35 protein-coding genes are annotated in these 43,382 nt (G+C 38.8%); 23 read left to right on the top strand and 12 right to left on the bottom strand.

Features of this window, described 5'->3' with window-relative positions:
* Positions 1-40: 40 nt before the first annotated feature.
* Positions 41-496 carry an IS200/IS605 family transposase gene (gene tnpA / locus GWJ01_RS00795; protein WP_161710588.1) on the bottom strand — a complete coding sequence of 152 codons (456 nt, stop codon included), beginning with the start codon at positions 494-496 and terminating at the stop codon, positions 41-43.
* A 302-nt stretch (positions 497-798) separates the two neighbouring features.
* On the opposite strand from tnpA, the gene GWJ01_RS00790 reads away from it, so the two are divergent.
* The 4 genes from GWJ01_RS00790 to GWJ01_RS00775 are packed head-to-tail and all read left to right on the top strand — an operon-like array spanning position 799 to position 10,058.
* Positions 799-1,683, top strand: a complete 885-nt coding sequence (locus tag GWJ01_RS00790) for an OmpG porin family protein (protein WP_109392826.1) — start codon at positions 799-801, stop codon at positions 1,681-1,683.
* A 36-nt stretch (positions 1,684-1,719) separates the two neighbouring features.
* Positions 1,720-3,885, top strand: a complete 2,166-nt coding sequence (locus GWJ01_RS00785) for an autotransporter family protein (protein ID WP_161710587.1) — start codon at positions 1,720-1,722, stop codon at positions 3,883-3,885.
* Positions 3,886-3,896: 11 nt separating this feature from the next.
* Positions 3,897-6,962 carry a chondroitinase family polysaccharide lyase gene (locus GWJ01_RS00780; RefSeq protein ID WP_109401516.1) on the top strand — a complete coding sequence of 1,022 codons (3,066 nt, stop codon included), beginning with the start codon at positions 3,897-3,899 and terminating at the stop codon, positions 6,960-6,962.
* Positions 6,963-7,016: 54 nt separating this feature from the next.
* Positions 7,017-10,058: a chondroitinase family polysaccharide lyase gene (locus GWJ01_RS00775; RefSeq protein ID WP_161710586.1), complete on the top strand. Its 3,042-nt coding sequence runs from the start codon at positions 7,017-7,019 to the stop codon at positions 10,056-10,058.
* A gap of 702 nt (positions 10,059-10,760) precedes the next feature.
* Here GWJ01_RS00775 and GWJ01_RS00770 read toward each other — a convergent pair.
* From GWJ01_RS00770 to agaR, 11 genes are all read right to left on the bottom strand, one after another.
* A complete protein-coding gene (locus GWJ01_RS00770) occupies positions 10,761-11,822 on the bottom strand; it encodes a glycoside hydrolase family 88/105 protein (protein ID WP_161710585.1) in 1,062 nt (353 codons plus the stop codon).
* Positions 11,823-11,839: 17 nt separating this feature from the next.
* On the bottom strand, positions 11,840-12,595 hold the full coding sequence (gene kduD / locus GWJ01_RS00765; RefSeq protein ID WP_098942141.1) for a 2-dehydro-3-deoxy-D-gluconate 5-dehydrogenase KduD: 756 nt from the start codon (positions 12,593-12,595) through the stop codon (positions 11,840-11,842).
* Between the two features lie 78 nt (positions 12,596-12,673).
* Entirely contained in the window at positions 12,674-13,504 is an 831-nt protein-coding gene (gene kduI, locus GWJ01_RS00760; RefSeq protein WP_098942140.1) for a 5-dehydro-4-deoxy-D-glucuronate isomerase, read from the bottom strand.
* A gap of 42 nt (positions 13,505-13,546) precedes the next feature.
* A complete protein-coding gene (gene nagA, locus GWJ01_RS00755; protein WP_109392821.1) occupies positions 13,547-14,716 on the bottom strand; it encodes an N-acetylglucosamine-6-phosphate deacetylase in 1,170 nt (389 codons plus the stop codon).
* Entirely contained in the window at positions 14,713-15,147 is a 435-nt protein-coding gene (gene agaF, locus GWJ01_RS00750) for a PTS galactosamine/N-acetylgalactosamine transporter subunit IIA (protein WP_109392820.1), read from the bottom strand. Before agaF ends, nagA begins: the two co-directional genes overlap by 4 nt.
* A 99-nt stretch (positions 15,148-15,246) precedes the next feature.
* Entirely contained in the window at positions 15,247-16,137 is an 891-nt protein-coding gene (locus GWJ01_RS00745; RefSeq protein ID WP_072063421.1) for a PTS system mannose/fructose/sorbose family transporter subunit IID, read from the bottom strand.
* Positions 16,127-16,894 (bottom strand): PTS N-acetylgalactosamine transporter subunit IIC, encoded by a 768-nt coding sequence (gene agaW, locus GWJ01_RS00740; RefSeq protein WP_161710584.1) that lies wholly within the window; start codon positions 16,892-16,894, stop codon positions 16,127-16,129. Before agaW ends, GWJ01_RS00745 begins: the two co-directional genes overlap by 11 nt.
* 47 nt (positions 16,895-16,941) lie before the next feature.
* A complete protein-coding gene (agaV, locus tag GWJ01_RS00735) occupies positions 16,942-17,436 on the bottom strand; it encodes a PTS N-acetylgalactosamine transporter subunit IIB (protein ID WP_023581440.1) in 495 nt (164 codons plus the stop codon).
* A gap of 24 nt (positions 17,437-17,460) precedes the next feature.
* Positions 17,461-18,651, bottom strand: a complete 1,191-nt coding sequence (locus GWJ01_RS00730; RefSeq protein WP_161710583.1) for an SIS domain-containing protein — start codon at positions 18,649-18,651, stop codon at positions 17,461-17,463.
* 12 nt (positions 18,652-18,663) lie between these two features.
* Positions 18,664-19,944, bottom strand: a complete 1,281-nt coding sequence (gene kbaZ / locus GWJ01_RS00725) for a tagatose-bisphosphate aldolase subunit KbaZ (RefSeq protein WP_109392818.1) — start codon at positions 19,942-19,944, stop codon at positions 18,664-18,666.
* Between the two features lie 53 nt (positions 19,945-19,997).
* The gene (gene agaR, locus GWJ01_RS00720; protein ID WP_075673686.1) at positions 19,998-20,777 is read right to left on the bottom strand and encodes a transcriptional repressor AgaR; all 780 of its coding nucleotides are present in this window, start codon (positions 20,775-20,777) and stop codon (positions 19,998-20,000) included.
* A 535-nt stretch (positions 20,778-21,312) separates the two neighbouring features.
* On the opposite strand from agaR, the gene GWJ01_RS00715 reads away from it, so the two are divergent.
* The 19 genes from GWJ01_RS00715 to GWJ01_RS00625 form a co-directional block, all read left to right on the top strand.
* Positions 21,313-22,548 (top strand): anaerobic sulfatase maturase, encoded by a 1,236-nt coding sequence (locus GWJ01_RS00715; RefSeq protein WP_109401511.1) that lies wholly within the window; start codon positions 21,313-21,315, stop codon positions 22,546-22,548.
* Between the two features lie 38 nt (positions 22,549-22,586).
* Positions 22,587-24,197 (top strand): sulfatase family protein, encoded by a 1,611-nt coding sequence (locus GWJ01_RS00710; RefSeq protein WP_109392816.1) that lies wholly within the window; start codon positions 22,587-22,589, stop codon positions 24,195-24,197.
* A 54-nt stretch (positions 24,198-24,251) separates the two neighbouring features.
* Positions 24,252-25,727, top strand: a complete 1,476-nt coding sequence (locus GWJ01_RS00705; RefSeq protein ID WP_161710582.1) for a DUF2264 domain-containing protein — start codon at positions 24,252-24,254, stop codon at positions 25,725-25,727.
* Between the two features lie 114 nt (positions 25,728-25,841).
* On the top strand, positions 25,842-26,696 hold the full coding sequence (locus GWJ01_RS00700; protein WP_109401509.1) for a tagatose bisphosphate family class II aldolase: 855 nt from the start codon (positions 25,842-25,844) through the stop codon (positions 26,694-26,696).
* Positions 26,693-27,664: a sugar kinase gene (locus tag GWJ01_RS00695; protein ID WP_161710581.1), complete on the top strand. Its 972-nt coding sequence runs from the start codon at positions 26,693-26,695 to the stop codon at positions 27,662-27,664. The genes GWJ01_RS00700 and GWJ01_RS00695 overlap by 4 nt, the downstream gene beginning before the upstream one ends.
* Positions 27,645-28,286, top strand: a complete 642-nt coding sequence (locus GWJ01_RS00690; RefSeq protein WP_109392813.1) for a bifunctional 4-hydroxy-2-oxoglutarate aldolase/2-dehydro-3-deoxy-phosphogluconate aldolase — start codon at positions 27,645-27,647, stop codon at positions 28,284-28,286. Before GWJ01_RS00695 ends, GWJ01_RS00690 begins: the two co-directional genes overlap by 20 nt.
* 5 nt (positions 28,287-28,291) lie before the next feature.
* Positions 28,292-28,873 carry a DJ-1/PfpI family protein gene (locus GWJ01_RS00685; protein ID WP_109392812.1) on the top strand — a complete coding sequence of 194 codons (582 nt, stop codon included), beginning with the start codon at positions 28,292-28,294 and terminating at the stop codon, positions 28,871-28,873.
* An 873-nt stretch (positions 28,874-29,746) separates the two neighbouring features.
* Complete coding sequence (gene tssB / locus GWJ01_RS00680) at positions 29,747-30,244, top strand: type VI secretion system contractile sheath small subunit (RefSeq protein WP_088494861.1); 498 nt, start codon at positions 29,747-29,749, stop codon at positions 30,242-30,244.
* Positions 30,245-30,267: 23 nt separating this feature from the next.
* A complete protein-coding gene (gene tssC / locus GWJ01_RS00675; protein WP_109392811.1) occupies positions 30,268-31,815 on the top strand; it encodes a type VI secretion system contractile sheath large subunit in 1,548 nt (515 codons plus the stop codon).
* Between the two features lie 12 nt (positions 31,816-31,827).
* On the top strand, positions 31,828-33,165 hold the full coding sequence (gene tssK / locus GWJ01_RS00670; protein ID WP_109401505.1) for a type VI secretion system baseplate subunit TssK: 1,338 nt from the start codon (positions 31,828-31,830) through the stop codon (positions 33,163-33,165).
* Entirely contained in the window at positions 33,162-33,830 is a 669-nt protein-coding gene (gene tssL / locus GWJ01_RS00665; RefSeq protein ID WP_109401504.1) for a type VI secretion system protein TssL, short form, read from the top strand. The genes tssK and tssL overlap by 4 nt, the downstream gene beginning before the upstream one ends.
* The gene (locus GWJ01_RS00660) at positions 33,830-35,548 is read left to right on the top strand and encodes an OmpA family protein (RefSeq protein WP_231135737.1); all 1,719 of its coding nucleotides are present in this window, start codon (positions 33,830-33,832) and stop codon (positions 35,546-35,548) included. The genes tssL and GWJ01_RS00660 overlap by 1 nt, the downstream gene beginning before the upstream one ends.
* A 22-nt stretch (positions 35,549-35,570) precedes the next feature.
* Positions 35,571-36,062 carry an Hcp family type VI secretion system effector gene (locus tag GWJ01_RS00655; RefSeq protein WP_023583757.1) on the top strand — a complete coding sequence of 164 codons (492 nt, stop codon included), beginning with the start codon at positions 35,571-35,573 and terminating at the stop codon, positions 36,060-36,062.
* A gap of 352 nt (positions 36,063-36,414) precedes the next feature.
* Positions 36,415-39,135, top strand: coding sequence for a type VI secretion system ATPase TssH (tssH, locus tag GWJ01_RS00650; protein ID WP_161710579.1), 2,721 nt, complete (start codon positions 36,415-36,417; stop codon positions 39,133-39,135).
* Positions 39,122-41,521: a type VI secretion system Vgr family protein gene (locus GWJ01_RS00645; RefSeq protein ID WP_161710578.1), complete on the top strand. Its 2,400-nt coding sequence runs from the start codon at positions 39,122-39,124 to the stop codon at positions 41,519-41,521. Before tssH ends, GWJ01_RS00645 begins: the two co-directional genes overlap by 14 nt.
* Positions 41,514-42,296: a DUF4123 domain-containing protein gene (locus GWJ01_RS00640; protein WP_161710577.1), complete on the top strand. Its 783-nt coding sequence runs from the start codon at positions 41,514-41,516 to the stop codon at positions 42,294-42,296. Before GWJ01_RS00645 ends, GWJ01_RS00640 begins: the two co-directional genes overlap by 8 nt.
* 48 nt (positions 42,297-42,344) lie before the next feature.
* The gene (locus tag GWJ01_RS00635) at positions 42,345-42,602 is read left to right on the top strand and encodes a PAAR domain-containing protein (protein WP_109401495.1); all 258 of its coding nucleotides are present in this window, start codon (positions 42,345-42,347) and stop codon (positions 42,600-42,602) included.
* Positions 42,603-42,651: 49 nt separating this feature from the next.
* Positions 42,652-43,182: a DUF3304 domain-containing protein gene (locus GWJ01_RS00630; RefSeq protein ID WP_161710576.1), complete on the top strand. Its 531-nt coding sequence runs from the start codon at positions 42,652-42,654 to the stop codon at positions 43,180-43,182.
* The coding region (locus tag GWJ01_RS00625; RefSeq protein WP_202611060.1) for a hypothetical protein at positions 43,167-43,382 on the top strand (216 nt) is incomplete at its 3' end. The genes GWJ01_RS00630 and GWJ01_RS00625, both read left to right, overlap by 16 nt.

Below are 43,382 nucleotides of genomic sequence, written 5' to 3'. Positions count from 1 at the left end.
CTTTCTCTTCGTTCAAGCTCAGTGTCTTTGCTACTTTGGCTTACCCCTTGAAGGGGTTTTCATATTCTTTATTGCTCAATTTATCCGAGATTAAATTCGACTTTTCTTGCTCTCTGATATACTTTTGAATTGTGGCTTCATTGAGTCCAACTGTTGTGACATAGAACCCTTCCGCCCAAAACTTTCTGTTGCCAAATTTATATTTGAGATTGGCATGTCTATCAAAGATCATCAACGAACTTTTATCTTTCAAATATCCCATGAAGCTTGATACGCATATCTTCGGTGGAATACTCACTAACATATGAACATGATCTGGCATAAGGTGCCCTTCGATTATTTCTACACCTTTATATTTACAAAGGCCTCGAAGGATTTCACCTATACTTGAACGAATTTTATTAAAAATTACTTTCCGTCTATATTTCGGCGAAAAGACGATATGGTATTTACACAGCCACTTTGTATGTGCTGAGCTTTGTGCTTTAATGCCCATAAACACCTTTCCTTATTTAAGTTACGAATATTAGCTTGAACATCTATATCGTAACGGAAAGGTGTTTTTCTTGGTATAACCTTTAATACCCACCCGCATAGCGGGTGGTTTTATATTTAAGACGCTGACGCGACTTAAACTGGCTAAAGCCCATAATAAAAATATCTGCGCCATAGTTTTATGGCGCTATATATAAACCCAATTCGCTGATATAAAAAATCCTTTTAATAAAGTAAAGGGAAAGATGTCCTACACCTAAAAATTGACACAAATAAAAGCGAATAAAGAATTGGATATATACCATGAACAAACTTCGTATTGCTCTTTTTTTACCTCTTCTTGGCTTAGGTTTAACTTCTTTTCATTCTCAGGCAGCTAATGTCAATGCCATGTTTTCTTGGGAAACGGCAGATTACGATACATCAAATAACTATGCTGGTTATCGTGTAGATTTCAATATTAATCCAGATAAGTCTAACTGGTATTTTGATGTTGGTTTTCGTCAACGTGAGCATGACAATAAAAATCGTTATCAGCGTTATGATTTACAGGGTAGTTATCGCTTTAAATTAAATAATGGTTGGATCCAACCCGGTTTAAAAGTACGTCAAGATCTAACTAATTATGATAATGGTAGCCGCTTAACTATTGATTTTTATGAATCAAAAACTAATTACCAATTTCCAATTAATAAAGATTGGGTTTTAACGGGTAGCGTTTTATTTGGCTTACAAAAGAAAGAAGACAAACGCAGTAATGGCATCACAAATACGGATTACTTAGGCTGGGAAATTGAACCAGGTCTACGTTATTTTGTCACTCCTAATATTAATACAACTGTGGCTTATTTTGATGGTGGTAAACAAGCAATACGACATGAAGAATACGACACAAAAGAAACAAACCATAATCAACAATTACGTATGTATGTAAACTGGACAACTCCAATAGGATTAATTGTTTCTCCATCAATGCGTAAATCTATTTTCGGGAAAATAGAAGATAGAACAAATAAAGGCGTTTATATCGAAAAAGATATGACACGTTATACCTTACAAATGGCTTATCAAATATCACCTCAATGGCGAGTCATGACGGAATATTATAATGAACGAGTTGAAAATAAAAACGATGGTAGTAAATCAACTCAGGATTATTTCAAAGTTTCATTCCGAGCAACATTCTAATAATTAAAACCATATAATTGTTTATGGAGTTATATTGTGAAAAATAAAAAATTGTTACTTTTGAGCGCTGCTATTTTATCAGCTATTTATGGTTCAGCATGGGCGGCAGAATGTGATCCTACTTTAAATATCTGTGAAACAGTTAATATTAATGACGGGAATACGGCTCAAATAAATAAAGATGTTACTGTTTCTCAAGGTGATGGTGTTGTATTTAATGGCTCATCAACAGAATACAAAGCTCAAGCAATTACAAAAAATATTACTGTTACTGGTGATGGAGCCAGTGCCATCAAAATAAATCAAGGGGCTTCTTTTAGCAGTAATATCAACTTAAATGGCGCTAATGTGACCAGTGAAAATGGTACAGCCATATTGGTTGAAGGTGATTTTCCTAAACGAGGCACGGGAGTTTATATCAGAGACGGTGCCATTATTCGTGGAAAAACCGCAGCCATTGATTTTAGGACACTGAAAACAGGTTTTAGAAGTGATGTAAATGGTGAGATCCACGGTGATATTTTAGGAAATAGCCATGCGGATACTAAAATAAATTTCGCTTATCAAGGTGGTGCTCAAAATGCCCTATTTGATGGATATAAAATTACAGGTGTTCCATTAATTGAAAACCACGGCAATTTAACTATCCAAGGAAAAGATAGAACGATCCACTGGGAAGGTAATTTCATGAATAAGGAAAATAGCCAGCTTATTTTCCGCCTTGATGACAATACCAATACCGATGAAACCATTCTTCATGTTGACGGTGATGTCACCTTTAAGAAAGGTAGCCAAGCCAAGCTAGATTTTAAAGGCACCAGTGTCGATAACATCATAAATAAAGATATTGTTTTAATTTCTTCCAATTCAGCCATTAAAGATGAAGCTGGGATTACGGTTACAGATGCAAATGCTATTGCACCCGATGTTTCTCCTTTATTAGAAAAAACAGATTCATGGTTAGAAACTACACCACCTAATATTAGCGGTGGTGTTAGTGGTAACCAGTTAGTTGCGCGTTATGGTATTAGCTACGAAGGTGGTAATAACTTTATTAGTGCTGCCGAACGTGGTGGTGTTAGTGAAAATGGATTAGCAGCAGCCAATTTTGTTATTCCAACTGTACTAAATGAATTTAATAATACGCGTAGCCAAGTTTCAGATGAAGCACTGAGTCTATTAGTCGCAGCTGGAAATGACGATAATAATATTGCTGCATTATCGAATGATTTAGCCCCTATAGCTGATGGTAGTGATATTCAAGCGGGATTAATCATGGTTGAAGATATGCGCAATAATATTGCTCATCGCTATTTACGCTATGATAACCAATTACCAATTGAAGAAAGAGAAGCTGGCTGGAATAGCTGGGCTAATGTGCTGTACGGTTATGGTACGCAAAGTAATCAAGGTGGAGTTAACGGTTACAACACCTACCGTACTGGCATTCAAATCGGTACTGATTACGAAATTAATCAAGATGCTCTTATCGGTGTTTCTTTTGCTTATAACTACGCAAAAGCTGATGCCAAACAACGTAACGCAAGTAAAGAAATTAACCATTTTGAATTTATGCCTTACACCGGTTGGTATAGTGACACATTATTCCTAAACGGTAATTTAAATATTGGTTATTACACTGTCGATAGCGAACGAGATATCGGTGGTAATACTGGATGGGAAGGAAATACCAAAGCAAAAGGCAACTATTCTGGTGTGCAATTAGGTTATCAAATTAACGCTGGAACCTATTTTGATTTTGATTTCATCCATATTAAACCAATGCTGACTTACCAATATCAATGGCTAAATATTGATTCATGGGAAGAAACAGGCTCTGCATTATCTATGCGAACTTATGGTCAACGCTATGCTGTTAATCAATTAGGTGGTTCAGTTGCTTTATGGAATAGCTATCAAACCACTTATGGCAAATTAACTCCATCCCTTAATCTGCGTTATTTCAAAGATATTGCAGGTGACAATAATATTAATCAACGTCATAGCCTCACATATTTTAATACTGGAGGAAGTACCTTCGATATTAAAGGAAATCGTGTTGGTGGCGACATTATTAGTGCTGAATTAGGGGCAAATCTCGATATTACCCAATCGTTAAATTTAGGCACAACAATGGGATATCAGCGTTATGACAAATTCAATGAAGGACGTATTGGCTTCACCGTTAGCCAACGTTTCTAAGGAGAAAAATAATGCCGATATTTCGCTTTACTGCACTTGCTATGACACTGGGGCTATTATCAGCCCCTTATAATGCACTTGCAGCTACCAGCAATCCTGCATTTGATCCTAAACATCTGATGCAGTCAGAAATCTATCACTTTGCGCAAAGTAACCCATTAGCGGACTTTTCATCAGATAAAAACTCAACACTGACGTTATCTGATAAACGTAGTGTTATGGGAAGCCAATCCCTTTTGTGGAAATGGAAAGGTGGCAGCAGTTTTACTTTGCATAAAAAACTTATTGTCCCAACAGATAAAGAAGCGTCTAAAGCATGGGGACGTGCATCAACACCTGTTTTATCATTTTGGCTTTATAATGAAAAACCCATTGATGGCTATCTTACTATCGATTTTGGAGAGAAGCTGAATTCAACGAGCGAAGCGCAAGCAGGTTTTAAAGTAAAACTAAATTTCACTGGCTGGCGTGCTATTGGGATCTCTTTAAATAATGATCTTGAAAATCGAGAGATGTCCTTAAATGCAATGAATACCTCTTCTGATGGTACTCAAGACAGCATTGGGCGCTCTTTAGGTGCTAATGTCGATAGCATTCGATTTAAAGCCCCATCAAATGTAGGTCAGGGTGAAATCTATATCGATCGTATTATGTTTTCTATCGATGATGCTCGCTATCAATGGTCTGATTATCAAGTTAAAACACGCTTATCAGAGCCTGAGATCCAATTTCATAACGTACAACCTCAGTTACCCGTGACACCTGAAAATTTAGCGGCGATTGATCTTATTCGTCAACGCTTGATTAATGAATTTGTCGGTGGTGAAAAAGAGACAAATCTCGCGCTAGAAGAAAATATTAGTAAATTAAAAAGTGACTTTGATGCACTCAATATTCGCACTTTAGCGGATGGTGGAATACAAGGGCGACATCTGATCACAGATAAACAAACTATTATTTATCAGCCAGAAAACCTTAATGCTCAAGATAAGCCACTTTTTGATAATTATGTCATTCTTGGTAACTACACAACATTAATGTTTAATATCAGCCGTGCTTATGTCCTTGAAAAAGATCCGTCACAAAAAGCCCAGTTAAAACAAATGTACTTATTAATGACAAAGCATTTATTAGACCAAGGCTTTGTTAAAGGAAGTGCATTAGTCACAACCCATCACTGGGGGTACAGTTCTCGTTGGTGGTACATTTCTACACTATTAATGTCTGATGCCTTAAAAGAAGCAAATCTACAAACTCAAGTTTATGATTCATTACTGTGGTATTCACGAGAGTTTAAAAGTAGTTTTGATATGAAGGTAGGAGCAGATAGTTCAGACTTAGACTATTTCAATACCTTATCTCGTCAGCACTTAGCTTTATTACTACTAGAGCCTGATGATCAAAAGCGCATCAACTTAGTTAATACTTTCAGTCATTACATCACAGGGGCGTTAACTCAGGTACCACCAGGCGGTAAAGATGGTTTACGTCCTGATGGCACGGCGTGGCGCCATGAAGGTAACTATCCAGGTTACTCTTTCCCTGCCTTTAAAAATGCCTCTCAGCTCATTTATTTACTACGTGGCACACCATTTTCAGTGGGTGAAAGCGGTTGGAATAACCTGAAAAAAGCAATGGTCTCAGCGTGGATTTACAGTAACCCTGAAGTTGGGTTACCTCTTGCTGGGCGACACCCCTTTAACTCACCTTCGTTAAAATCCGTCGCACAAGGCTACTACTGGCTTGCCATGTCTGCAAAACCGTCTCCAGATAAAACACTCGCGTCTATTTATCTTGCAATAAGTGATAAAACACAAAGCGAATCGAATGCTATTTTTGGAGAAACTATTGCGCCAGCTGCTTTGCCTCAAGGTTTCTATTCCTTTAATGGCGGGGCTTTTGGTATTCATCGCTGGCAAGATAAAATGGTGACACTGAAAGCTTATAATACCAATGTTTGGTCATCTGAAATTTATAACAAAGATAACCGTTATGGTCGTTATCAAAGTCATGGTGTCGCTCAAATAGTGAGTAATGGTTCGCAGCTTTCACAGGGCTATCAGCAAGAAGGTTGGGATTGGAATAGGATGCCAGGGGCAACCACAATTCACCTTCCTCTTAAAGAATTAGACAGCCCTAAACCTCATACATTAATGCAACGTGGCGAGCGTGGATTTAGCGGAACATCAGCTCTTGAAGGTCAATATGGCATGATGGCATTCGATCTGATTTATCCTGCTAATCTTGAGCGTTTTGATCCTAATTTTACCGCGAAAAAGAGTGTATTAGCTGCTGATAACCACTTAATTTTTATTGGCAGCAATATAAATAGCAGTGATAAGAATAAAGATGTTGAAACAACCTTATTTCAACATGCCATAACGCCATCATTAAATACCATTTGGATTAATGGACAAAAAGTTGAAGCGTTTCCTTATCAAGCAACACTAAAACAAGGTGATTGGTTAATTGATAGCAACGGTAATGGTTATTTAATTACTCAAGCTGAAAAAGTGAATATCAGTCGTCAACACCAGACTTCGGCTGAAAATAAAAACCGCCAGCCAACAGAAGGAAACTTCAGTTCAGCGTGGATTGATCACAGTGTTCAACCTAAAGATTCTAGTTATGAGTATATGGTCTTTTTAGATGCAACTCCTGAAAAAATGGGAGTAATGGCTAAAAAATTCCGTGAAAATAATGGGTTATATCAGGTTCTTCGTAAAGATAAAGATGTTCATATTATTTACGATAAACTCAGCAACGTGACGGGATACGCCTTTTATCAATCTGCTTCAATCGAAGATAAATGGATCAAAAAGGTTGATAAACCTGCGATTGTGATGACTCATCATCAAGGAAATACACTCACTGTTAGTGCTGTTACACCAGATTTAAACATGACACGTCAGAAAGCAGCAACTGCCGTTACTATCAATGTCACCATCAACGGGAAATGGCAACCTACTGATAAAAATAGTGGCGTAAAATATAACGTTTCAGGTGATAACACTGAACTAACGTTTACCAGTTACTTTGGTATTCCACAAGAAATCAAACTTTCACCTCTCTCTTGATATCACTAAAAGGAACGCACTTGCGTTCCTTTTTTATTTGCAGGAAATCTGATTATGCTAATAAAAAATCCTTTAGCACATGCAATAGCATTAAGCTTATGTTTATCATTACCCACACAGGCATTACCTTCTCTTTCCCATGAAACTTTCGGTGATATTTATCTCTTTGAGAGTGAAATACCTAATACCCTCACCACTTCAGATAATAATCAATTATCACTGAGCAAACAGCATGCTAAAGATGGTGAACAATCACTCAAATGGCAATATCAACCACAAACAACATTAACACTAAATAATATTGTTAATTACCAAGATGATAAAAATACAGCGACACCACTCACTTTTATGATGTGGATTTATAATGAGAAACCTCAATCTTCCCCATTAACATTTGCATTTAAACAAAATAATAAAATTGCATTAAGTTTCGATACTCAACTTGATTTTACGGGATGGAGAGGTATTGCAATTCCTTTTCGTGATATGCAAGGCACAGCAACAGGTCAATTTGATCAATTAGTGATAGCTGCCCCAAATCAGGCTGGAACTCTATTTTTTGATCAAATTATTATGAGTGTACCTTTAGATAATCGTTGGGCAGTTCCTGACTATCAAACACCGTACGTAAATAATGCAGTAAATACCATGGTCAGTAAAAACTGGAGTGCTTTACTGATGTACGATCAGATGTTTAAAGCGCATTATCCAACTCTAAATTTCGATACCGAATTTCATGACGATCAAGCTGAGATGGCATCAATTTACCAGCGTTTTGAGTATTATCAGGGAATTAGTAGTGAGAAAAAAATCACCTCTGACATGCTAAATAAAAATTTAGCGCTCTGGGAAAAATTAGAATTAACACAACACGCTGATGGTTCAATAACAGGGAAAGCACTAGATCATCCTAACCGGCAAAACTTTATGAAAGTCGAAGGTGTATTTAGTGATGAGACAAAACAAGCATTGCTTGATGCTAATATGCTAAGAGATGTGGGTAAAACACTTCTTCAAACTGCTATTTACTTGCGTAGTAATTCCTTATCAGCAACCGATCGAAAAAAATTAGAAGATCTCTATTTATTAGGAACTCGTTACGTTCTTGAACAAGGTTTTACACGAGGTAGTGGTTATCAAATTATTACTCATGTTGGCTATCAAACCAGAGAGCTTTTTGATGCATGGTTTATTGGTCGTCATATTCTCGCAAAAAACAACCTTTTAGCACCCACTCAACAAGCGATGATGTGGTACAACGCCACTGGACGAATTTTCGAAAAAGATGATGAAATCGTTGATGCGAACGTTGATATTCTCAATACTCAATTACAGTGGATGATAAAAAGCTTACTGATGTTGCCAGATTATCAACAACGCCAACAAGCTTTAGCACAACTGCAAAGCTGGCTCAATAAAACCATACTAAGTTCAAAAGGCGTTGCCGGTGGTTTCAAATCCGATGGTTCTATTTTTCATCATTCACAACATTATCCAGCCTACGCTAAAGACGCATTTGGGGGTTTAGCACCGAGTGTTTATGCATTAAGTGACTCTCCTTTTCGCTTATCAACTTCAGCTCATGAGCGTTTAAAAGATGTTCTTTTAAAAATGCGGATCTACACTAAAGAGACACAAATTCCTGTGGTATTAAGTGGCCGTCATCCCACAGGATTACATAAAATTGGGATAGCTCCATTTAAATGGATGGCCTTAGCAGGAACTCCTGATGGTAAACAGAAGTTAGATCCCACATTATCTGCCGCTTATGCAAAATTAGATAACAAAGCACATTTTGAAGGTATTAAGGCTGAAAATGAACCTGTTGGTGCATGGGCAATGAATTATGCGTCAATGGCAATACAACGCAGAGCATCAGCCCAGTCACCACAACAAAGCTGGCTTACAATTGCTCGTGGTTTTAGTCGCTATCTTGTTGGTAATGAAAGTTATGAGAATAACAATCGTTATGGACGCTATTTACAATATGGACAATTAGAAATTATTCCAGCTGATTTAACTCAATCAGGGTTTAGCCATGCCGGATGGGATTGGAATCGATACCCAGGAACAACCACAATTCATCTTCCATATAACGAACTTGAGGCAAAACTTAATCAATTACCTAGTGCGGGTATTGAAGAAATGTTGCTTTCAACTGAGAGTTATTCTGGTGCCAATACATTAAATAACAACAGTATGTTTGCTATGAAATTACATGGCCACAGTAAATATCAACAACAGAGCTTGAAGGCAAATAAATCCTATTTCTTATTTGATAATAGAGTGATCGCTTTAGGCTCAGGTATTGAAAATGATGATAAGCAACATTCAACAGAAACAACACTATTCCAGTTCGCTGTTCCTAAATTACAATCAGTGATAATTAATGGCAAAGAGATTAATCAATTAGGTACTCAGTTAACTTTAAATAATGCAGATACTTTAATTGATCCTGCCGGTAATTTATATAAGCTGACTAAAGGACAAACCGTAGAGTTTAGTTATCAAAAACAACATTCACTTGATGATAGAAATTCAAAACCAACAGAACAATTATTTGCAACAGCTGTTATTTCTCATGGTAAAGCACCGAGTAATGCAAATTATGAATATGCAATAGCTATCGAAGCACAAAATAATAAAGCTCCCGAATACACAGTATTACAACATAATGATCAGCTTCATGCGGTAAAAGATAAAATAACCCAAGAAGAGGGATATGCTTTTTTTGAAGCCACTAAGTTAAAGTCAGCGGATGCAACATTATTATCCAGTGATGCGCCGGTTATGGTCATGGCTAAAATACAAAATCAGCAATTAACATTAAGTATTGTTAATCCTGATTTAAATTTATATCAAGGTAGAGAAAAAGATCAATTTGATGATAAAGGTGATCAAATCGAAGTTAGTGTTTATTCTCGTCATTGGCTTACAGCAGAATCGCAATCAACAAATAGTACTATTACCGTAAAAGGAATATGGAAATTAACGACACCTCAACCCGGTGTTATTATTAAGCACCACAATAACAACACTCTTATTACGACAACAACAATACAGGCAACACCTACTGTTATTAATTTAGTTAAGTAAATTTCGTAACTTTATAAACTAAAGAGTCTCGATATAAAAATATCGAGACTCTTTTTTATTAAAAAATTAAAAACAAGTTAACGAATAAATTAATTATTTAAAAAAGAAAAAACAAATCGATAGCTTTATTATTGAGAATAAATGTGTTGTGCTCGATGTTTATTTTGTTATCCTCTGCGCGGGTGCTTGGATCAATCTGGTTCAAGCATTTTGCAAACACCAGAAAGAGAAAAGCCCCGGAAAATATATTTTATATTCACCGAGGCGGACTCAAACCCTAACAATTTGATTCTGCCTCCTTATAAAGGAGCTGTCAAGAAGATGAACAAATATTCTCTGATTAGTGTGATTGTTATTAGTATAAATATCACGGTATTACTGATAATTTTATTCTACAATAATCCAATCGAGAATTTCACCATTAATAGTGAATATATAAATGTTCAGGTTAAGTTTATCAATAATAAACACTAGCCTTGTGGGGGATTAATCCCCCGCAGTTTTCTCATTAAGTGATTACGGTTTAATCTAAGCACCCAAATTTATAATAAGAGGTAACAGTAATCTGTTACCTCTTATTATATTAAAAATAAAAAAGCCGACCTTATTTTTGGTCGGCATCCTAGATAGGAAAATATTGCGCGGAAGGCATGTAAAGCGCAAGAAAAACAACAAAGCGTCAATATCAAAGCTCTAGCAATGTTACAAAAGATTTAAAACTTCACTTCCTGCTAATAAATAAGCACCAGCACCATAATCCATATTATGTTCGAACTTCACTTCACGAGGGTTAAATGCCGGAAGTTGAACCCAACCTATCATGCCATTGTCATGAATACAGGTTTGTAATGCTGACCATGCTCTATTTAATGCGGGGCAATACACATCTTTCTCTAATACTCCCTGATTAATTCCCCATGCTAACCCATAACAAAATAGCGCTGTTGCTGAACTTTCTGGTGCAGGAAAATTATCAGGATCGAGTAAACTAGTCCGCCAAAAACCATCTTCATGTTGATAATCTAGGATGGAGGTCGCTAATTCTTTAAATAATGCAATATAACGTTCACGGCCATGATAATCATCAGGCATATATTTTAAGATACGCGGTATCGAAGCTAAAACCCAACCTATACCACGACTCCAAAATACTTTTTCACCATTAGCTTCACGCAATTCATTGCCTTGACCATCAGGAATATAGCGATGATCACGGAAGATAAGCCCTGTTTCAGGATCACGTAAATGGTCAATCGCATCCCAATAAGCTGTGTGCATATAATCTAAATAACGTCGCTCATTGGTGATTTCGGCTAATGCAGCAAATCCTGGAGGCGCCATAAAAAGTGCATCACACCACCACCAATCTTCACGGCCAGGCTTTGGCTCATTGAGCATGATATCAAATGCTTTGATTGTTGGTTCAATCACTTCAGGTTGTTCAAAAAGCGGGCTAATGGCGAGATAAGCTTGTGCACAAACATGATCATCAGCAAAACGCGCATTAGGACCTGTTCTAAACCCTGTATGTAATGTGTAATTCAATATGCCATTAAGATATTCTTCATCTTGTGTAGCTTGCCATGCTGCACTTACACAACTCCATAAAACACCACGTTCCCAATCTGTGTCTTTAATAAAACGGGTTTTACCACTACGGCGACGAACACTGCGAACTTGATTAGCCGATTGATAACGATACACTCGCTTCATGTTTTGTAATACAAGCTCTCTTTGCAAAGTCTCTGTATTAGCGTGTTCCATCCTATTTCTCCATGAAATTAACGAGCTAACCAACCACCATCAACGGCAATGGTGTATCCATTAACATAGTCACTGGCTTTAGAGGCTAAGAAAATCGCAGGACCTGCAACATCTTCAGGTGTTCCCCAACGTCCAGCAGGAATACGTTCTACAATAGCGGCATTACGAGCATCATCAGCACGCAGAGCGGCCGTGTTATCTGTTGCCATATAGCCCGGAGCAATTGCATTTACATTGATATTGTACTGAGAGAGTTCAGTCGCCAATGCGCGAGTTAGTCCCATTACTGCAGATTTACTTGCGGTGTAAGAAGGCACACGAATGCCACCTTGATAAGAGAGCATAGAAGCAATATTAATTATCTTGCCACCCTCTCCTTGTTTCACAAATTGGCGAGCCACTTTTTGGGATAAAAAGAATAGTGTTTTCTGATTAATATCAATCACATCATCCCAATCTTTTTCACCAAACTCCAAAAGATCTTCTCGACGAATAATACCGGCATTATTTACTAAAATATCAATGCGCCCCATAACAGAAATGGCTTCATCCACCAGCGCTTGTAATCCATCTTGTTTCATTAAATTTTGCGTAATGTAATGAAAACGGCGCCCCAGTGCCTCTACTTGTTGGCGAGTTTCTGGTGCATCTTGGATCCCAACACCAACAATATCTGCACCTGCTTTGGCTAAACCAATAGCCATACCTTGACCTAACCCGGTATTACAACCTGTAACAATAGCAACCTTGCCATTTAAATCGAATAAATTCATAACAATAACCTCTTAGGTGTGGCTTTATAGCCACACCTTTTTATATGTAGGGTAAGAAGAAAATATAACTATTTATGGTTATTTCAGATCTTTCATTGCCACATGATCCATATCGTGGAAGACCTGATTTTCACCGACCATTCCCCAAATAAAGGTATAAGATGCTGAGCCCACACCAGAGTGAATTGACCAACTAGGGCTTATCACTGCTTGTTCGTTACGAACAACCAAATGACGAGTTTCCGTTGGCTCTCCCATATAATGGAAAACCACATTGTCATCTTTCATATCAAAATAGAGATACACTTCCATACGGCGTTCATGAGTATGGCAAGGCATGGTATTCCATAAGCTACCCGGTTCAAGAACCGTCATCCCCATAGATAATTGGCATGTTGGCAAAACTGAAGGGTGTAAGAATTTATAAATAGTACGAACGTTACAGTTTTCTGCATTACCAATTTTTTCTGGTGATGCTTGTTGCTGCGTTATTTTGCGTGTTGGGTAAGTATGATGAGCTGGTGCACAATTCATATAAAAACGTGCAGGCGTTTCTACACTGTCACTGGTAAATTCGACACTTTTAGCGCCCATTCCGATATAAATCGCTTCACGAGGACCAATGTCAAAGACATCACCATCAACAACCACTTTACCAGCACCGCCAATATTAATAGCACCTAACTCACGTCTTTCTAAAAAGAAATCAACGCCTAAGGCTTTACCCGCCATTAATGCTAAAGGCTGTGTTGTAGGAACAATACCGCCAACAATAATACGATCTATATGGCTATAAGTGAGATTCATTTCCCCTTCACAGAATAGGTTCTCTATCAGGAACTCCTTGCGAAGTCCTTCTGTATCAAGCCTTTTAGCATGTTCACTATGAATTGGCTGACGAATTTCCATTATAAATACCTCATTTTTACTGATGGGTGCATAACTGAAAAGCTATACATTTTCCCCGGATACAGAGTAAATATGATTTCCTCTGATGAATGTATCGGTGAGATGAAAACATTCATCCACCACAGCAAAGCTGGCTTGTCGCCCAACTTTGATATAACCCAATTTGTCGCCGATACCGAGATACTCAGCTGGGATCGCACTTGCCATTTGTACTGCTTCCCATTCAGGAACATGTGCTAGTTGCACCATATTTCTTAATGCACTGTCTAAACTACATGTACTCCCAGCCAAAGAGCCATCTGCTGTTTTTGCCTGACCTTGGGAGACGCTAACTGTTTGAGCGCCCAGCGTGTAATCACCGTCAGGTAATCCCCCAGCACGCATGCAATCTGTAATTAAAGCGAGTTGTTGATAACCTTTCATGCGATACGCTAATTGCATCATAACGGGGTGAACATGAATGCCATCTGCAATCAATTCCGCCAATACATTGTGATACAACACGGCACCACAACATCCCGGTTCACGATGATGAAGTCCCGTCATTCCGTTATACAAATGCACGCCACAATCAGCACCATGTAAAAAAGCATCTGATGTTTGTTCATAAGTTGCCGCTGTATGCGCCACACTAGGCTTAATGCCTCGATTGACCAACCAATCAATCGCCTCCATCGAACCTTGTGCTTCCGGCGCAACAGCGACACGCAATAATGTGTCCCCCGCACTTTCAAGCAATGTTTCTAGCTCTGATATCGTTGGTGCTTTTAGATATTTCACAGGATGAGAGCCTCTATGGCGCTCAGTAAAATAAGGCCCTTCTAAAAAGCTCCCAAGTAACTGTGCGCCAGAAGTTTGTGGTTCCGACAAAAACTCACGTACTTGTGATAATGCTTGGCGAATATCATCCATAGGCGCAGTAACAGTTGTACCAACCCATGCAACTACACCTGTTTTCACTAAAGCATCAGCAATAGTTTGTAACCCTTGTTGAGTCGCATCCATTACATCGGCACCTTCACGGCCATGAATATGAATATCCACAAAACCGGGTAATAACGATTTCCCTTTTAGGCGAATAATGGGGCAATCTGTTGGTGCTTGCGTTGTGATTGACTCAATGACATCGCCTTTAACACGGACATAGCAAAGATAACGAATACCTTCTGGTGTAAAAGTTCGATCGGCTAAAATGGCATATTGCTGGCTCATAAACCGTCTTCTTCTTCAACATCATTGCTGTCTATTTGTGCCAATTGCTCACGAATATCTTGAATACTGTCTTGACCTATTTCGCGTAATATTTGCACTAACTCTGATATTGAACATCCTTCTCGTTCGAAAGCCGCATTAACAATCATCGGTAGATTCACACCCGCTAATACTTCAACGGCAGGATTTTGCATCATAATGGCCATTGCACGATTACAAGGGGTTCCACCTGGTAAATCTGTTAGGAATAGATATTGCTGACATGACATTGAGTTGATCGCTTCACGCATTTTTTCTTCAAGTTCATCAGGAGAAATTGACTCAACAAAATCAATAAATGCGATATCTTCCTGCTCGCCAGCAATCGCTTTTACAGCTGATGCCATACCAGAGGCAAAATTAAGATGTCCTGAAACAATAAGACCAATCATGAGTGACTCCTTGCGGGCAGCAGAAGACTCTCCTGCCCGTTTATAGCAAGTTAATAATGTATTTCGATTGACAATAACGACGGCTATAAAGGCTTTCTGTTATAAGAACCCTAATACGTGACCGACAACGCCAAATGCAAGAGTTGAGAAAATCAATACCGGAGGCTTGCCCCAAAAACCGGTGCTTTTCACCATTTTGTACATAAGAAAAACTAAGCACAGAGGTAATAAGTTCGGCATAATTTTGTCAAAGAGCGCAGTTTGTAATTCAACCACCTTTCCTCCCAGCTCCAGCGAGGCGGTGGTTTGCACCTTGATAAAAGTTGCACTCAGCGCACCGATAACAAAAATCCCCATAATATTGGCGGCTTTAGCCAGCTTTTCAGTGGCATCACTCATATTGACCATCGCAGCGGTTCCCGCGCGATAACCCATAAACATCAGCCCGAAATACACTAAAAAGTGCACAATTTGATATAAAAAGAAGAAAACAAAAGGTCCCGCAATCGAACCTTCCATTGCAATAGATGCGCCCAACGCTAATGTCAGTGGCATCAAGGTCATATGGTCGATAGCATCACCGATCCCCCCTGTAGGCCCCATTCCCGCAACTTTCATGACGTTAACAGTCGATGGTTTTTCTTTGTTTTCTTCCATTGCAACGGCTGTACCCAATAAAAAGGTGAACAGCTTAGGACTGGCATTAAAAAATTGCAGATGGTTTTTCAGTGATGTTGCATAGTCACGCTTATTGTTCCCATGAATTTTCTTTAAGGCTGGGATAATCGAGAAGGCAAATCCACCACCTTGCATACGTTCAAAGTTAAAGTTACCTTCCATAAATAAACCGCGGAATGCACACTTCCAAAGGTCGCCTTTAGTGATAACTTTTCTGACAGTGGTATCTTGATACTCGTCAATGCCATCAATCAAAGAACCCGTTTCTGTTTTATCCTGCGTTTTCAATGCGGTGCTATTATCAGATACCATCTTCGAAATCCTCATTCTGCTGACTTGTATTTTTGTTATTACCACTAAAGAAGAAGTAGAGCGCGGCGGCTGATGCACCTAAAATAGCGACCGCCATAATTGGGAGTTTTAGATAGGTTGTCATCACGAAACCAATGAAGAACACACCTGCAACTTCTTTTGACCACATGATTTTCAACAACATTGCGAAACCAATAGCAGGAACCATTTTCGCTCCGATGCCTAAGCCTTCAAGCAACACTTTTGGAGTATTCTCATCAATCCATTGAGCCGCATGTTCACCAAAGTAGACCGTCACAAAGGCGACTAAAGCATAGAGTAATGAACGTACCATAATTGTGATAATAAGTAGCCGAGAAACTCCGGCAGCATCAGCTCTTTCCGCATATCTATCCGCTTTCCCCATTGTGAAAGCCGTCATAGCAAAGAAACCAATCACGAGCATTTGCATTAACACCGCAATAGGCATACCAATCCCCATAGCAACTTCAGGTGATTGGTTTGTCATTACCGCAAAAGCAACCGCAGCAATCGTACCTAAAGTCACATCAGGTGGCTGAGCGCCTGCGTTAGGAACTAATCCTAACCACGCGAGTTCTAACGTTGCACCTGCAATCAATCCAACCTGCATATCACCCATAATCAGACCAACAACAGGCCCTGTAATGAGTGGTCTGTGAATATTTAATGCAACGTCATACTTATCTATACCGCAAAAAAAGGCCCATAAAGCCACTAAAGAAGCTTCAAAAATCATAAATAATCCTCAAACCTGCTAATGCAGGTTTTTTGTTCAGGAAATTATCAGGCTGATGCGAGCGCTAACACATCAACGGGTGTCTGATCGGGAGTGTTTTGGATTGTGCAAGTGACCCCATTTGCAACGAGGCTTTTAAACGCCTCAATGTCGGCATCATTGACTGACACGGTTTTCGCAATTTGGCGTTTCCCTTCATGAAAATGCATATTGCCAACATTACAGTGAGTAATGGGCACGCCACCTTCCACTAAACGGGCAACATCTTTCGGGTTATTACACAAAACAAAAATTTTCTGACGAGGAGATGCTTTACTAATAACATCAATAGTTTTTTGAATAGAGAAGAAGCGAACAGCGTATTCACCACCTGCTGATGCTTTCATTCCTGCTTGCATAAATGCGGCATTAGGGCCTTCTGCTGCATCATCATTAGCCACTAAAATCAGGTTTGCTTCTGTATGTTTACCCCATGTAATACGGATTTGACCATGGAGTAAACGTTCATCAATGCGGGTCCAGACAATATTCGGTGTGTTCATGATTAGCTCTCTTATTATATTTTATTAATTTAAAGCAGACTGTGTGTCGTCTTTTTTGTGTGAGAACGGATAAATTGTGACGCCTTGTACAACACGGTTGATTTCTCCTGTCGGAGATGGGTTATCAGGCGTATTCCCTAGTGCAATGGAACTGTGAAATGCGAATGATTGCGCCAACATCAAGTAAGGGAACAATAGCGCCACATCAGAACAGTTCTCTAACGCAGGAATATAAACAAAACTCTCTGGTGAGAAAGAGTTATCATTTCGTGCGGTGATCGCGATCACCTTGCCTGATGCATTATCGTGAATAACCTCTCGTAATAAGTCAGTCTCATATTGACGTGTATAAGGATCATTAGAGAAAAACATCACCACTAAAGTTTCTTTATTTACGATAGACTTAGGCCCATGTCGAAAACCTAATGGAGTATCAAAGCTCGCAACCACTTTACCCGCTGTAAGCTCTAACATTTTCAACGCAGCTTCTTGCGCTAAACCTTGCAATCCACCGCTTCCAAGATAAATAACCCGTTTAAACTTACCCGCGTATTTATCTCTAATAATTTGATTTGCTTTATTAAACTGCGCTTTATAGTGACTAAAAAAAGGAGCAATCGAATCACTAAAAACGTTATCACCTAAAAAGATAGTTACCGCAGCCATCATCATGGATGAAAAGCTAGAGGTCATTGCTAAAGAACGGTCATTGGACTCTTCAGGCATCAACAATGCCAATGCACTGCTGTTATTTTGGCAATACTCATAAAGCTTGCCGCTTGCATTACATGTCAGCACCAAGTGATAACATTGTGATAGACATTCAGTCGCAACATCTAATGCAGCCACACTTTCAGGGCTATTTCCGGAACGTGCAAAAGAAATCAATAAAGTAGGAATGTCTTCTGCTAAATATTCTTGTGGATCAGCCACTAAATCGGTTGTTGCAATCGCATCGACACGACGTTTTGTATGACCACTTAAAATAGGAGCCAATGCTTTCCCAGCAAATGCAGACGTACCCGCTCCAGTCAAAATAATTCGCGCATGAGGTACTGCCAGCGCTTCATTTAGAAAGACTTCAATATCAGCACGTTTTTCTTTTACTGATTGCCATGTTTTCTTCCAACATTCTGGTTGTTGCTCAATTTCTTTTGCAGTCCAAAATGCATTCAGTTGCTCTAATTGAGCGGTCTGATAACTTAAATATTCCATGGTTTCCCTCAATTAATGGACATAGCACGCATCGGCATAAACCGATAACACATCACGAATTTTCGCAATAACAAAAGACTCAGGTGATCCGTCGATCATGCCTTCTCTAAATTGGGTAAATTGATAAGGCAGATATTGGCTTAGTAACGGTAATGGAATAGGTTTAACGGATAAGTTATCCATTAATGTGTCGATGGCGGCATTAATCTCAGCATCCGGCCAGTAATAACGGATGCGATCACTAAAACTATATACTCGAGCAAAGGCTTGTTGACGCTCATCACCATGATAGTACTTTTGCCAAAAGCCCGGTTCACGGCACATCAATTGTTCCATTTTTTCACGTAATTTAGAGCACTGTTCTTGAGGGAATAATGTTTCTTCAATAGAACAAAGTGCGTATAAACCTTCGCGCATTGCAAAAGTTAATGCAGGCCCTACTTTTAAAATAGCAAAGTGATCATGAACTAGCTGTTTATAAGCTTCTTTAGTTTGATAATCCGTAGAGTGTGCTTCGAAAACAAGATGAGAATAATCATTTACCACTTGGCTTAATGCTTGTGCTTCTTCTGATTGATAATCAATGATACCCGTATGATCAAATTCAACGCCGGGTTGCACAACCAGACCAATAACGCGTTCCCAACAATCACCAACGCCCATATTTTGAAAAGCTTGGCGATGGCACTCTAATGTTTTACGTGCAGCATCAGGTGAAGTCACTTCAACAGTATCAAGTTCTTCAGCGGCACCGCCCGGAACGGGAACTTCTGTACCAACAACATAAACAATATCACTTGTGCCAAATGTCTCTTTTGCTGTGTTTTCTGCAATCACAGCAAGGCGTGCTGCACGAGACGCCACAATTTCATCCGTTAAAGGAATAGGATCATCAGCACAAGACATACTGCAATCGAGGTGAATTTTTTTAAAACCCGCGGCAACATAATGTGCAATCAACACATCTGCATTTGCCATCGCTTCTTCAGCGTTAAGATGTTGCCAACGATTAGGCCCTAAATGGTCACCACCAAGAATAAGTTTCTCGATAGGAAAACCCACATTTTCAGCTTGTTCAATGACATATTTGTAGAAGTCAGCGGGAGTCATTCCCGTATAACCACCAAACTGATCAACCTGATTAGAGGTGGCCTCAATTAGCAGAAAGGAATCATTATCCAGCGCTTGTAATAGAGCTGCTTCTATTACTAAAGGGTGGGCAGAACAAACAGAATAAATGCCATTCTGTTTGCCTGATTTGTGTTGCTGAACAATCTTTTCTAAAGGATGCATTAAATACTAACTCCATAATCAACACCGGCGGTGTTGCTAATGGAGTTAGCAAATTACGATGCCTTATCGTCGACGATAATCACTTCGATTTTGTGCTCTTTCAGTTCCTGAATATATTCTTCAGGGATACCTGAATCGGTCACTAATATATCAATATCACCAAATTCTCTGATCATATGACAGCTGCGTTTACTGAATTTCGTAGAATCTGCAACCGCAATAATCGTTTCTGAGATATCACACATTAAACGGTTAAGACTAGCTTCCTGTTCATTGTGTGTGGTAATACCAACGCGTAAATCGAATCCGTCAACCCCCAGAAAAACCTTATCAAACCGGTAATTTCTAAGGCTATTTTCAGCTTGTGAGCCTGAAAAAGACAACGCACTTTTTCGCAATACACCACCGGTCATTAATACTTCCACACCTGAGGTATTTGCTAACTCCATTGCGACATCCAGACCGTTAGTCATGACCACTACATTTTCGCGCGACTTTAAATGTGTCGCGATTTCGCGAGTAGTTGTCCCCGAGTCAAGAATGACGGTGTCTCCATCCTTTATCAGCGTTGCGGCAGCTTTCCCGATTAATGTTTTTATGCCCGCGTTTTGCCCACGTTTTTCGTGGATACTCAATTCGGCAATAAATCCTGTATTAGGAATTGCTGCACCATGAGAGCGAACGATATAACCATTTTTCTCAAGAAAACTTAGATCGCTGCGGATAGTGACACTTGAGACTTTAAATAATTCAGCGAGATCTTCGACTCTGGCTTTACCTTGTTGGTTTACCATATCGAGGATTTCCATACGCCTCTCAACTGCCGCTTTCACTTTCGTCTCCTTACGAAACCAAAGGACTTTCTTTCGATTGGTTTCGAATGTAGTTTACTACGCTAATTTTTACCGACAATGCAAAAAAACAAAACTTTTGATCTCTTTCACAAAGTTTCGAATCATCATCGATTGCTTACGATTATTTTCGTGTAGCTTCAATAATAGCCTTGAGGCCATCAGTTTCCAATAAATAAAATGATATAACGCAACACTATACTTATGATTACACCATATATCGCTATGTAAAACACAATAATATAGATTTAATACAGCTATATATCAAAAAATACAGAGTAAAACTTCACTGCATTCATTTATTTTCGAAAAATAAATCAAGATAAATAGCTCAAATAGTCAATAAATCCTGAAATAGTATCAAACCGAAAGTACTAAAATCGAAAACCCACACTCTAATCTTTCGAAAATAACTTTCAATTACTTTCGATGTTTCGTATTTGTGATTTTAATCTCTTTTGTTTTGATAAATTTTACGTAATGTAACAGGATAAAAAAGAAACTCAGGAAATGACTAATGGCATTAAATCAACCTGCTTATTTTCATATGATGGCAAAACCTACAAGCTACCACTGTAATATTAAGTGTGAATACTGCTTTTATCTGGAAAAAGAAAATATTTTTCAAGATGAAGAAAAAGAGGCTGGTCATATAGTCATGCCTGATGGTGTGCTGCGTCGTTATATTAAAGATTATATTCAATCACACGGTGGCGATCAGATTGATTTCTCTTGGCAAGGCGGAGAGCCAACGCTTGCAGGATTGGCTTTCTTTGAAAAAGTTGTCAAATATCAAAAACAATTTGCTAACGGCAAAACGATTACAAATAGTGTACAAACCAATGCAATCGCCATTAATCGCCAGTGGGCGCAATTTTTTGCTGATAATCACTTTCTATTAGGCGTTTCAATTGATGGTATTGAAGCTGTTCACGATAAATATCGTATTTCGGTCAATGGAAGCCCTACTTTTGAACGAGTAAAACGTGCAATTAAGTTACTCAATGAATATGGAGTCGAATTTAACACACTCACTGTTGTTAATGACCAAAACTGGAATAAAGGAAAAGAAACTTATCAAGCTTTAAAAGAATTAGGTTCCACTTTCTTTCAATTTATTCCCATTGTCGAAGTCGATAGACGCTTTCCTCATACTCACGGAGGACATTATGCTCCGGGCCCTAATGCACAATTAGCGCCATTTTCTGTTCCAGCTGAAGGCTATGGGCAATTTATGGCTGAAGTATTTGATGAATGGGTACGGCAAGGCGATATCGGGAAAATATATATCCGCTTATTTGATAGTTTATTAGGCACATGGATGGGTTATCCCGCATCAACTTGTATTCAATCTAAAACCTGTGGTCAGGCATTGATCATTGAAGCCAATGGTGATGTTTACTCTTGTGATCACTATGTTTATCCCGCCAATAATTTGGGCAATATTCATCAAAATAGCCTTGCTCATTTAGCTACATCAAAACAGCAACAGCGCTTTGGTCAAAATAAATATGATAAACAAACTAGCCTTTGCAAACAGTGTGAAGTGCAAAGCTTATGTTATGGCGGTTGCCCTAAACATCGCATTATTGCTATTGAAGGCGAAAAACATCGCCATAACTACCTATGTCGCTCTTATAAAAAAATATTTCACCATACCGCGATAGGCATGCAATTAATGCAACAAGCTATTTCACGCGGAGGTCTTGCTAGTGATGCACTTCCTGCGATGAAAAAAAACTACTTAAAGTAACTCTTTTTATTTTATCTTGTTTATTCTGGAGACAATCCGTGATCTTACCTTCTGTTAAAAAAAGCTTACTCGCGGGGCTGATTGCCACGTCGTGTTTAAGCATCCCAATATCAGCCAATGCAGGTGGTACACCTGAAAAGCCGAATATTTTACTGATAGTGATGGATGATTTAGGTACAGGACAACTTGATTTTGTACTGGATACCTTAGATGTTAATGCATTAGCGCAAAGATCCACACCGCCACGTTATGAAGGCGATATAAATAAAATGGTAGAAGCGGCGCGCATTGCTATGCCCAATGTCAGTGAAATGGCCACAAATGGCGCTAAAATGACCAATGCATTTGTTGCCCATCCTGTTTGTGGCCCTTCCCGAGCGGGTATCTTTACTGGGCGCTCTCCAGCAAGCTTTGGTACTTACAGTAATGACGATGCCATTTTAGGTATTCCCCAAGATATCAAACTATTACCTTCACTTTTCCAAGAAAATGGCTATGCCACCGCCAGTATTGGTAAATGGCATAATGCAAAAGTTATTCGCAAACCGAAAATTAATGAAAGTAAGCAAACACGTGATTATCACGATAACATGATTTCAACGCCAGAAGCAGGTTATGCTCCTCATGAGCGTGGTTTTGATTATGACTTTAGCTATTACGCATCAGGTGTAGCTTTATGGAATTCGCCTGCTTTTTGGCGTAATGGTGTCAATGTCCCAGCTCCGGGCTATACCACGCATCTTTTAACAGATGAAACATTAAAATTTATTGATGAACACAAAGATAAACCTTTCTTTATTAATCTCTCCTACAGTGTTCCTCATATTCCACTAGAACAAGCTTCACCCGCTAAATATATGGAGAAATTTGATACTGGTAATGTTGAAGCAGACAAATACTTCGCAGCCTTAAATGCAGCTGATGAAGGAATTGGTCAAATTATTGCAAAGTTAAAAGAAAACGGTGAGTTAGAAAACACGCTGATCTTTTTCTTATCAGATAATGGCGCAGTTAATGAATCACCAATGCCAATGAATGCGATGGATAGAGGCTTTAAAGGGCAAATGTTTAATGGTGGCGTTAGAGTGCCTTTTATTGCCTATCAACCCGGAACTATTCCTGCTGGCACAAAAAGTGATGAGATGATCTCTGCACTTGATATTTTACCGACTGCGCTGCAAACAGCAGGTATTACTATTCCTGGCAATCTAAATGTTGAAGGGAAAAACATCATGCCTTTACTGAAAGGTGAAACAACAAAATCCCCTCACAACTACCTTTATTGGGCAGGTCCTGGCACTAAACATTACAGCGAAGAAAACCAAGAGTTTTGGCATGGATATCACCAATGGATAACCTATCAACGTAAAACACCGCCTACAAATCCTAATTTAGAAAAACTCTCTAAAGGTGCTTGGGCTGTACGTGACGGTGAATGGGCGCTCTATTTTTATGATGACGGGAAAAATCAGCCTCAACTTTTTAACGATAAAAACGATCCGTCCGAATCTATTGATCTTGCCAAACAAAATCCACAAAAAGTGGTAGAGCTAAAAAATGCGTATTACCAGTGGATCAAAGATAAGCCAAAGCCTGTTCTTTGGGGACAAGATCACTATCAAATATTAGTGGATTCTGCAAAACCTTAATATTCAACCTCCGTTTTGTTTCGCAAGGATGCGTCTTTTTTCTGAGATACGAAAATGGCTATTAAAATTGCATCTTCAGCACGACCCAAACTCCCTTATGAGCACCCAAACGTAGAAATCTACCAACGCTTATTTAAGGAAAATATCATTCGACGATTAGTCAGAAAATCGGCTTATCGTCGCTATGATAAAACAATCACTGACTTTTTTAATGATGAAAATCGGTCGCTTTTCTCTTTATGTGAAATGCTGACACAGTATGTCACACAGGCTTTTCATCATTACCAAGTCTGGGGTTACTCTCATGCTTATTACCCAGGAAGTCCAGGGCAACAAACGGCAAGAACTGATGCTCTTGAAGGTGTTAGCAGAGTACTTCCTCTACTTGCTGCATGGACTGTTAGTAGCAAAAAAAGTATGTTGATGGGATTAAATCAGCAATCTTTCAACTTACCTTCAATGATCAAACAAAGCTTTATTCATGGCACTGATCCACTTCATAAAGGATATTGGGGAAAACTTGAAGATTACGATCAACGAATTTGTGAAGCATCTGATTTAGCACTTACTCTTTGGATAAGCCGTGAATGGGTATGGGATACATTAACACTCGCAACACAACAACAAATTATTGCTTGGTTCGAACAAGTTAATCACTGCAAGATTGTCGATAATAACTGGCATTTCTTCCCTCTTACCGTCCAATTCGTTATTAAAGCACTCACAGGAAAAGACACGATTGCCCATTGGCGCTATGAACGATTAAAAGAGTTTTATGTTGGCGATGGATGGTTTCGTGATGGTGCAAAAGGTAATTATGATTACTACAATGCGTGGGGTTTTTACTATTCGTTGTATTGGTTAGCGCAAATTGATCCTCAATTTGATACGACATTTATTACTCAATCACTTAATACCTTTAATCAGCACTACCTTTATTTTATGACGCCAAAAGGTATTCCTTTTTTTGGTCGTAGTGCCTGCTATCGCCTTGCGGTTTCTACTCCATTATTAGCAGGTGTCGATTTACACTGTCCTTCAGTGAAAATAGGCGAGGCAAAACGCGCTTTTGAAAGTAGTCTACGTTATTTCATTTCTCAAGGCGCATTAAAAAATGGCGCCCCTACTCAAGGCTTATTTACTCACGATCCTCGTTTGGTTGATAACTACAGTGGTCCTGCTAGTAGTTTTTGGTCATTACGCGCCGTGATTATCGCGCTTTATTGTGCTGATCGTATCAATTTATGGCAAACGCCTTCACTTCCTTTGCCTATCGAAAAAGATAACTTTCGTTTCGAAATTCCATCTATCCAAGCTTTAGTAACTGGAGTGAAAGCAACACAAGAAGTGAGTGTCATTTTTTGTGAAGATTATACGGAAAAACAAACACCGTTAACTCGCCGTTTAGAAAAACAGACCTTAGCACAAAAAGTCGCTGAAACCGTGATAGGACAATCAAGACGACCAAAAAACAACTTATTACGCAAAGGGATCACCAGTTATAGCTCTAAAATGGCCCATTTTTTCTAGTTATCTTTCATTTGCTTTCAGTGCGAAGGCAATAAAAATGTGATTTAGATCTTTTACCTTTCTATTACTTTCGTTTATTATAATTCGTAATTAAACGAAAGATGAGAGGCAAACATGTATCTGGTTTCTACTCGTAATATGCTCAATAAAGCACAGCGTGAAAATTATGCTGTGCCTGCTTTTAATATTCATAACTTGGAAACTATTCAAGTTGTGATGGAAACGGCTGCTGAAATGGCATCACCTGTTATCTTAGCTGGTACACCAAGCACCTTTGCTTATGCAGGTAGTGATTATTTGATCTCTATTTGTCAGCAAGCCGCAGAACAATATCGTATCCCTGTTGCCCTACATTTAGATCACCATGAAGATATTCCTGATATCTGTCATAAAGTTATTTCAGGTGTGCGATCCGCTATGATCGATGCCTCTCATTTTCATTTCGAAGAAAATATTCGCATCGTCAAAGAAGTTGTCAATTTCTGCCATCATTGGGATTGCACTGTAGAAGCTGAATTAGGTCGTCTTGGAGGACAGGAAGATGATCTTATCGTTGATACAAAAGATGCCTTATTCACCGATCCTGATTCAGCGGTACAATTTATCAAAGCAACAGGAATTGACTCATTAGCCGTTGCAATCGGTACAGCACATGGCATGTACAAACATGAACCTCATCTCGACTTTGCTCGCTTAGAAATTATTCGTCAAAAAACAGACATCCCTTTAGTTCTTCATGGTGCATCCGGTATTCCTGATGCAGATGTGCGCCGTTGTATTGACTTGGGTATTTGCAAAGTTAACGTCGCAACTGAACTGAAAATAGCTTTCTCTAACGCAATCAAGCAGTACTTCTTGGATAACCCTGATGCAAGTGATCCTCGTCATTACCTTGTACCGGGTAAAGCCGCAATGAAAGCAGTGGTTGCAGATAAAATTCGTGTCTGTAAAAGTGATGGGAAACTGTGAAAACAAATAGAGCTGTCGCCATTATTGGCGAATGTATGATAGAGCTTAGTGGTCAACCTTTTTTACCACAACAACAGCGCTTTGGTGGTGATACGCTAAATACAGCGCTGTACTTAGCGCGACTTATCCCTACATTACATCCGTACTATATGACAGGTTTAGGCACTGATACTTACAGTGCCTTAATGCAAAAAGCATGGGAAGAAGAAGGAATTAACTGCCAATCTGTTATTACTATTCCCGAAAAACTCCCCGGCCTATATGCCATTGAAATTGATGTTTATGGTGAGCGTAGCTTCCACTATTGGCGTAATGATGCTGCAGCACGTTATATTGCAACTGATGTCCGCTTTGTAGCACATCTTAATGCACTTCCTGATAATAGTGTGATTTATCTCAGCGGAATTTCTCTTGCTATTTTAACGCCGGAAGGAAAAGAGTCTCTACTCGCGCAATTAATCCACCTTAAACAGCGTGGGATTACTTTAATTGTGGATTCAAATTATCGACCTCGCTTATGGGATTCAATACCTCATGCACAAGAGTGGTTTGAAAAATTGTACAGACTTAGCGATATCGCTTTAGTTACGGGTGATGATGAGCAAATGCTTTGGCAACAACCCGTTTTGACAGAACAAGATATTGCACAACGCCTTCATCAATGGGGTAATCAAAACGTGATTGTCAAACTCGGTGCTCATGGCGCTTTCTGGTCCGATGGCATAGATACCGGCTATATCTCTCCCAAACCGATTGATCTTGTTGTTGATACTACCGCTGCAGGCGACTCGTTTAATGCTGGCTTTATTGCTGCTTGGCTACAAAATCACAGCTTACCAACTTGCTGTTTATGGGGAAATACATTAGCCGGGCTCGTTATTCAACATCATGGCGCCATCATCCCTCATAAAGTCACCGATTCATTCTATACATTAATCAAGGATAACTATGACACAGTCAATTGTTGATACACTTTCCTCACTGAAAGTGATCCCCGTGATCCAAATTAATCGCGCTGAAGATGCAATCTGGCTGGGTGAAATTCTAACCCAAAATCAGTTACCTGTTGCCGAAATCACCTTTCGTACACCTGCGGCAGTTAAAGCGATTAAGCTAATGCATGAGCATTTTCCTGAGCTTATTTTATGCGCAGGAACAGTATTAACAGCACAACAAGCAGATATGGCAAAAGAAGCCGGAGCAAGCTTTGTCATTTCGCCAGGTTATAACCCAAGTACAGTTGATTATTGTCTAAATAATGGCATCGACATTGTGCCGGGAATTAACAGTCCAAGCCAAATAGAAGTTGCTCTTGAAAGAGGCTTAACCTTAGTTAAATTCTTTCCAGCAGAAGCCTCTGGCGGTATAAAAATGTTAAAAGCACTTGCGGCACCTTACGCACAAATGCAATTTATGCCAACGGGTGGAATTAGTTTAAATAACGTGAGTGATTACCTTGCTATTCCACAAGTTGTTGCTTGCGGAGGAAGCTGGATTGCCACAGCTGATACGATTGATAAACAAGATAAAGAAACCATTGTTAATCATATTCAGAGTATCCACTCATTACTAAAAACAGATAAAGGATAAATAAAATGAAACAGGTTGCCGTTTTATTAGCTGATGGATTTGAAGAAGGTGAAGCTGTTGTTTTTATTGATATCATGCGCCGTCTTGATATTCATGTTGATGTGCTTTCTTGCATGGATACCTTGGTATTAAATACTTATTTTGAAACTAAAATCAGTGCTGATTTTCTATTAACTGAAAAAATGACACACAGCTATGACGCAATAATGATGCCGGGTGGCCCTAAAGGCACCGATCGTTTATGCGCTAACGAGCATGTTATTCAATTTATTAAACGTCATATTGCCGAAGATAAATATATTTGTGCGTTATGCTCTTCTGGAGCAAAAGTATTAGCAGCACATCATCTTCTTGAAGGTCGTAATTACAGCACAGGCGATAAATTGGCAGATAAATATGACGATGGCAATTATCTTGATCAAGATGTTGTTGTAGATGGTAAATTTATCAGTGCAAAAGGATTAGGCGTAAGTTTTGAATTTGCCTTTACCGTAGCTCGCCATTTATTAAGCGACAATACAGAAAAAGTAGACTGGCAAGCTAATCATATTTATTTTAAACACTGGCCATTAGACTACCTAAAATAGCTAAATTAATTATTAACGATATAAAGGGGATTAACTCCCCTTTTTTATACCTATCAAAGCCATTGTCTATAACACTATAAACACTAATCTAGTCATTAATTATTCTCTGCTTCTTTCTCTCTATGCATACATAAAAAAAACTGTACGTTAATTAATCAAAAAAAGATTATTAACACTTATTTTGTTTCAATTTATGGCAGAAAATACTGTCATAAAGAGATTGATAAATTATTTTTAATTTTATAAATCAGAAATAAAAAATTAAATGAATAATTTTAATTTATGTTTATAAAAATAGTTATTTATTATAAAAAACAGATAAAACAGTAACAATTCGAGGTCAATATATTTTAATAATAATACAAGTAAAAACTTTTTATTTTGGTTGTTTATACTTAATAAAATAAGCACTAATCACTATAAAATAATAAGTGTAAAATATTACGCTTATTTTAATTCACTTTCTTCATTTCTATTTCTTTATTTCCTTTTTTTATTATCCGCACACAAATAAAGTAACACGAGTCATTATACCTAATTGTTATCAATAAGATGTATTGCTATGTACATATACTAACCAAGATAACTAAAACGACTCAATATAGGAATATACCATCGAATATTCAAATAAAATACAATATAAAAATCATATTCTGATATTTATATAGAATATATCTCTAATAATTCTTAATACTCTTTCTTTCTATTTCATTTTAATTTTAGAGATACTTCTTAAAAACATTAAGATAAATTGATTTATTTAATTTTATTGAATATAAAAAGAATACCTTAAGATAAATTTCTTGGTAGTGAAATTACTTAATATTCCCACTCTCAAGAGATCCTTTATTCGTTTAATATAAGGATTTTATTATGTCAGATAGTTTTCAAAATGAAGTTCCTAAAGCGCGGGTAAATATAAAACTCGACTTACATACAGGTGGTGCACAGAAAAAAGTTGAGCTGCCTTTAAAACTATTGGCCATTGGTGATTACAGCAACGGAAAGGATAAACGCGTTCTTTCAGAAAGGGAAAAGGTCAACATTAATAAAAATAACTTCAACAGCGTTCTTACTGAATTTTCCCCTTCCGTCAACCTTACTGTAAAAAACACATTAGCTAATGATGGTAGTGAGGAAAGTATCAATCTGTCATTTAAAGAGATGACAGACTTTGAACCAGAACAAGTTGCTCGCCAAATACCGCAACTTCGCGCCATGTTAGCAATGCGTAATCTCTTACGTGATTTGAAATCTAACCTCCTTGATAACATCACTTTTCGCCGTGAACTCGAAAATATCCTTAAAGATCCTGCATTAAGTGATGAATTACGCGAAGAGTTATCTCAACTCGCACCGAAAAAAGACTAATTGGGTTTTATCATTACAGGATTATGCTTATGTCAGTTAATAGCGAAAGTATTTCGAAAAGTACAACAACTGTACTTGATGAGCCCGCCAATAGCGGTGTTTACGCCTCACTCTTTGAGAAAATCAACCTCACACCCGTTTCTCAGGTGAGTGATATTAATATCTTCCAAGACAATAGTGCTCTGGCAGATACAACAGCAAATGAGCGCGTTACTGTCGCTGTTCAAGTTTTTCTCGACCGATTGAAATCTTCGGGTCAAAGAATTGAACGTTTAGATAGAAATCTACTTGATCACCATATTGCAGATTTAGATAGACAAATTAGTGAGCAACTTGATGAAGTCATGCATCATGCCGATTTCCAAAAAATAGAATCAGCATGGCGTGGACTAAAATTCTTAGTGGATCGCACTGATTTTCGCCAAAATGTAAAAATCGAATTACTTGATGTCGCCAAAGACGATTTACGCCAAGATTTTGAAGATTGCCCTGAAACTATTCAAAGTGGCCTTTATCACCATACATATATCGAAGAATATGACACCCCTGGTGGTGAACCTATTGCCGCGATTATCTCTAATTATGAGTTTGATCGTAGTCCACAAGATATTGCACTATTACGCAATATTGCAAAAATATCAGCATCTGCTCACATGCCATTTGTTGGCTCTGTTGGCCCTGCATTTTTTGGTAAAGACTCTATGGAAGAAGTCGCTGCCATTAAAGACATCAGCAACTACTTTGACCGTGCTGAATATATCAAATGGAAATCTTTCCGCGACTCTGACGATGCCCGCTATATTGGCTTAACAATGCCCCGCGTTTTAGGTCGCCTACCTTATGGCCCAGAAACCGTTCCTGTACGCAGTTTTAACTATATTGAAGAAGTAAAAGGCCCAGATCATGAGAAATATTTGTGGACAAATGCAACCTTTGCTTTTGCTGCCAATATGGTTAAAAGCTTTATTAATAATGGTTGGTGCGTACAAATTCGTGGTCCTCAGGCTGGCGGCGCTGTAAAAGATTTACCTATTCATCTTTATGATTTAGGAACAGGAAGTCAGGTCAAAATTCCATCTGAAGTCATGATCCCTGAAACTCGAGAATTTGAATTTGCTAATCTCGGTTTTATTCCTTTGTCCTACTACAAAAACCGTGATTACTCTTGTTTCTTCTCAGCAAACTCTGCGCAGAAACCCGCTATTTATGATACCGCTGATGCAACTGCAAATAGCCGTATCAATGCTCGTTTACCTTATATCTTCCTCCTTTCACGAATTGCTCATTATCTGAAATTAATTCAGCGTGAAAACATCGGTACCACAAAAGATCGTCGCTTATTAGAGCTCGAATTAAACAATTGGGTTCGTAGTTTAGTTACTGAAATGACTGATCCAAGTGATGATTTACAAGCTTCTCACCCACTTCGCGATGCCAAAGTGGTTGTAGAAGATATTGAAGATAATCCAGGGTTTTTCAGAGTGAAACTGTATGCCGTTCCTCACTTCCAAGTGGAAGGAATGGATGTTGATCTCTCGTTAGTATCTCAAATGCCAAAAGCGAAAGCATAAGGTGAAGCACGGATGAAAATATACCGCCCCCTCTGGAGTGATGGGGCCTTTTTGGCTCCTCAGCAATTTCAACAACAAGCAAGATGGGATAGCTATCTCATTAGCACTATCGCCAATATGACGATTGCATCAACATGGGGCGTGATTTGTGCTGAATTTGATGAAAGTGCTTTAACTATTTCACGCCTTAGCGCACAAAAATTAATTGTGCGTTTTCCTGATGGAACACTAATCGATACGACACTGGCTGACAATTTACCGCCAGTCAATGAACTCAGCCATTACTCTCAACATCAAGCACTTGATATCGTTCTTGCATTACCTTTATTGCAAGCCAATGGTGGCAACCTTATGCAAGAGGGACGCTCTGATAGACCACAACAGTTCTATCAAGAGTGGATGAAAGTACAAGATTTGATTGGGCAAGAACAAACGGACATCGCTGTATTACGCCACAGTATTACTTTGCGTTATGCCCATGAAGAAAATAGCGCATATATGACTTGTCCGGTGTCTCGATTAATTCGCAATGCACAAGGTGCATGGGAAATAGATAAGCATTTTATTCCACCATTATTAAGTTGTAGTGCGAGCCATGAATTAACCATATTGTTTTCAGAATTCATGCATCGCTTAGTCGCAAAGCGCCGTCGCCTAATGACTATGCGTCGAGAAAATAATGAGCAAATGGCAGATTTTGCGGTTGCTGATGTCTCGCTTTTTTGGCTACTCAATGCGATTAATAGCGCTGAACCAGTATTAAGCGAATTACTCTCATCAATGGGTCGCCACCCTGAACTTCTTTATCGTGAATTAGTACGTTTAGCGGGTGCACTACTGACATTTTCACTCGATCATGAAAATGGTGATATCCCTCTTTATCAACACTCATTCCCTGAACAAGTTTTTCCACCTTTATTTAGCTTACTTAATACCCTATTAGAAGCGAGTTTACCTTCACGTGTGATTAGTATTGCCCTTGATAAAGAAGGACCTTTCTGGCGTGGTGAATTGCATGATCCTCGCTTACGCGAAGACGCTGATTTCTATCTTTCCGTACGTTCTGCATTACCAGCTCATTTATTGATCACGCAATTTCCATTGCTTTGTAAAGCAGGCAGTAATGACGATGTTGCTAGTGTGGTTAACGTTGCACTTAACGGTATTCCACTACAACCGTTAACACATGTTCCTGCTGCTATTCCACTGCGTTTAGAAAATCACTATTTTGCGCTTGAACTTAATAATCCTGCAGGTCAAGCCATGTTGTCTTCAGGTCATTGTGCCTTTTATGTACCGGGAACATTAGGTGAAATTCAACTCGAACTTTTTGCGGTGCTTCGCTCATGATAACGAATACAAGAACAGCTAAAAATAACATGGTTGATATGCTTTTTGCTGATACTTGGTTAATGGTATGCCAGCTGCGTCAAGGTGCCGAAATTACTGATGGTAAAGCTTTCTATCGGCGCGTCTGTGAACATATTGATAAAACACGCCAACAGCTCGTAGAAAAAGGCTATTCCCAATCCGCCATTGAAAACATGCTTTATGCACAGTGTGCCTTAATTGATGAAAGTGTGATGAACCGAACTGAGCGTGATGATGGCTATTTACAGTGGATACAATCCCCATTACAAGCCAAGTATTTCAATACGTTAGAAGCTGGTGACAAACTATGGGATAGGTTACGTGATCTATTAAATGAACCCGCACCAAACCATGATGTGCTTATCTGTTTTCATCGTGTTATTACGCTTGGTTTTGTCGGCAAATATCGCCAAACCGATGCTCCAGAGCGAGAGCAAATAATTGAGTTACTTAACACCCAACTTCCCGCCTATGCACTATCAAGTGATTTACCTTTAGTGATGAAACCCAAGCATCGAATGAATCGCCGCCATATTTATTGGCTAGGTTGGTTTGGGGGAATTGTGGTGATTGCAATGCTCTGGTGGGGCTTTTCTGTGTCATTAGAAAATTTACTTCAACAATGGGTAATTCAAGGAAAGTGATGCAAAAAAACAGGATAAAACAGTGTATTACATTGTTTTCAGCAAGCTTATTATTGTGGTTGCTTTGGGGATTTTGGTCTTTTGGTAAAGAGATCTCCTTTTTTCTGACGGCATTTATTTGTATCGTCACACTGACTTTGTGGGTTTGGTTTTTCCGCCAACAAAAAAGTACTCCTTACCTTAAAGATGCACTTACAAACCAGCTCCCTCCTGATAATTATCAAGGTGCAGTTATTATTGTTTGTGGTCAATCACAAGCTCTTTTTCATGAAAATCAAACCTATCGAGAGACAGCTAAAGGTTGGTATATTTGCGCCTCTTCTCCTATCGATTTGATCAACATCACTCAACATATTGTTGATATTGCTCCCTTACAATTACGCCGATTGTCACTGTTATACGCTTTATTACCTGAACAACTATTACAACAAGAAGAAGTGACTCAAGAAATACTTAATTGGCGTCGCGCTATTCATGAAAGCAATAAAAAAGTAGGTAAAACATTACCTTTTTGGGTGACGCTTTATCTTAACTCCCCAGTTAATTACCTCAATTCACATTTTGATGACACTACACCATGGATAACCTATTTAAGTGACCAACCAGAATTACTGGTTATCTCTGATAATTTAGCGACACAACCTGTTTCAACATGGTTGTCACAAAATACTGAACAAACCGAAAACCAACTCACTATGGCACTTTGGCTTGATCAATTACTTGCTTGGTTAAAAAGTGAATTTATTCCTTTGCTCACTGTTGCTCAATCTGGTGCTCCAAGCCTTATTCCTGTTGCTTGGGCGATGCAATTTACGACCGTACCTAACATTTCAGATAACAGCTGGGCTCAATTTATTCACCACAAAACTACGTTATCTCCGACTATTACCAATGCATCAAATAACAGCGACGAATTACCGCTACCGGACATTGTGATTAATAAACTCTCTCACGATATCAATTTACTAAAAATAGAAACTACCTTTGGTGTTGTTGGCGTAATTTGTGGGTTATTTCTTATTGGTGCTCTCTCAGGTAGCTACCATCACAACAAGCAATTAATTTACGATAACAGTCATGATATCAACCACTTTAAAAGTATTACTGATGAGAATTTAGAACCTAAAAAAGTGGCTTATCAACAGTTACTTTCAGATGCAACGTTTCTCTCTCATTGGCAAAGAGAAGGTATTCCTGCTCGCTACTCTTTAGCGTTATATCAAGGCAATAACATCTTACCTTACTTGCACGCCTTGCTTAGTTCATGGGCTCCACCACTGCCACCAGCTCCTATCATCGTGCAAGAAGTTCCTGAAATGGTGACGTTAGATAGCCTTGCCCTCTTCGCATCTGGTCAATACGAATTAAAAAATGAGGCCACCAAAGTACTTGTTGATGCGCTTATCAATATAAAAGCCAAACCGGGTTGGTTAATTGTCATTTCAGGCTACACCGACAACACCGGTAATCCTGATTTAAACCAAAAACTTTCTCTTAAACGAGCTGAAGCCGTGCGTGATTGGATGATCAAAACCAGTGATATCGCACCATCTTGCTTTGCAGTGCAAGGATATGGTCAGCATCAGCCTGTTGCAGACAATTCAACACTCGATGGTCGGGCTCGTAATCGTCGAGTTGAAATTCGCCTGATACCTCAAGCCGATGCTTGTCAGGTATTAGCTGATGACCTTACGCCACTGAAGGATGGTGGCAACTAAACCCTAGAAAGGAGATGTAATTATGGCTATTCCTGTATACCTCTGGTTAAAAGATGACGGTAATGCGGATATCAAAGGCTCTGTTAATGTTCAAGATCGTGAAGGTAGTATCGAAGTCGTCGCTCAAGATCACAACTTGTACATTCCAACAGATAACAATACTGGCAAATTAACTGGTACACGTATCCATACTCCATTTATTTTCGTAAAAGAAATTGATGCTTCCAGCCCGTATTTATACAAGGCAGTTACAACTGGGCAGACCTTGAAAAAAGCAGAGTTTAAATGGTATCGCATCGATGATGCAGGCCAAGAAGTTGAATATTTCAACACTACGCTTGAAAACGTCAAGGTAGTCAAAGTGGCTCCTAAGATGCACAACATCAAAGATCCGACTAAAGAAAAACACAATCACCTTGAAGAAGTTGAATTGCGTTACGAAAAAATCACTTGGACTTACAAAGACGGAAATATCATTCATTCAGATTCATGGAATGAACGCGCTACTGCGTAAAACAAAAAATAAACAGGCGGTTAACCGCCTGTTTTAACAGCAAACTATTGTAATAACACTATTTGAAGCACAACGAGCAAATACTCTAAATAGTTCAAGGTGTAGCTAGGCGACAAAGGAATGAGCCGCTAGGAACATACAAAAGTATGTGGCTAGTGCGAGTGAGCATAGTCAACAACGCTACAACTTGAAATATGACGAGGAGCTGGAGTATGTGGCTAGTGCGAGTGAGCATAGTCAACAACGTTACAACTTGAAATATGACGAGTATACCTTATGAGCCTCGGTCTACGGCTAAGGGCGGTAGCGTACCTAAATTCCCTCAATAGGGACTTCATTACTGGGAGAAAATATGGAAAATCAATCTGTCATGCTATTGCGTCGGTTAAATCCTTATTGTGCAAAAGCGCTAGAAGCGGCGGCCTCATTATGCCAAACCCGTGCCCATGCAGAAGTGACTATTGAACACTGGCTATTAAAAATTCTAGAACTTGGCGAAAGTGATATCACTGTATTAGCACGTCGCTACGAATGGGATTTATCTGCACTTTGGCAAAGCTTACTTGATGCAATTGATAAATTGCCCCGCTCTGTACGTAGCCGCCCTCAATTATCCAAACCCTTATTAGAATTAATTAAAAATGCATGGGTCATTGCTTCTCTTGATGAAGATATCGAGCAGATCCGCAGTGTGCACTTATTGCATACTATGACCAAACAGCCAGCATTAATTCCACTCGACGCACTTTGGCCTTTAATGACATTAGGTGAGACACAACTACAACGATTAAGACCTCTACTTGATGCCCAATCCGATGAAAGACCAGAAGTTCAACAATTGGCTTCACATAATCATTTACCTGAAGCTCCTCTTAAACAACATAATGAAACCAATGCGCCATCTTCAACAACAGATAACGCCATTATTGGTCACACTCTTAGTGACGCATTACAGGCAGTATTAAATAAATTCACTCTTGATGTGACAGAAAAAGCACGACTGGGTGAAATTGATCCTGTATTTGGTCGAGATGATGAAATTCGTCAAATGGTCGATATTCTCTCTCGCCGTCGTAAAAATAACCCCATTCTTGTTGGTGAGCCTGGTGTAGGTAAAACTGCACTTGTTGAAGGATTAGCGTTACGTATAGCAGAAAAAAATGTTCCTATCAGTTTACAAACCACCTCATTACGCACTCTAGATTTAGGTCTATTACAAGCGGGGGCGGGAGTAAAAGGTGAGTTTGAACAGCGTTTAAAAAATGTTATCGATGCCGTTCAACAATCACCCACACCAATTCTACTTTTTATCGATGAAGCGCATACAATTATTGGTGCAGGTAATCAAGCCGGTGGTGCTGATGCAGCTAACTTATTAAAACCCGCATTGGCTCGCGGTGAACTACGAACTATCGCCGCAACCACTTGGTCTGAATACAAACAATATTTTGAACGTGATGCTGCATTAGAACGTCGTTTTCAAATCGTTAAAGTTGACGAGCCTGATGATGAAAAAGCCTTTTTAATGTTACGAGGATTAAAATCTCGTTATGCCAAATATCATGGCGTACACATTACTGATGATGCAGTAAAAGCTGCAGTCACTTTATCTCGCCGTTATTTAACTGGTCGCCAACTTCCTGATAAAGCGGTGGATTTACTTGATACTGCCAGTGCGCGTATTCGAATGAGTTTAGATACCTTACCTGAAGAACTCACTCGCATTAAAGCCAAGCGCTATGCGCTTGAACTAGAACAAAAAGCGATACTTGATGACATCACTATTGGTAATTTAACCAATCAAACCAAGTTATCTGATTTATCTTCTCAAGATGCCCAACTAGCACTTCAACTTGAATCCTTAGAACAGCGTTTTGAGCAAGAAAAAGAGATTATCTATCAGCTAATTGAAAGCAGACAAGATCCCGAAAATACCGAAACATCGGCACAGTTACAGCAACAACTCTCACAATTACAACAAGAAGCACCACTTTTAAACCCTGATGTAGACGTTCGCACAGTAGCAACGGTTATTGCCGATTGGACAGGTGTTCCACTTTCAAGTCTTCTTAAAGATGAACAAATCGGCCTATTAGAGCTAGAAAGTAACTTATCAAAATATGTTGTTGGACAAGACAGTGCTTTACTCGCGTTAGCACAACGTCTACGTGCATCTAGAACAGGATTAGTGTCTGAAAACGGCCCTCAAGGCGTATTTTTATTAGTGGGTCCAAGTGGTGTAGGTAAAACAGAATCCGCCATTGCGCTGGCGGAATGTCTGTTTGGTGGTCAAAAATCCCTAATTACTATCAATATGTCTGAATATCAAGAAGCACATACTGTCAGTCAATTAAAAGGCTCGCCTCCAGGTTATGTTGGATACGGTCAAGGTGGTGTATTAACCGAAGCAGTAAGAAAACGCCCTTATAGCATTGTGTTATTAGATGAAGTTGAAAAAGCACATCGCGATGTTCTCAATCTTTTCTATCAAGTATTTGATAGAGGCTTTATGCGTGATGGTGAAGGTCGTGAAATTGATTTTCGTAATACCGTTATTTTAATGACCGCAAATTTAGGCAGTGATTATTTAATGCAACAACTGGAAGAGTCACCATTAAGTACAGATAGCGATTTACAAGAAACACTGCGCCCTATTTTACGTGATCATTTTCAACCTGCACTACTGGCTCGTTTCCAAACATTAATTTACCGTCCCCTTGATGCAACGGCACTACGCATTATTGTTGAGATGAAATTACAAAATGTGATCAAGCGACTTTACACTCACTATCGATTAACAGGTATTGTCGAAGAAACCCTTTACGACACCATTGTAGATGCCTGTTTATTACCAGACACAGGTGCGCGAAATATCGATAGCCTGCTTAATCAACAAATTCTCCCTATTCTTAGCCAGCAGCTCCTTTTACGCCAAGCCAATGCTGAAAAATCACAGTATGTAATTTTAGGTTTTAATGAAGAAGAAGGTATTACATTGAGTTTTAGTGATGAGTTGCCAACAAAAAAACAGATATTAGATAAACAACTGGAGATTGAGAATGAACATAATTGATCTCGTAAAAAATACACTGATTGGACAAAATCGCTATCATCTTAATGTACAAGGATGTGATGTTTTATTTGATGTAGAACACTTCACTGGACGCGAAGCAATAAGTGATACCTACCATTATCAAATTACCTTTACTTGCCAAGCTCAAGATTTACAGCCACAACAACTCTTGCGCCGTAGTGCAACGCTATCTTTTACACCGCCAATTAACAGTATTACCGACTTGGCAACGCAAGAGCCTATCACCAAACACGTTCATGGTGTTATCACACAATTTCGGCGTTTATCAGGTTCGGTGGATGAAGCGCGTTATCAACTCGTTATTGAGCCTGTCTTTGCATTATTACGTCATCAAATCCGCTCTCATCGATTTTTCCTCAATCAATCTGTGCCCGATGTTGTAAGCCAAATTTTACGTGAGCATAATTTTAAAGATTGGGAGTTTGAATTTACACTTAAAAATGACTATCCCAAACGCGAGCAAATTAATCAATACAATGAAAGTGATCGTCAATTTATAGAACGACTATTAAGTGAAGTTGGTATTTTTTACTCATTCTATTTGCAAGACCAAACACAAACTGAAGTCATCCGTTTTGCCGATCGCCAAAGTGCTTACACTTTTGATAAAACACTGCCTTTAAATAGCCCATCGGGCATGAATGATAACCACCAAGAAAGCGTATGGGGATTATCATTACACCATCAAGTGGTCGAACAGAATGTATTCACCAAAGATTATAACCATCGTCAAGCACAAGACACCTTGATCTCAGCAGTCACCGATATGACGCGTGGTGAAGGGGATGAAGTTCACTATGGTGAAGTTTATCATTACCAAGCAAGACATCTTGCCCGTGGCGATAAACTCACCCCTGAAGCAGAAACTGCCAACTTTTGGGCAAGACTCGATCATGAACGTTTTCTCACTCGACAAACGCGCTTAAAAGGTGAAAGTAATGCCGACTTTTTATCACCACTCCAAGTGCTTTCTATCACTGATAACGCAATACCTTCATCATTACCGTCTGTGTTTCAATCACCGATTTTAATCACTCGTCTACGCTTTAGTGGTGGTCGAGAAAAAGCACTACAAGTGTGGTTTAATGCCATTCCTTACAGTGAAACACTTTGTTGGCGTCCAGTTGTTAAACCTCGTCCAATTATTACAGGCACACTGACTGCGCGTATTACGAGTGCAAAAGATAACGATATTTACGCCCACCAAAATGAACACGGTTTTTATTGGGTAAAATTTGATGCTGACCGTGATGAAAAACCCATGGGTTATGAAAGTATGCCAGTACGTTTGGCAAAACCTTATGCCGGTGACACTTACGGGATGCATTTTCCGTTAATTCAAGGTACTGAAGTCGCTATCGCCTTTCATGAAGGCGACCCAGACCGACCTTATATCGCCCATGCATTGCATGATTCGCGCCATCCCGATCATGTAACGGATAGAAACAATACACGTAACGTTATTCGTACTCCTGCAAATAATAAGCTGCGAATGGAAGATAAACGCGGTGAAGAGCATATTAAACTCAGTACCGAATATGGGGGTAAATCTCAATTAAGCTTAGGTCATATTGTCGATGCCAATCGTGATAAACGTGGTGAAGGTTTTGAGTTACGCACTGATAGTTGGGGAGCAATAAGAGCAGGTAAAGGATTGTTTATTAGTGCAGATAATCAAACCAAAGCAGGTGGTGAAGTGCTGGCAATGGACCCTGCAATATCTTTAGTCAAGGGAGCAATAAGTCAGTTAGATGATTGTAGAGAAATCACACAAGCACATCACAATCTCCAACCAGAAAAAGAAGGGTTAGATAATCTTTTAAAAAACACCGATAAACTAGCATCACCTTCTATTTTAATGCATGCACCAGAAGGAATAGGTATTGTTACCAATGAAACACTACTTATGCAAAGTGTTGAAGCACTCTATGCTCAAACAAAAGGTGAAATGCACCTATCAAGTACACAGAAAATAGCAGTAAATGCATATCAACAAATCTCGATGTTGTCTCAAAAAGAAGGAATACGCATTGTCTCTGGAAAAGGACCTTTTGAATTAGAATCACATGGCGATATCTTCGAAGCAACGGCACTTAAAGATATTACGGTACAATCAACTCAAGGTCATATTCAATTAACTGCTAAAAATGGAATTACTTTAGGCTGTGGCGGTGGATATATTAAAATAATGCCTGATGGCCAAATTGAAATTCATACACCGAGTCGTTTAAGCCTCAAAGGGCAACATATTTGGAGTGAGCCAGCGAGTGAAGATTTCCCATTACCAGACCTTCCTCAATCTGTTTGTAAAGAGTGTTTAAAGAAAGCCCAAGAAAATGCTATGGGAGTCGCTATCCGTGAATAATACATTACAATCCCCATCAAAAGAAATAACGGATCAATGGATAGAACAATTAAAATTGATCTCAGAAAAAACACATCTAGATTATCTCGATATTGTTATTGACCAAGCTGGGTTAGAAAATCCCATCGTTCCAGCTTTAATCAAGATGGATAATGATATTAGATGGTTTTCGCTTTTCACTAATATGCCGGAAGAAGGTTTTTTAGAACAAGCTCCTCTACTTATTCGTATTGAGTGGAATAAAAGTACACATTTAATCTTATTAGAAGAACTATTTGAATTACTTTATTCAGAGCCTCGATTATTAATAACATCATCTCCTCTTCCATTTAATATGTTATCTACATTTCTACTTTCTCTTGCAGAAATTGAATGGGGCTTTAAATCTTGCTTGCTTCGCTTTTATGATACACGGGTATTTCCAACACTAGTAAAAGATATTCTCACTCCTGAGCAAAAAAAAAGATTCACTGATATTACTTTTATTTGGGGCTGGCTAGATAGAGACAATGATATGAGTTGGTTATTAGGGAGTTATCATCCAGAGATTGAAGATAAGTCTTTTCCAACAATGCAATTTAACGATGAACAAATTAATAAAATTGGCTGTATAAGTGATGCAGAGGAATTAAGAGCATATTCTGAATTTAATAACACATCGATAACTCAAGAAGAAAATTTCAACCATCTATATGCTCTTGCTATTCAAGCCAATAATAGTGACCATTTGGGTACAATAGAAGAATATGTTCGCAAATACTATTCTAATAATTAACCCACTCAGATTACTATTTTTAAAATTCACGCTTAAAAAGAACATAAAATGAAAAAAATAATTAGAGTCGGAGATACTTTAAATCCTTATGGTGGAAAAGTGATTACAGGAAGCTATTTAGCATATGGAAAGTCTGTTGCTTGTGTTGGCGATAAGGTTATTTGTAATAAGCATGGTGAAAATAGAATTATTGAAGGCGCAAAAAATTCAACAATAAATAAAAGAGCAGTTGCATTAGAAGGGCACCATTGTGCTTGTGGTTGTACTTTAGTAAGTTCACTTTCTAATATAAGTATCAAATCATAAATTAATTATTTATATGTCATTCTTATTTTATAAAAATAAAGTGGATAAAATGATTAAATTAAAAATAATATTATTAGTTCTCGCCTCTTCTCTGTTACTTTCCGGTTGTGCTAATGCGGGCTCTTGGGGCACAAAAACGGAAAACTCCCTCTTGGGAGCAGGTCTTCAAGGCTATAACCATACTCAATTTGAAATTTCAGGTTTTTCAATTAATGGGGGTTACGGCAGTATTGGCGGAACCGTCTGTTGTGTGATGATCCCCGAAAAATGGCGTCCTAATTTAATGGCGCATATCCAATGGAAAAAAGTGGATAGAAATAACTTACCTTTCCCGGCACCTGACTTTGACGAAGTAGAAGCCTATCATCAGTGGAAACAAAAGCTACGCGATAATACCTCCAGTCATGAAGCTTGGGTGCCAATCCCACAATATGATAAAGAAGTGTGTGGTGTCGATGTTCATTTTTTACCTTGTAATGAGGTGAAAATTACCACTTCTTGCTATAGCTATGGTGATCCTGAATACCCGATTAATGAACCCCATAATATGAAGGAGCCCACCGTATGTCCTCAAAAATAACCATTTGGCAAACTTACCCTAAACTTGCCACGCTCTTGATCATTTCTCTGTTACTTTCCGGTTGTGCCAATGCGGGCTCCTGGGGCGCAAAACCAGAAAACGCCCTCTTGGGAGCAGGACTTCAAGGCTATAACCATACTCAATACAGTATTACCGGTTTTTCGATTAATGAAGGGTATGGCAGTATTGGCGGTACGGTC

Source organism: Proteus sp. G2618 (genome assembly GCF_009915995.1).
Taxonomy (GTDB): domain Bacteria; phylum Pseudomonadota; class Gammaproteobacteria; order Enterobacterales; family Enterobacteriaceae; genus Proteus; species Proteus terrae.
This window is presented reverse-complemented; position numbering and strand designations above follow the sequence as displayed.

Bases quoted from the DNA above. Each gene is read 5' to 3' on its own strand.
- tnpA (WP_161710588.1), bottom strand. From the start codon at position 496: ATGGGCATTAAAGCACAAAGCTCAGCACATACAAAGTGGCTGTGTAAA.
- GWJ01_RS00790 (WP_109392826.1), top strand. From the start codon at position 799: ATGAACAAACTTCGTATTGCTCTTTTTTTACCTCTTCTTGGCTTAGGT.
- GWJ01_RS00780 (WP_109401516.1), top strand. From the start codon at position 3,897: ATGCCGATATTTCGCTTTACTGCACTTGCTATGACACTGGGGCTATTA.
- GWJ01_RS00775 (WP_161710586.1), top strand. From the start codon at position 7,017: ATGCTAATAAAAAATCCTTTAGCACATGCAATAGCATTAAGCTTATGT.
- GWJ01_RS00770 (WP_161710585.1), bottom strand. From the start codon at position 11,822: ATGGAACACGCTAATACAGAGACTTTGCAAAGAGAGCTTGTATTACAA.
- kduD (WP_098942141.1), bottom strand. From the start codon at position 12,595: ATGAATTTATTCGATTTAAATGGCAAGGTTGCTATTGTTACAGGTTGT.
- kduI (WP_098942140.1), bottom strand. From the start codon at position 13,504: ATGGAAATTCGTCAGCCAATTCATAGTGAACATGCTAAAAGGCTTGAT.
- nagA (WP_109392821.1), bottom strand. From the start codon at position 14,716: ATGAGCCAGCAATATGCCATTTTAGCCGATCGAACTTTTACACCAGAA.
- agaF (WP_109392820.1), bottom strand. From the start codon at position 15,147: ATGATTGGTCTTATTGTTTCAGGACATCTTAATTTTGCCTCTGGTATG.
- GWJ01_RS00745 (WP_072063421.1), bottom strand. From the start codon at position 16,137: ATGGTATCTGATAATAGCACCGCATTGAAAACGCAGGATAAAACAGAA.
- agaW (WP_161710584.1), bottom strand. From the start codon at position 16,894: ATGATTTTTGAAGCTTCTTTAGTGGCTTTATGGGCCTTTTTTTGCGGT.
- agaV (WP_023581440.1), bottom strand. From the start codon at position 17,436: ATGAACACACCGAATATTGTCTGGACCCGCATTGATGAACGTTTACTC.
- GWJ01_RS00730 (WP_161710583.1), bottom strand. From the start codon at position 18,651: ATGGAATATTTAAGTTATCAGACCGCTCAATTAGAGCAACTGAATGCA.
- kbaZ (WP_109392818.1), bottom strand. From the start codon at position 19,944: ATGCATCCTTTAGAAAAGATTGTTCAGCAACACAAATCAGGCAAACAG.
- GWJ01_RS00715 (WP_109401511.1), top strand. From the start codon at position 21,313: ATGGCATTAAATCAACCTGCTTATTTTCATATGATGGCAAAACCTACA.
- GWJ01_RS00705 (WP_161710582.1), top strand. From the start codon at position 24,252: ATGGCTATTAAAATTGCATCTTCAGCACGACCCAAACTCCCTTATGAG.
- GWJ01_RS00700 (WP_109401509.1), top strand. From the start codon at position 25,842: ATGTATCTGGTTTCTACTCGTAATATGCTCAATAAAGCACAGCGTGAA.
- GWJ01_RS00690 (WP_109392813.1), top strand. From the start codon at position 27,645: ATGACACAGTCAATTGTTGATACACTTTCCTCACTGAAAGTGATCCCC.
- GWJ01_RS00685 (WP_109392812.1), top strand. From the start codon at position 28,292: ATGAAACAGGTTGCCGTTTTATTAGCTGATGGATTTGAAGAAGGTGAA.
- tssB (WP_088494861.1), top strand. From the start codon at position 29,747: ATGTCAGATAGTTTTCAAAATGAAGTTCCTAAAGCGCGGGTAAATATA.
- tssC (WP_109392811.1), top strand. From the start codon at position 30,268: ATGCTTATGTCAGTTAATAGCGAAAGTATTTCGAAAAGTACAACAACT.
- tssK (WP_109401505.1), top strand. From the start codon at position 31,828: ATGAAAATATACCGCCCCCTCTGGAGTGATGGGGCCTTTTTGGCTCCT.
- tssL (WP_109401504.1), top strand. From the start codon at position 33,162: ATGATAACGAATACAAGAACAGCTAAAAATAACATGGTTGATATGCTT.
- GWJ01_RS00660 (WP_231135737.1), top strand. From the start codon at position 33,830: ATGCAAAAAAACAGGATAAAACAGTGTATTACATTGTTTTCAGCAAGC.
- GWJ01_RS00655 (WP_023583757.1), top strand. From the start codon at position 35,571: ATGGCTATTCCTGTATACCTCTGGTTAAAAGATGACGGTAATGCGGAT.
- tssH (WP_161710579.1), top strand. From the start codon at position 36,415: ATGGAAAATCAATCTGTCATGCTATTGCGTCGGTTAAATCCTTATTGT.
- GWJ01_RS00645 (WP_161710578.1), top strand. From the start codon at position 39,122: ATGAACATAATTGATCTCGTAAAAAATACACTGATTGGACAAAATCGC.
- GWJ01_RS00635 (WP_109401495.1), top strand. From the start codon at position 42,345: ATGAAAAAAATAATTAGAGTCGGAGATACTTTAAATCCTTATGGTGGA.
- GWJ01_RS00630 (WP_161710576.1), top strand. From the start codon at position 42,652: ATGATTAAATTAAAAATAATATTATTAGTTCTCGCCTCTTCTCTGTTA.